This window comes from Streptomyces gottesmaniae, from assembly GCF_031845845.1.
Lineage (GTDB): Bacteria > Actinomycetota > Actinomycetes > Streptomycetales > Streptomycetaceae > Streptomyces > Streptomyces akebiae.
Genome location: NZ_JAVRFJ010000002.1, coordinates 172,427 through 228,987, shown reverse-complemented (window position 1 = coordinate 228,987; position 56,561 = coordinate 172,427). Strand labels below are relative to the sequence as shown.

Annotated in this window: 54 protein-coding genes (1 of these 54 cut by a window edge); 23 read left to right on the top strand and 31 right to left on the bottom strand. The window is 71.1% G+C overall.

Annotated features, from left to right (window positions below):
- Both RM704_RS03485 and RM704_RS03480 read right to left on the bottom strand, forming a co-directional pair.
- Positions 1–1,447 carry the 5' portion of a DUF3152 domain-containing protein gene (locus RM704_RS03485; protein ID WP_192829577.1) on the bottom strand. The gene continues 317 nt to the left of window position 1, outside the view, so only the first 1,447 of its 1,764 coding nucleotides appear in the window; its start codon is at positions 1,445–1,447; its stop codon lies off the left edge, out of view.
- 8 nt (positions 1,448–1,455) lie between these two features.
- A complete protein-coding gene (locus RM704_RS03480; RefSeq protein WP_033525493.1) occupies positions 1,456–2,601 on the bottom strand; it encodes an alpha/beta fold hydrolase in 1,146 nt (381 codons plus the stop codon).
- A 344-nt stretch (positions 2,602–2,945) separates the two neighbouring features.
- Here RM704_RS03480 and RM704_RS03475 point away from each other — a divergent pair, with 344 nt between their 5' ends.
- From RM704_RS03475 to RM704_RS03460, 4 genes are all read left to right on the top strand, one after another.
- Positions 2,946–3,164 (top strand): Rv3202a family protein, encoded by a 219-nt coding sequence (locus RM704_RS03475; RefSeq protein WP_033525494.1) that lies wholly within the window; start codon positions 2,946–2,948, stop codon positions 3,162–3,164.
- A 201-nt stretch (positions 3,165–3,365) separates the two neighbouring features.
- On the top strand, positions 3,366–4,007 hold the full coding sequence (locus RM704_RS03470; RefSeq protein WP_033525564.1) for a TetR/AcrR family transcriptional regulator: 642 nt from the start codon (positions 3,366–3,368) through the stop codon (positions 4,005–4,007).
- Positions 4,008–4,171: 164 nt separating this feature from the next.
- Positions 4,172–4,399, top strand: a complete 228-nt coding sequence (locus RM704_RS03465; RefSeq protein ID WP_009293559.1) for a DUF3107 domain-containing protein — start codon at positions 4,172–4,174, stop codon at positions 4,397–4,399.
- A gap of 208 nt (positions 4,400–4,607) precedes the next feature.
- On the top strand, positions 4,608–4,880 hold the full coding sequence (locus RM704_RS03460) for a hypothetical protein (protein ID WP_033525495.1): 273 nt from the start codon (positions 4,608–4,610) through the stop codon (positions 4,878–4,880).
- Positions 4,881–5,041: 161 nt separating this feature from the next.
- On the opposite strand, the gene RM704_RS03455 is transcribed toward RM704_RS03460, so the two are convergent.
- Positions 5,042–5,818 (bottom strand): ferritin-like fold-containing protein, encoded by a 777-nt coding sequence (locus RM704_RS03455; RefSeq protein WP_033525496.1) that lies wholly within the window; start codon positions 5,816–5,818, stop codon positions 5,042–5,044.
- 494 nt (positions 5,819–6,312) lie between these two features.
- Between RM704_RS03455 and RM704_RS03450 the strand changes: the two genes are divergently transcribed.
- Complete coding sequence (locus RM704_RS03450) at positions 6,313–8,649, top strand: DEAD/DEAH box helicase (RefSeq protein ID WP_033525497.1); 2,337 nt, start codon at positions 6,313–6,315, stop codon at positions 8,647–8,649.
- Between the two features lie 128 nt (positions 8,650–8,777).
- On the top strand, positions 8,778–9,653 hold the full coding sequence (locus RM704_RS03445) for an alpha/beta fold hydrolase (protein ID WP_033525498.1): 876 nt from the start codon (positions 8,778–8,780) through the stop codon (positions 9,651–9,653).
- A 68-nt stretch (positions 9,654–9,721) separates the two neighbouring features.
- Here RM704_RS03445 and RM704_RS03440 read toward each other — a convergent pair whose 3' ends face one another.
- Positions 9,722–10,627 (bottom strand): NYN domain-containing protein, encoded by a 906-nt coding sequence (locus tag RM704_RS03440; protein ID WP_192829581.1) that lies wholly within the window; start codon positions 10,625–10,627, stop codon positions 9,722–9,724.
- Positions 10,628–10,863: 236 nt separating this feature from the next.
- Between RM704_RS03440 and RM704_RS03435 the strand changes: the two genes are divergently transcribed.
- Positions 10,864–11,016 carry a DUF8834 family protein gene (locus tag RM704_RS03435; RefSeq protein WP_107072223.1) on the top strand — a complete coding sequence of 51 codons (153 nt, stop codon included), beginning with the start codon at positions 10,864–10,866 and terminating at the stop codon, positions 11,014–11,016.
- A 95-nt stretch (positions 11,017–11,111) separates the two neighbouring features.
- Here the strand turns inward: RM704_RS03435 and RM704_RS03430 are convergent, their stop codons facing one another.
- The 4 genes from RM704_RS03430 to RM704_RS03415 form a co-directional block, all read right to left on the bottom strand.
- Positions 11,112–11,717, bottom strand: coding sequence for a MarC family protein (locus RM704_RS03430; RefSeq protein ID WP_033525499.1), 606 nt, complete (start codon positions 11,715–11,717; stop codon positions 11,112–11,114).
- A gap of 173 nt (positions 11,718–11,890) precedes the next feature.
- The gene (locus RM704_RS03425) at positions 11,891–12,748 is read right to left on the bottom strand and encodes a PHP domain-containing protein (RefSeq protein WP_033525500.1); all 858 of its coding nucleotides are present in this window, start codon (positions 12,746–12,748) and stop codon (positions 11,891–11,893) included.
- Between the two features lie 186 nt (positions 12,749–12,934).
- The gene (locus RM704_RS03420) at positions 12,935–13,576 is read right to left on the bottom strand and encodes a DUF6758 family protein (RefSeq protein WP_033525501.1); all 642 of its coding nucleotides are present in this window, start codon (positions 13,574–13,576) and stop codon (positions 12,935–12,937) included.
- 252 nt (positions 13,577–13,828) lie between these two features.
- The gene (locus tag RM704_RS03415) at positions 13,829–14,413 is read right to left on the bottom strand and encodes a suppressor of fused domain protein (RefSeq protein ID WP_033525502.1); all 585 of its coding nucleotides are present in this window, start codon (positions 14,411–14,413) and stop codon (positions 13,829–13,831) included.
- A 537-nt stretch (positions 14,414–14,950) separates the two neighbouring features.
- Here RM704_RS03415 and RM704_RS03410 point away from each other — a divergent pair.
- Both RM704_RS03410 and RM704_RS03405 read left to right on the top strand, forming a co-directional pair.
- Positions 14,951–16,075: a magnesium and cobalt transport protein CorA gene (locus RM704_RS03410; RefSeq protein WP_033525503.1), complete on the top strand. Its 1,125-nt coding sequence runs from the start codon at positions 14,951–14,953 to the stop codon at positions 16,073–16,075.
- A gap of 106 nt (positions 16,076–16,181) precedes the next feature.
- Entirely contained in the window at positions 16,182–16,757 is a 576-nt protein-coding gene (locus RM704_RS03405; RefSeq protein ID WP_052145840.1) for a hypothetical protein, read from the top strand.
- A 41-nt stretch (positions 16,758–16,798) separates the two neighbouring features.
- Here the strand turns inward: RM704_RS03405 and RM704_RS03400 are convergent, their stop codons facing one another.
- Positions 16,799–17,557 carry a hypothetical protein gene (locus RM704_RS03400; protein ID WP_033525504.1) on the bottom strand — a complete coding sequence of 253 codons (759 nt, stop codon included), beginning with the start codon at positions 17,555–17,557 and terminating at the stop codon, positions 16,799–16,801.
- A gap of 176 nt (positions 17,558–17,733) precedes the next feature.
- Between RM704_RS03400 and RM704_RS03395 the strand changes: the two genes are divergently transcribed.
- From RM704_RS03395 to RM704_RS03385, 3 genes are all read left to right on the top strand, one after another.
- Positions 17,734–19,035 (top strand): magnesium transporter MgtE N-terminal domain-containing protein, encoded by a 1,302-nt coding sequence (locus RM704_RS03395; protein WP_033525505.1) that lies wholly within the window; start codon positions 17,734–17,736, stop codon positions 19,033–19,035.
- A 136-nt stretch (positions 19,036–19,171) separates the two neighbouring features.
- Positions 19,172–19,777 carry a DUF1003 domain-containing protein gene (locus RM704_RS03390; protein WP_033525506.1) on the top strand — a complete coding sequence of 202 codons (606 nt, stop codon included), beginning with the start codon at positions 19,172–19,174 and terminating at the stop codon, positions 19,775–19,777.
- A 42-nt stretch (positions 19,778–19,819) separates the two neighbouring features.
- On the top strand, positions 19,820–20,953 hold the full coding sequence (locus RM704_RS03385) for an Mrp/NBP35 family ATP-binding protein (RefSeq protein WP_033525507.1): 1,134 nt from the start codon (positions 19,820–19,822) through the stop codon (positions 20,951–20,953).
- 138 nt (positions 20,954–21,091) lie between these two features.
- Here RM704_RS03385 and RM704_RS03380 read toward each other — a convergent pair whose 3' ends face one another.
- From RM704_RS03380 to sigE, 5 genes are all read right to left on the bottom strand, one after another.
- On the bottom strand, positions 21,092–21,763 hold the full coding sequence (locus RM704_RS03380) for a hypothetical protein (RefSeq protein WP_033525508.1): 672 nt from the start codon (positions 21,761–21,763) through the stop codon (positions 21,092–21,094).
- 235 nt (positions 21,764–21,998) lie between these two features.
- The gene (locus tag RM704_RS03375) at positions 21,999–22,457 is read right to left on the bottom strand and encodes a sec-independent translocase (protein ID WP_033525509.1); all 459 of its coding nucleotides are present in this window, start codon (positions 22,455–22,457) and stop codon (positions 21,999–22,001) included.
- Positions 22,458–22,691: 234 nt separating this feature from the next.
- Complete coding sequence (locus RM704_RS03370; RefSeq protein WP_033525510.1) at positions 22,692–25,082, bottom strand: trypsin-like peptidase domain-containing protein; 2,391 nt, start codon at positions 25,080–25,082, stop codon at positions 22,692–22,694.
- A gap of 142 nt (positions 25,083–25,224) precedes the next feature.
- The gene (locus RM704_RS03365; protein WP_033525511.1) at positions 25,225–26,430 is read right to left on the bottom strand and encodes an anti-sigma factor family protein; all 1,206 of its coding nucleotides are present in this window, start codon (positions 26,428–26,430) and stop codon (positions 25,225–25,227) included.
- A complete protein-coding gene (sigE, locus tag RM704_RS03360; protein ID WP_078936957.1) occupies positions 26,427–27,143 on the bottom strand; it encodes an RNA polymerase sigma factor SigE in 717 nt (238 codons plus the stop codon). Before sigE ends, RM704_RS03365 begins: the two co-directional genes overlap by 4 nt.
- Before the next feature lie 269 nt (positions 27,144–27,412).
- Here sigE and RM704_RS03355 point away from each other — a divergent pair, with 269 nt between their 5' ends.
- Positions 27,413–28,114: an O-methyltransferase gene (locus tag RM704_RS03355; protein ID WP_078936958.1), complete on the top strand. Its 702-nt coding sequence runs from the start codon at positions 27,413–27,415 to the stop codon at positions 28,112–28,114.
- Between the two features lie 114 nt (positions 28,115–28,228).
- Here RM704_RS03355 and RM704_RS03350 read toward each other — a convergent pair whose 3' ends face one another.
- Positions 28,229–28,396 (bottom strand): DUF3117 domain-containing protein, encoded by a 168-nt coding sequence (locus RM704_RS03350; protein WP_003966491.1) that lies wholly within the window; start codon positions 28,394–28,396, stop codon positions 28,229–28,231.
- Between the two features lie 375 nt (positions 28,397–28,771).
- Here RM704_RS03350 and chcB point away from each other — a divergent pair, with 375 nt between their 5' ends.
- Complete coding sequence (gene chcB, locus RM704_RS03345) at positions 28,772–29,563, top strand: 2-cyclohexenylcarbonyl CoA isomerase (RefSeq protein WP_033525514.1); 792 nt, start codon at positions 28,772–28,774, stop codon at positions 29,561–29,563.
- Positions 29,564–29,618: 55 nt separating this feature from the next.
- On the opposite strand, the gene RM704_RS03340 is transcribed toward chcB, so the two are convergent.
- On the bottom strand, positions 29,619–30,206 hold the full coding sequence (locus tag RM704_RS03340; RefSeq protein WP_033525515.1) for a DNA-3-methyladenine glycosylase I: 588 nt from the start codon (positions 30,204–30,206) through the stop codon (positions 29,619–29,621).
- Positions 30,203–30,553, bottom strand: a complete 351-nt coding sequence (locus tag RM704_RS03335) for a DivIVA domain-containing protein (protein ID WP_033525516.1) — start codon at positions 30,551–30,553, stop codon at positions 30,203–30,205. Before RM704_RS03335 ends, RM704_RS03340 begins: the two co-directional genes overlap by 4 nt.
- Positions 30,554–30,671: 118 nt before the next feature.
- On the opposite strand from RM704_RS03335, the gene folP reads away from it, so the two are divergent.
- Positions 30,672–31,532 (top strand): dihydropteroate synthase, encoded by an 861-nt coding sequence (gene folP, locus RM704_RS03330; RefSeq protein ID WP_033525517.1) that lies wholly within the window; start codon positions 30,672–30,674, stop codon positions 31,530–31,532.
- A 145-nt stretch (positions 31,533–31,677) separates the two neighbouring features.
- Here folP and RM704_RS03325 read toward each other — a convergent pair whose 3' ends face one another.
- The gene (locus tag RM704_RS03325) at positions 31,678–32,436 is read right to left on the bottom strand and encodes an LOG family protein (RefSeq protein ID WP_033525518.1); all 759 of its coding nucleotides are present in this window, start codon (positions 32,434–32,436) and stop codon (positions 31,678–31,680) included.
- A 104-nt stretch (positions 32,437–32,540) separates the two neighbouring features.
- Positions 32,541–33,620: a succinyl-diaminopimelate desuccinylase gene (gene dapE / locus RM704_RS03320; RefSeq protein WP_033525519.1), complete on the bottom strand. Its 1,080-nt coding sequence runs from the start codon at positions 33,618–33,620 to the stop codon at positions 32,541–32,543.
- A gap of 130 nt (positions 33,621–33,750) precedes the next feature.
- Between dapE and RM704_RS03315 the strand changes: the two genes are divergently transcribed.
- Positions 33,751–34,758: a heavy metal transporter gene (locus RM704_RS03315; RefSeq protein WP_438828885.1), complete on the top strand. Its 1,008-nt coding sequence runs from the start codon at positions 33,751–33,753 to the stop codon at positions 34,756–34,758.
- A gap of 312 nt (positions 34,759–35,070) precedes the next feature.
- Positions 35,071–35,484, top strand: a complete 414-nt coding sequence (locus tag RM704_RS03310; protein ID WP_033525521.1) for a hypothetical protein — start codon at positions 35,071–35,073, stop codon at positions 35,482–35,484.
- A gap of 58 nt (positions 35,485–35,542) precedes the next feature.
- On the opposite strand, the gene RM704_RS03305 is transcribed toward RM704_RS03310, so the two are convergent.
- Both RM704_RS03305 and fdxA read right to left on the bottom strand, forming a co-directional pair.
- Positions 35,543–36,643 (bottom strand): bifunctional succinyldiaminopimelate transaminase/glutamate-prephenate aminotransferase, encoded by a 1,101-nt coding sequence (locus tag RM704_RS03305; protein WP_033525522.1) that lies wholly within the window; start codon positions 36,641–36,643, stop codon positions 35,543–35,545.
- A 132-nt stretch (positions 36,644–36,775) separates the two neighbouring features.
- The gene (gene fdxA / locus RM704_RS03300; RefSeq protein ID WP_005480604.1) at positions 36,776–37,093 is read right to left on the bottom strand and encodes a ferredoxin; all 318 of its coding nucleotides are present in this window, start codon (positions 37,091–37,093) and stop codon (positions 36,776–36,778) included.
- A gap of 140 nt (positions 37,094–37,233) precedes the next feature.
- Here fdxA and RM704_RS03295 point away from each other — a divergent pair, with 140 nt between their 5' ends.
- Both RM704_RS03295 and RM704_RS03290 read left to right on the top strand, forming a co-directional pair.
- Entirely contained in the window at positions 37,234–38,310 is a 1,077-nt protein-coding gene (locus tag RM704_RS03295; RefSeq protein ID WP_033525523.1) for a GNAT family N-acetyltransferase, read from the top strand.
- Positions 38,307–39,179, top strand: a complete 873-nt coding sequence (locus RM704_RS03290; RefSeq protein WP_311589238.1) for a transglutaminase family protein — start codon at positions 38,307–38,309, stop codon at positions 39,177–39,179. Before RM704_RS03295 ends, RM704_RS03290 begins: the two co-directional genes overlap by 4 nt.
- 132 nt (positions 39,180–39,311) lie before the next feature.
- On the opposite strand, the gene RM704_RS03285 is transcribed toward RM704_RS03290, so the two are convergent.
- The 4 genes from RM704_RS03285 to RM704_RS03270 all read right to left on the bottom strand — a co-directional run bounded on the left by RM704_RS03285 (position 39,312) and on the right by RM704_RS03270 (position 43,394).
- Positions 39,312–41,465, bottom strand: coding sequence for a hypothetical protein (locus RM704_RS03285; protein WP_192829578.1), 2,154 nt, complete (start codon positions 41,463–41,465; stop codon positions 39,312–39,314).
- A gap of 160 nt (positions 41,466–41,625) precedes the next feature.
- Entirely contained in the window at positions 41,626–42,057 is a 432-nt protein-coding gene (locus RM704_RS03280; RefSeq protein WP_033525525.1) for a DUF6113 family protein, read from the bottom strand.
- A gap of 64 nt (positions 42,058–42,121) precedes the next feature.
- Positions 42,122–43,072: an N-acetyl-1-D-myo-inositol-2-amino-2-deoxy-alpha-D-glucopyranoside deacetylase gene (gene mshB, locus RM704_RS03275; RefSeq protein WP_033525526.1), complete on the bottom strand. Its 951-nt coding sequence runs from the start codon at positions 43,070–43,072 to the stop codon at positions 42,122–42,124.
- A gap of 127 nt (positions 43,073–43,199) precedes the next feature.
- Complete coding sequence (locus RM704_RS03270; protein WP_005480627.1) at positions 43,200–43,394, bottom strand: hypothetical protein; 195 nt, start codon at positions 43,392–43,394, stop codon at positions 43,200–43,202.
- 226 nt (positions 43,395–43,620) lie between these two features.
- Between RM704_RS03270 and RM704_RS03265 the strand changes: the two genes are divergently transcribed.
- Positions 43,621–45,777 carry a S9 family peptidase gene (locus RM704_RS03265; protein WP_033525527.1) on the top strand — a complete coding sequence of 719 codons (2,157 nt, stop codon included), beginning with the start codon at positions 43,621–43,623 and terminating at the stop codon, positions 45,775–45,777.
- 159 nt (positions 45,778–45,936) lie between these two features.
- On the opposite strand, the gene RM704_RS03260 is transcribed toward RM704_RS03265, so the two are convergent.
- From RM704_RS03260 to RM704_RS03240, 5 genes are read right to left on the bottom strand one after another with little or no spacing between them, the layout of a single operon-like run.
- Complete coding sequence (locus RM704_RS03260; RefSeq protein WP_033525528.1) at positions 45,937–47,016, bottom strand: ABC transporter ATP-binding protein; 1,080 nt, start codon at positions 47,014–47,016, stop codon at positions 45,937–45,939.
- Positions 46,997–47,992: an ABC transporter ATP-binding protein gene (locus RM704_RS03255; protein WP_033525529.1), complete on the bottom strand. Its 996-nt coding sequence runs from the start codon at positions 47,990–47,992 to the stop codon at positions 46,997–46,999. Before RM704_RS03255 ends, RM704_RS03260 begins: the two co-directional genes overlap by 20 nt.
- A gap of 9 nt (positions 47,993–48,001) precedes the next feature.
- Positions 48,002–49,015 (bottom strand): ABC transporter permease, encoded by a 1,014-nt coding sequence (locus RM704_RS03250; protein ID WP_033525530.1) that lies wholly within the window; start codon positions 49,013–49,015, stop codon positions 48,002–48,004.
- Positions 49,008–49,931, bottom strand: a complete 924-nt coding sequence (locus RM704_RS03245) for an ABC transporter permease (protein ID WP_033525531.1) — start codon at positions 49,929–49,931, stop codon at positions 49,008–49,010. The genes RM704_RS03250 and RM704_RS03245 overlap by 8 nt, the downstream gene beginning before the upstream one ends.
- A gap of 6 nt (positions 49,932–49,937) precedes the next feature.
- A complete protein-coding gene (locus RM704_RS03240) occupies positions 49,938–51,581 on the bottom strand; it encodes a peptide ABC transporter substrate-binding protein (RefSeq protein ID WP_033525532.1) in 1,644 nt (547 codons plus the stop codon).
- A 377-nt stretch (positions 51,582–51,958) separates the two neighbouring features.
- Here RM704_RS03240 and RM704_RS03235 point away from each other — a divergent pair, with 377 nt between their 5' ends.
- The 3 genes from RM704_RS03235 to RM704_RS03225 are packed head-to-tail and all read left to right on the top strand — an operon-like array spanning position 51,959 to position 55,805.
- Positions 51,959–52,963, top strand: coding sequence for an ABC transporter permease (locus RM704_RS03235; RefSeq protein WP_033525533.1), 1,005 nt, complete (start codon positions 51,959–51,961; stop codon positions 52,961–52,963).
- 44 nt (positions 52,964–53,007) lie between these two features.
- On the top strand, positions 53,008–54,798 hold the full coding sequence (locus RM704_RS03230; protein ID WP_033525534.1) for an ABC transporter substrate-binding protein: 1,791 nt from the start codon (positions 53,008–53,010) through the stop codon (positions 54,796–54,798).
- A 23-nt stretch (positions 54,799–54,821) separates the two neighbouring features.
- Positions 54,822–55,805: an ABC transporter permease gene (locus RM704_RS03225; protein ID WP_033525535.1), complete on the top strand. Its 984-nt coding sequence runs from the start codon at positions 54,822–54,824 to the stop codon at positions 55,803–55,805.
- A gap of 358 nt (positions 55,806–56,163) precedes the next feature.
- Here RM704_RS03225 and RM704_RS03220 read toward each other — a convergent pair whose 3' ends face one another.
- Positions 56,164–56,547, bottom strand: a complete 384-nt coding sequence (locus RM704_RS03220; protein WP_033525536.1) for a VOC family protein — start codon at positions 56,545–56,547, stop codon at positions 56,164–56,166.
- Positions 56,548–56,561: the final 14 nt, after the last annotated feature.

Below are 56,561 nucleotides of genomic sequence, written 5' to 3'. Positions count from 1 at the left end.
GACTCGCGAGCGTGATCACGAAGTCCGGTGTGCCCGAGGAGATCCGCTCGAACGTACGGCCCCCGCCGTGGGACCAACTCCGGTCGTCGTTCAGGGTCTTCTGCACGGCGTCCGCGAACAGCTCCGCGTCCAGCCCGAGCCCCTGCTCGACATCGACCCGGTAGCGGTACTTCTGCCCTGTCCCCGGCGCCTTGGCGAAGCCCCTCACCGCCTCGAACTTCCCACCGCCCTCCAGGTCCGCCGCGAGCGGGTACTTCTTGTCCATCTTCTGGTCGTACGACAGCGGGGTGACGCTCGGACCGGGCGAAACGGGCGGGGTGGGCCGGTTGTCGCTGCGCGAGGCGTCACGCACGGCGCGCTCGCCGGCGTCGGCGGCCTGCGGCCGAGTGGCGGTGTCGTCCTCCCCGACGGCCATCTGTCCGCCGACGACCACCACGAGCACGGTCGTGACAGCGGCGGCCGCGATCCCGACGAACGCCCGCCCCTTGCCACCCTTCGCCGCCCCGGCGGCCTCGGTCTCGTCGCCCGGCGGCTGCTCGTGCGGCTTCTGTCGCGGCGACCGCCCACCCAGCGGTTCCTCCGCCAGAGCCGTCTCGACCCGGCCGTCGTCGGCACCCGGTCCGCCACGATGTGTCCGGCCGGGTACGAAGACGTCGTCGACCTCGTCGAAGGCGTCCAGATAGGCCTGGCGTGGGCCACCGGGGGGCATGGTCTCCTGCCGCTGCCGGGGAATGGGGATACGGCGGCCCGAGCCATCCGGAGGCACGCCGTGCGGGGCGCCACGGGGTGACGCCTCGCCCGGCCCACCGTACGGAGCCCCGGCGGGAGCCCCTGGCGCCACGCCGTGTCCGGCATCCTGCCGACGCCCACGACCACCCAGGTGGCCCCAACCCCCTCCCGCTTCACGTTGCTCGGGGTGTTCACCACGACCCGGCGGATAACCGCGGGCCTGGGCGCCGTCCGGAAGACGCGGGAAACCGTGCGCCGGCGTGCCGTCGGGCAGACGCGGCATCCCGTGCGCGGGCGTGCCGTCAGGGAGGCGGGGGAAACCGTGCGCCGGGGTGCCGTCCGCGAATCGCGGCACACCACGTGCGGGGGTGCCGTCGGGCAGACGCGGGAAGCCATGCGCGGGCGTCCCGTCAGCGAAAGGCGCCCCCTGCGGCCGGGGTGCACCACCACCGAACGGCGGCGCGCCCTGCTGCCCGGACGCACCACCGCCCGCCCCAGGCATCCGCCGCCCCGGGGCTCCTGGCCCCGGCGTCCTGCCGTACTCCGGCGGCTGCGCTCTCGTCTGTGCCGCAGGCGCCGACGCGCTCTCGGCGCCCGGCCCTCCCGGCGCCCCCGGCGCACGGTCGCCCGTCCCGGTGGACGTGGCTGTCCCGGCTGCTGTCCTTATATCGCTGTTGTCGCCTTTCGGCGCCCGCCCCTTGCGGCTGTGCCGTCCCACGCCGCGCCTCAGCTCCGCCCGCCGGGCGAGCCCTTGGGCGGCCCTTCGGCAACCGAGTCACCGTCGTCGGCGCCGACCGAGCCATCGCCACTCACCGAACCACCCTCACCCGAAACACCGACCGGCCCCGGCTCCGAACCCACCGGCTCCGAACCGACCGGCGTCGAACCCACCGGCATCGAATCCACCCCGCCCCGCGTTCTCCCCGAATCCGCGAGCAGTTCACGGAACGCGGCGGCGACCGCCTCCGGGTACTCCATCATCGCCACGTGCCCCGCGTCCGGCAGGGAGACGAGGCGGGAGCCACGGAAGGAGCGGGCGGCGCGCTGGGCCATGCGGTAGCCGACGAGCTGGTCGCGGCGGCCGTAGACGAGGAGGGTCGGGGCGAGGACCCGCTCGGCCTGGCGCCAGAGCGAGTGCTGTCCGCCCAAAGTGTAGGCGTCCACGAGCCCTCGGGCGGAACGCGTCAACGCGTCCCACATGTATGGAAGTTGGAGGCGCCGCTCCATCTCCTCCACAGCGTTGCGGAAAGCCTCGTCCGAGACGCGGTCCGGGTCGCCGTAACAGAGCGCCATGACTCCCCGTACGCGCTGCTCGGCGGTCCAGCCCTTGGTGAAGCGGGTGAACAGCGCCGACACGCCCGGCAGGGCGAGCATCCCGGTCGGCACGGCGGTCCGCTGCACGCGGAGCTCGGGCAGAGCGGGCGACACGAGGGTCAGGGTGCGGACGAGGTCCGGGCGCAGGGCGGCGACGCGGGTCGTGATCGCGCCGCCGAGGGAGTTGCCGAAGAGGTGCACGGGTCCGCGCCCCGAGGAGTCCAGGTAGCGGATGACCGCGCGGGCGTGTCCCGTGACGGAGTAGTCGCCGTCGTCCGGCGGCGGTGAGTCACCGAAGCCGGGTAGATCCAGCGCCTCACTGTCGACAAGCCCGTCGAGCAGCGGCATCAGCGCGGACCAGTTCTGCGAGGAGCCGCCCAGTCCGTGTACGTAGAGGGCGGGCGGCAGGCCTTCGCGCGCCGGCGGTCTCGACCGCACGGACAGCGTGATCCCCGGCAACCGGACCGACCTCAGCCGCTCACCGGGTGCCGCGCGCACGGCACTCGTCTTCGGCGACGCGGTGGCGGTCAGCAGGGACGGCAGCTCGGGCGAAGACATGCGGGCAATGTTACGAGACGATCACGCAGTGACTCATGTGTTCGCCGTCACAGACCACCCCACAAATCAGCCACTTCTCCGGGGGTACCGGGCGCGGAACACTCACCGCCGGAACGGCAACCCCGGCCCGACCGCGTAGCGCCGCGATGGCCTGTCTCCTAGGCTCGGAAACGCGCTCACGGACGGGCCGGTGAGCGCGCTGACGGGCACGCCGCGAGCACGTCCGCAAGGCGGGCTCGTGGGCGGCGCATCCGCGCCCGCGAAGAGGGCACCCGTACGTGGCCCCCGCCGCCGCCGGGGACGTTCCGGCGGCACCAGGGCAGCATCAGGAAGGGGAACCCACGATGACCGTTGATCCGACCGATCCCGACACCTTCGTCGAGGAGGACCCTGTGGAGTTCGACGATGTCGAAGCCCCCGAGGCCGATGCCGCCGAGCAGCACGCGGACGTCGCCCAGCACCGGGACGACCCCCTGACCGACATCGATCCGGACGCGGCCAACGAGGCCGATCTGGCGGAGCAGGCCCGCGTGGTCTCCCTGGACGAGGACGACTATCGGTAACCCGATCCTCACCAGGGACGACGACCGGTGAACGAGAAAGGGCTTCCTCCTGCCCGCTCTGCACCTGTTTGATGTGGTAGGCGGCACTTCCCCCGCTGTCCGGTCCGTGAAATTCTGCGCTCGCACCGCGCACACCCGGGTTACCGAAAAGTACGATGGCGGCGCGGCGCACACCGCATGTGGACGATCTTGGGAGGCGGCGTGACAGCCATCGAGCAGACAGAGGCGGCGCGCCCGCGGGGCACACGCCTGCCCCGCCGAGCCCGACGGAACCAGTTGCTGGGCGCCGCCCAGGAAGTCTTCGTGGCCCAGGGCTATCACTCGGCCGCGATGGACGACATCGCCGAGCGCGCCGGAGTCAGCAAGCCGGTGCTCTACCAGCACTTCCCCGGCAAGCTCGACCTCTATCTGGCGCTGCTGGACCAGCACTGCGAGTCCCTGATCCAGGCCGTACGGGGTGCGCTGGCGTCGACGACCGACAACAAGCAGCGGGTCCTGGCGACGATGGACGCCTATTTCGCGTACGTCGAGGACGAGGGCGGCGCCTTCCGGCTGGTCTTCGAGTCCGACCTGACGAACGAACCCGCAGTGCGCGAGCGCGTCGACAAGGTCACCAACGAGTGCGCCGAGGCCATCCGCGACGTCATCGCGGAGGACACCGGCCTCTCCCGCGCGGAGTCGATGCTCCTCGCCTCGGGACTGGGCGGCCTCTCACAGGTGGTGGCGCGGTCCTGGCTGCACAGCGACCGCAGCGTCCCGCGCGAGCAGGCGGTCCAGTTGCTGGCCTCGCTGGCCTGGCGCGGCATCGCGGGCTTCCCCCTGCACGGCACGGACCAGCACTGACCCCATCGGCGCGGACGGCGCACCCTGGTCCGGGGATTTGTTCCCGTCCCCTGTTCGCTCCTGGCGTTCTCAGGCGGAGCGTGTACGTCCCCTCACCGGGCTAATGTGTGCTGCGTACGGCGCGGAAGCCCGCGCATTTCACTGACCGTCGGAGGGACATAGCCGTGGAGGTCAAGATCGGCGTGCAGCACGCGCCCCGCGAGATCGTTCTGGAGAGCGGTCAGAGTGCCGAGGAGGTCGAGCGTGCGGTTGCCGAGGCGCTGGCCGGCAAGTCGGCGCTGCTGAGCCTCACGGACGAGCACGGCCGCAAGGTGCTGATCCCGGCCGACCGTCTCGCTTACGTCGACATCGGCGAGCCGACCGTCCGCAAGGTGGGCTTCAGCGCGCTGTAGTCAAGAGCACAAGAGGCGTACGGAGGGGGCCCGGTGGTGTGAAACCACCGGGCCCCCCCCCTACGCCCGCGTCTCATGGCCGCCACGGGACGCGCCTCACAGAGCGCCCACATCTCGTCCACCGACGATGATTGCGTTACCTGCCGCGCGGGTAGTACCGGCTACGACCGATTTGCCCAGGCCAGGCCGTGCGGGAGGGAACCCGATCATGTTCTTGGAAGCACTCGGATCCGCACTCCTCGGCTTCGCCCTCGCCTGCGCCGCCGCCTACCGTCTGCCGCACCGTCTGCCGTCCCGCGCCCTGGTCCTGCCGACCGGCACCGCCGGCGGTCTCTTCGGCGCCTTCCTCACGCACACGGCACTCGGCTCCGCCAACTACCTGGTGGTCCTCACCGGCGCACTGGTCGTCGCGGCGGCCTCCCTGTCCCTGCTTCTCCGCCCGACGGAGCGCTTTCGACGCAGCAGCTCGGCGACGGCGTGAGGAAGACCCCCTGACGGAAGACCCCCTGCCGGAAGACTCCCCGACGCAGGACCCCCTGACGGCGGCCGAGCCGCCCGCCCAGGGGCGCGGGGCACCGCGCGACCGGCCACGACGAGGCCCGCATCCGCACGACGACACCGCGCCCCACGACGACTAGGCGCTCAGGCGGCCAGGCCCAGCGCGGCCATCCGCTTGGTGTGCGCCTCGGTGATCCGCGAGAACATCCGCCCCACCTCGGCGAGATCGAACCCGTCGGCCACACCGCCCACGAGCATCGTGGACAGGGCGTCCCGGTCGGCCACCACCCGCTGCGACTGCGACAGCGCCTCCCCCATCAACCTCCGCGCCCACAACGCCAGTCGACCGCCCACCCGTGGGTCCTCGTCGATGGCGGCCCGCACCTTCTCCACGGCGAACCCGGCGTGCCCCGTGTCGTCGAGCACGGCGAGCACCAGCCCACGTGTGTCCGAGTCGAGGTGCGCCGCGACCTCCCGGTAGAAGTCGCTGGCGATCGAGTCGCCGACGTAGGCCTTGACGAGCCCCTCCAGCCAGTCCGAGGGCGCGGTCTGCTTGTGGAAACCGTCGAGCGCGTCGACGAACGGCTCCATGGCACGCGTCGGCTCCTCGCCGATCTCGGTGAGCCGTCCGGCGAGCCTCTCGAAGTGGTGGAACTCGGCCGCCGCCATCTTCGCCAGCTCCGCCTTGTCGACGAGGGTGGGCGCCAGCTTCGCGTCCTCCGCGAGCCGTTCGAACGCCGCCAGCTCCCCGTACGCCAGCGCGCCCAGCAGATCCACCACCGCGGCGCGGTACTGCGGGTCGGCGGAGGCCCGCTCCCAGTTCTGGGCGGCGATCCCGGTGACCTCCGTGGTGTCGGCGGCGTCGGCGGACTCGCCGCCGGTGGCGTTCTCAGGCTTGTCAGACGTGGTCATGAAGCGCACAATAGCCCGCTTCGCGCAGGGCGGAAGGGCCCCGTCATTTGGTGCGTCATTCAGTGTGACAACGACTACGTGACCAAATCGGCCATCGCATATGCGCGATTCCGGGGTATGGTGGTAATGCGCCTGCTGGTACCGCGACGTAGTTCGACGGTGTCTCGACAGGCCGCACGCATGAGGATGCCCGGTCGGTGGCCCGATCGGCTCCGACCCGACAGCCCTCCTTTTCCGTACGGCACTCTGCGTACGGCGTCCGGAGGGAACCCCTCAGCGGTATGAGCGCTAGAGCGTCGGCAGTGGTCCCGTGCCACACGGTCCGCCCGTGAGGCGGCCGACGTCCCCCGGCACGGTCCGACACGACCCCCGCGCTCGCCTCACACCGCGTACACAGAAGAGGCAGCACCCTGACTACGACTTTCCGAGATCTCGGAATCTTTCCCGAGACCGCCGAGGCCCTTGAGGCCGTCGGCATCGTCAACCCCTTCCCCATCCAGGAGATGACGCTCCCGGTCGCCCTCACCGGCACCGACGTCATCGGCCAGGCCAAGACCGGCACCGGCAAGACGCTGGGCTTCGGCCTCCCGCTCCTCGAGCGCGTCGTCGTCCCCGCCGACGTCGAGGCCGGCCGCGCCAAGCCCGAGGACCTCGTCGACTCGCCGCAGGCGCTCGTCGTCGTCCCCACGCGCGAGCTGTGCACCCAGGTCACCAACGACCTCCTGACCGCGGGCAAGGTGCGCAACGTGCGCGTCACCGCGATCTACGGCGGCCGCGCCTACGAGCCCCAGGTCGAGGCCCTCAAGAAGGGCGTCGACGTCGTCATCGGCACCCCCGGGCGGCTCCTCGACCTCGCGGGCCAGAAGAAGCTGAACCTGAAGCACGTCAAGTGCCTGGTCCTCGACGAGGCCGACGAGATGCTCGACCTGGGCTTCCTGCCCGACGTCGAGAAGATCATCAACATGCTTCCGGCCCGCCGCCAGACCATGCTGTTCTCGGCGACCATGCCGGGCGCCGTCATCGGCCTCGCGCGCCGCTACATGTCGCAGCCCACGCACATCAGCGCCACGGCGCCGGACGACGCGGGCAAGACGGTCGCGAACACCAAGCAGCACGTCTACCGCGCGCACAACATGGACAAGCCCGAGCTGGTCGCGCGCATACTGCAGGCCGAGGGCCGCGGTCTCGTGATGGTCTTCTGCCGTACGAAGCGGACGGCGGCCGACCTCGCCGATCAGCTCCAGCAGCGCGGCTTCGCGTCCGGCGCGGTCCACGGCGACCTCGGCCAGGGCGCCCGCGAGCAGGCCCTGCGCGCCTTCCGCAACGGCAAGGTGGACGTCCTCGTCTGCACCGACGTCGCCGCGCGCGGCATCGACGTCGAGGGTGTCACCCACGTCATCAACTACCAGTCCCCCGAGGACGAGAAGACGTACCTGCACCGCATCGGCCGTACGGGCCGCGCGGGCGCCAAGGGCATCGCGATCACTCTCGTCGACTGGGACGACATCCCGCGCTGGCAGCTCATCAACAAGGCGCTGGACCTCGGGTTCAGCGACCCGCCGGAGACGTACTCCACCTCCCCGCACCTCTTCGAGGAACTGAACATCCCCGCAGGCACCAAGGGTGTCCTGCCGCGCTCGGAGCGGACCCGCGCCGGGCTCGGGGCGGAGGAACTGGAAGACCTCGGTGAGACGGGCGGGCGCGGCCCGCGCGGTCGTGGTGGCCGTTCCTCCGGCCCGTCGTCCGCCGAGCGCGAGCAGGAGCGCCCGGCGCGTACGCCGCGTCGTCGCCGCCGCACGCGTGGCGGTGCCACCGTCGACGGGGCGTCCCCGGAGGCCGCCACGGTCACGGAGCCGTCGGAGTCCACGCAGACACCGGGCACCGACGCCGACGCGTCCGAGGCCCGTACGCCTCGCCGTCGCCGCCGCACGCGTGCCGGGGCGAACCCCGCCGCCGAGGCCGTGACCGAGACCGTCGAGAGCGCGCCGGTCGAGTCGGCGCAGGCCGTGGTCGACACCGTCGCGGGCGCGCCGGCCGAGTCGGTGGAGGAGGCGCCCAAGCCGCGTCGCCGCCGGACCCGTAAGTCGGTGGAGGCAGCCGCGGCTCCCGTGGCCGAGGCCGCGCCCGCCGCGGAAGCCGCGCTGGACACGGCGGAGGGCACGTCCGCGGTCGAGCCGGCCGCCGAGGTCGAGACCAAGCCGCGTCGCCGGACCCGCAAGGTCGCCGCGCCCGCCAAGACCGTCGTCGAGGAGGCCGCCGCCGAAGAGGCACCGGCCGCCAAGCCCCGCCGCCGGACCCGCAAGGCCGTGGCGGAGGCTGCCGAAAGCGTGGTGGAGGCTGTCGCCGAGGAGGCGGCGGTCGAGGCTCCGGCCCCGCGTCGTCGGACCCGCAAGACCGCCGCGGCCGCCGTGGCGCCTGCCGCCGAGGCCGCCGTCGACACGGCGGAGGGCACGTCCGCGGTCGAGCCGGCCGAGGCGGAGACCAAGCCGCGCCGCCGGACCCGCAAGGTCGCCGCGCCCGCCGAGACCGTCGCCGAGGAGGCCACCGCCGAAGAGGCACCGGCCAAGCCCCGCCGCCGGACCCGCAAGACCGCCGAAACCGTCGTCGAGGCGACGGACACCGCCGCCGAGGCGCCCGCGCCCCGCCGTCGGACCCGCAAGGCCGTGGCGACGGCTGAGGGGGCGGTTCCCGCGCAGCCGACGGAGGAGCAGGCCACGAAGCCGCGTCGCACGCGGAAGGCGGCGGCTTCGGTTGCCGCCGAGGAGCCGGGGGCCGAGGCTCCGGCACCGCGGCGACGTACGCGGAAGGCTGCGGCTGTAGTGGAGGGCGCGGAGGGCTGAGGCCGTCCTGTCTGTCGCACGAAGGTCCGGTTCCCTTGCACAGGGGGCCGGGCCTTCGGCCTTTTCAGGGATCCCTCGATGAGCGGGCAGCGCGAGCCTGCTCATCGGCGGGCGATTACGCTCCCCCCATGAGCCGTCCCCCCTCGTTCACCCCGCCCCCCGGCGCTCGCGCCCACCGATTGCGTACCTCTCGTGGGGAGTTCGCCGTGATCGAGGCGGGGGTGGCGGTGAAGGGGAGCGTGCTGCTCGTGCCCGGGTTCACGGGGAGCAAGGAGGACTTCATCGCGCTGCATGAGCCGTTGGCGGCGGCGGGGTACCGGACGGTGGCCGTGGACGGGCGCGGCCAGTACGAGAGCCCGGGAGCCGAGGACGACGAAGCGCCGTACGCGCAGGCGGAGTTGGCGAAGGACCTGCTCGCCCAGGCGCAGGCAGTGAGCGACGGCGGCCGACTGCACCTCGTCGGCCACTCACTCGGCGGCCAGCTCTCCCGCGCCGCCGTGCTGATGGACGCCTCCCCCTTCGCCTCGCTCACCCTCATGGCCTCGGGCCCGGCCGAGATCTCGGCGAGCCAGCAGGAACGCGTGAAGCTGTTGCGGGACGCCCTGGCCGTGATGGACATGGAGCAGGTGTGGGACGCCATCCAGGCGATGGAGGCCCCGGAGCCGGAGGAGGCCGACACGGGCGCACTCGACGCCGGGCTGGACGACCGCGCCGACCTGCGCCGCCGCTGGCTCGCCACCAAACCCGCCCAGCTCATCGCCACGGGCCGCCAACTCTGCGCGGAACCCGACCGCGTCGCCGAGCTCGCCGCCGTGGACCTGCCCAAGCACGTCCTCTCCGGTGAACGCGACGACACCTGGCCGATCCCGGTCCTGGACGACATGGCCGTACGCCTGCGTGCCCACCGCACCGTCGTCCGCGGCGCCGAGCACTCTCCCAACACCGATCAGCCGCAGGCGACGGCCGACGCCCTCGTCGGCTTCTGGGACCGGGTCGCCCGCTGAGACCGCCGGAGCGTGCCCTCGCCGAGCCCGGACCAGTCGGCCCGGCCCCTATCGGCCCGGCGCAGCCCCTAGTACTGCGCCCGCAAGTGCTCCCAGAAGCCGTCCCGCAGCGCCCGTCTCAGGTCCGCCTGCCCCCGCAGCGAGTACTGGAGCAGGCTCTCCGCCTCGACGAGCAGGTCCTGGTCGACGGAGCCGGGGAGGTACGGATGGCCGTGGAGCAGTTCCTGCAAGGTCTCCCGGCCCCGGTTGGCGAGCCACTTCGCGGCGATCTGGGCGCCGACGAAGCGGACGTCGTCACGGGTGGGACGGGCACCGGTGGGGGCGTCGTACGTGGGGGCGGCCCGCCGTGACACGTACGGCTTGAAGAAGTCGAGGTCGAAGGTCCGCTGGCTGTCGACCTCCCAGAGCAGCGGATCGGCCTGGTTGCGGCCCTCGGGCGCCTCGATCCCCCACAGGTGGACGCGCGCTCCGTACCCCTGCGCGGCCTCGACCGCCGAGACCAGGTCCTCGTCGCCGCCGAGGAGGGCCGCGTCGCTGATCGCGCGGTGGCGTGCCAGGGACTCCAGATCGGTGCGGATCAGGGAGTCGACGCCCTTCTGCTGGTTGTTCGCGTTCAGGTTGCCGAGTCGGACCTTCACGTCCGGCAGTTCGGCGATCGACTGCTGTTCGGCCGTATGGATGCGGCGGCGCGCCCCGTCGTACCAGTAGACCCGCAGCAGCCGGCTGTCCGCGAAGATCGTGCGGGCCTTGTCGATCAGCGCGTCGATGAGACCTTCCGCGTCGAGATCGAAGGACCGCCGGTCCTCCGTGCCGGCCACGAGCCGTCCCACGGCCGCGTACAGGTACCCGGCATCGACGAAGATCGCGTGTGTCGAGGGCGTCTTCGCCACCTCGGCGAGCATGCGGTGCAGCAGCTCGTTCGTACGGTCGATGCGGGCGCCGAGCGCCGTGAGGTCGTCGTTCATCACCGCCATTGTCCCGGCGGTCACGCTGCGAACACAACCGGTCTCGATCAGTCTTCCTGCCTTCAGGTAGACATATCACCACACCGCTCACCGGCTAGTAATTAGCTTCTCGAAAAATTTCCTTAGCGTAGGGAATGTTCGTAACACGCATGCCGTTGACTACTCATGGAACACGGGCACCGACGACCCGTGAGCCACCACCAGTAGTTCTCCTCAGGAGGATGACCAGACGAAGGGAGAAGCCCTTGCGCTTCGAAATTCTGCGACTCGACGATGTCAGCGGCACGCCCGTCGACAGCACCGTCGTGGACGCCGCCTCCGTCAACAGGATCGTGCAGCAGGCCGCCGCCATCGGGCAGCGCCTCTGGATCCGCCCGGCCGACGCGACCGCCTCGTAGAACGCGGATCCGTTCACACTTCAGAGCCCCGTACGGCACGACGCCGTACGGGGCTCTGCGACATCCCGGGACCGCGCGACCGGGGCGTACGGGGCCTAGGCGCCCTGCACGACCTGGGTGACGCCGTTGATGATCTGCTGCACGGCGATCGCGGAGAGCATCATGCCCGCGAGCCGGGTCACCAGCACCACGCCACCGTCCTTGATGACCCGGATGATCAGCAACGAGTACCGCATCGTCAGCCACAGCACGACGTGGATCGTCAGGATCGCGGCCCATACGGAGACGTGACCGGCCACGCCGTCCGCCTTCTGCACGGCGAGGATCACGGACACGATCGCACCGGGACCGGCCAGCAACGGCATCCCCAGGGGCACGAGCGCGACGTTGACGTCCTTCGTCTGCGTGGGCTCGTCCGACTTGCCGGTCAGGAGATCGAGCGCGATCAGCAGAAGCAGCAGCCCTCCCGCGATCATCAGCGCCGGCACGGACACATGCAGATAGTCCAGGATCTGGTGGCCCAGCAGCCCGAAGACGGTGATCACACCACCGGCCACACAGACGGCCTGGAGGGCCATCCGCTTCTGGGTACGCGCGGGTCGGCCCGCGGTGAGACCGAGGAAGATCGGGGTGATCCCAGGGGGATCCATGATCACGAAGAGGGTGAGGAAGAGGGAACCGAAGATGGCGAGATCGAACACGGGGATGCCTTGCGGGAGTGGAGTACGAGAGACGAGGGCAGCCCACAGCGAGGTGCCACTGTGAGCGATGGCTCCGCGGGGCGATGGGGCACCGCCCGCTCGAACGGAGGCGGGAGTGAGGCATGGCGGGCCAGGCCGGCGGCCGCCGGGTGCCCGTACGGTCAGGGAACCGGCTAGTTCCCGCCGGTCCCCGGCACGGGAAACGCCCCGGTGGCCCGGCGCGTGATCTCGCCGTACACCTCGGGGTCGGTCGTGTACTCGCCGAGCACACAGGTCTTCCGGCTGCCGTGGTAGTCCGAGGAACCGGTGGCGAGAAGCCCCAGCTCCTTCGCCAGGCCACGCAGCCGTGCCCGGGTCGCCGGGTCGTGCTCCATGTGGTCGACCTCGATGCCGTCGAGTCCGGCGGCGGCCAGCTCGGCGATGGCGGACTCCGGTACGGTCCGGCCGCGCTTGACGGCCGCCGGGTGGGCGAAGACGGCGACGCCGCCGGCGCCCTTGATCAGCCGGATCGCCTCGAAGGGATCCGTCTCGTGCTTCTCCACGTAGGCACGGCCGCCGTCGGCGAGCCACTCCTGCGCGAAGGCGTCGCCCACGGTCGGTACGACGCCGAGTTCGACGAGCGCGGTGGCCACGTGCGGCCGTCCCACGGAACCGCCGGCGGCGATCCGGGCGACCTGGTCCCACGTCACCGGCACACCCAGCTCGTTCAGCTTGGCGATCATCCCGCGGGCCCGGGGGACCCGGTCGTCCCGGACCAGCTCGCGCTCGGCCAGCAGGTCGGGCTCCTCCGGGTCGAACAGATAGGCCAGCATGTGCATGCTGACGCCGTCCAGTCGGCACGACAGCTCGGCGCCGGTGACCAGGGTGAGCCCCTCGGGCAGCGCGGCGATCGCCTCGGCGTGCCCGCGCGTGGTGTCGTGGTCGGTCAGCGCGACGACGTCCAGACCGGCCGCCCTCGCCTTCCGTACCAGCTCCGCCGGGGTGTCCGTACCGTCGGAGGCCGTGGAGTGGCAGTGCAGATCGATACGCACGACTCGGACTCCAGGCGCAGGGGAAACGGAAGCGGACGCTCAAGGATAGCGCCCTTCCGGGCTGCTCCTGTCACACCCGAACCCGGGGGTTGCCCCCTACAAGGCCGGAGCCCCAGGGCGAACGGAAGAGCGCCGCCCTCTGATCGCGTCGGCGGCGACTGAGGGGCACCACGGCGTTCGGGCGCCCTACGGCTCCAGGATGCGCGGCGAGAGCGCTCCGCACGGGAGCAGTTCCACCTCCGCTCCCGCGTCCCGCAGATCCGTCAGCACGAGCTCGTCGTACATCAGCAGCCCCGTCTGTTCGGGCCACACGATCGCCCACAGCCACAGGCCGAGCGCCTCGCCCGCGAAGACCGCGCGGTCGTCCGGCGTGCCGGTGACGTGCCACAGCGGTGTCGGCCGTCCGGCGGCCAGCACTTTCGCCTGGGGTGGCTTCTCGACGCTCAGATACGGGCCGGGGTCGGGCCCGTCGATGCCGGCGTACCGCGCGCCGAGTCCGACGCCGAGTTCCTCCGCGATGAGGACGAGCTCCCCGACACCGCCGAGCGGGCCCGGACCGGAGCAGGCCACGGCGGTGGCACGTCCGCCGCTGCGGTCGTCCCCGGCGAAGGCGGCGCCCGTGAAGAGCCAGCCCACGGGCAGCGGCCAGGGCATCCAGACCGGCACCTTGGCACGGTGCACGACGACGCTGAGGGCCTCGACGCTGGGCGGGATCACGGGCTGCAGCGGGTGCACCGTCCCGTGGGCGGCGCACTGCCAGGAGTCGGCAAAGAGGCCGGGAGCCCTGACCCGGCCACCACACTTCGGGCAACTGGGTTCGCCCCTCATAGGGCCCAACGGTCCTCCCCGTGCTTGCTCGCGTCAAGGACGATCACCCGTCCGGCGTGTGCGCGTCACATTCCGCGCACGTTCCGCGCACGAGCACCGGTCTCCGGGCGTCGGTCGGCCCGTCGGGCGACCAACGGAATCAACTACCCACAACGCCAAGGGAAGCGGCGGTTTTCGGCCACCTCTCGGGCGGCCTCCGGTCACGTATGGCGTGCCGTCCGTCACACGGGGAAGCCGTGTCGCCCGGCCCGGTCAGTCCAGGGGGACGGAGGTGCGGGCCGGGTCGCGGAGGTCGGTCCCCTGGGTGAGCCAGCGCTCCTGGAGGGCCTGGGCGCCGTGCACCCGCTTCCAGGCCGCCTCGTTGGGGGTCATCGGCAGGAGGGGCAGGAACCGGACGGGATCGGCGGGGGCGTCGAGTTCGAGGTCCTCGACCAGACCGCCGGACTCGGCGACGAGGACGGAGGTGAAGGGGGCGCCGGGCCAGAGCGGATCCCCTACGTCGAGAGAGGCGCCGGGGGCCACGACCACGCCCTCGACCTGCGGTGACGCGGCGAGTACGGCGAGCGGGCGCAGCACCTTGTCGGTGTCGGCGACGCCGCGCCGCACAGACAGGACGAGCTCGGCGCGCGGGCCCTCGACGGGGTCGGCGAGGACCGCGGTGGGGTCGGCCATCGGCTGGGCGGACATGCCGAGCGTGGCGTAGCGGACGACGTCGCCGTCGGTGAAACGGAGCACCTCGATACGGTCCGTGCCGAGGAAGGTGACCGCGGCGCGCGCGTCCGGTTCGCCCAGCGCGGTGCGCAAACGGGCCTCCACCAACGGAAGAACATCAGCCATGAGCCGAGCATAGAACTCGTCAGGAACAGGCAAACGGGCGCCTTGACACTTCAGCCGGCTGTTAGTCTGGGGCGCCGGTCGGGACAGCACGCGGGCAGCACGCAGAAGCCTCGTTCTCAAGGCTTCTCACGCCTTGGCGTCCCGGACCGAGAAGACTGACTCCCCTACGGGGAACCCCGGATGGGGTATGGAACGTCCCTTACGAGGGACCGGCCGGAGGAGGTGGGGCTGCGATGGACCGAAGTCGACCTGGCAGTACCACCCGCTCTTCCGCTGTTCGAGTTCCGTAGCACTGGTCGTAGCCGTAGTACTCGCTCCGCTGGCTACCACCCTCACTCGCGTCGAATGCCGTTCGCCGGTCGTCGCGCATCGGAAGAGCACTTCTTTCCCGTCTTGATCTGAATCAAGCGAAGCTGTCACCGCGACGGTGCGGTGCTCCCCGCTTTGCGGACGTGCCAAACATCCGAAGTCAAAACGTCCCCATTCCGGGTAGTTCCAACCGTCGTCGGCGGCCTTTCGTTGCGAAGGAGCCAGCTCATGTCGATGATCCACAACTTGCGTGCCGCGGTCCGCCCGTCCCGTCCCTCGCGGCTGTCGCTGCGCAAGGACGGCGGGGTGTACGACGCCACGCGTCCGACGGAGGCGGCCACGGCCGTCGTGGACTGCGCCGTGTACCGCGACGGCGCGCGCGTGTCGTTCGACCGCAACCTGGCCCCGCACGAGGCGATCCGTCAGGTGCGCCGTGACGGCGGCTTCGTCTGGATCGGCCTGCACGAGCCGTCGGAGGCCGAATTCTCCGGTATCGCCGCGGAGTTCGGGCTGCACCCGCTGGCCGTGGAGGACGCGGTGCACGCGCACCAGCGGCCGAAGCTGGAGCGGTACGACGACACCCTCTTCACCGTCTTCAAGACCATCCACTACGTCGAGCACGACGAACTCACCGCCACCAGCGAGGTCGTGGAGTCCGGCGAGGTCATGTGCTTCACCGGGCGGGACTTCTTCATCACCGTCCGGCACGGCGGGCAGGGCTCGTTGCGGGCGCTGCGTCACCGGCTGCAGGACGACCCGGAGTTGCTCGGCAAGGGACCCTCCGCCGTGCTGCACGCCATCGCCGACCATGTCGTCGACGGGTACGTGGCGGTCGCGGACGCCGTGCAGGACGACATCGACGAGGTGGAGACGGAGGTGTTCTCCCCCGGGCGCAAGGGCACGCCCCGGGGTACCGACGCCGGCCGGATCTACCAACTCAAGCGCGAGGTCATGGAGTTCAAGCGCGCGGTGCTGCCGCTGGTGCGGCCCATGCAGCTGCTGAGCGAGCGGCCGATGCGGCTGATCGACCCCGACATCCAGAAGTACTTCCGTGACGTGGCCGACCACCTCGCCCGCGTCCAGGAGCAGGTCGTCGGCTTCGACGAGCTCCTCAACTCGATCCTCCAGGCGAACCTGGCGCAGGCCTCCGTCGCGCAGAACGAGGACATGCGCAAGATCACCTCCTGGGCGGCCATCATCGCCGTGCCGACGATGGTGTGTGGCGTCTACGGCATGAACTTCGACTACATGCCGGAGCTGCGGTGGAAGTTCGGGTACCCGCTGGTCCTCGGCGTCACGGTCGCGCTCTGCCTCGGCATCCACCGGACGCTGAAGCGCAACGGGTGGCTGTGACGGGGTGAGCCGCGGTCGAGGCGGGGGGCCTAGGTCTTCCGGGCGGGCTCGGTTCGTACTTCGAGCGGGCGGGCCCGGTTCGCAGGGGCACGGTTAGGCTGCCCCCATGACCGCCGATTCGCACCCCGCCGATTCGCCGACCTCCGACGCGCTGCTCGAACAGGCCCTCGTCGAAGAGGCCACCAAGAAGTCCGGGCTGATCTGGGTCCGGGGTGCTGGGGCGGCGACGGAGCAGAGCTCCGGTGGGGCGTCGCGGGCGTTGTGGCACGTCTGGCACGAGGGTGCGGCGTGTGTGGTGGGCGACGGGCCGGGTGAGCAGCCGCTGCCCGGGCTGGTCGGCGGGGGCTCGGCGGTGGTGACCGTCCGCAGCAAGGACAAGGGAGGGCGGCTGGTCAGCTGGGCGGCGCACGTCGTGGAGCTGGTCCCGGACTCACCCGAGTGGGAATCCGTCGTGACCGAGCTGAAGGGCAAACGGCTCAACGCCCCCGACGGTGAGGCCATGCCGGCCCGTTGGGCCCGGGAGTGCCGGGTGCTCCGCCTGGAGCCGACGGGGACGATCCTGCCCCTGCCCGACGGCGATCTGGCACGGGCGCCGGTCGCCACGTCGGCGACCACTCGGCAGCCGGTGCCGGCGGCGGTACCACGCCTGCTCTTCACCCGCCGCAAGCGGGGCAAGCGCTGAGAAAGCGGGCCCGCCCTGCCAGACGGCCCCGCGTGGGCCGCTCATGAACTCGGCAGTTGCTGTCCGTAGTCCACCACCGACTTCTCGTCCGGCTCCTCCAGGGTGAAGTCCTTGCCCCAGTCGGTGAGGAGGATGGTGCCGGCGTCGCCGGCGCGGACGAGGCGCAGGGGGTAGGGGGTGCCTTCGAGGGAGACGTCGAGGGTGCCGCCGGAGCCCTTGTCGCCGGTGATGCGGATGGTGCGGGTGCCGGACTGCTCGTGGTGGCCCTCGGTGGACAGCGTGCCGTGCAGGGTGAGCAGGCTGTTGAGGAGGAGGTCCTTGTCGGTGAAGCCGCTGAACCGCTTGTAGGCGGGGTCACCGGTCGGCACCTTCACATACATGCCGTCCAGCTTGTCCGCGGCGGCCGTCTCCGAGTCCTCGTCCTTCCCGTCGTCCTTCCCGGAGTCCTGGGGGTCCCAGAAGTCCGCGTCGGCCTTGAGGAAGAGGTGCTCCCCCACCTTCAGCAGCCGGAACGTGGAGCCCTCCGACGTCACCGAACCCGTACCGCCGTCCTCCTTCAGGCGCATGTCCAGCTTGTAGGTCTTGCCGTTGCTCAGCACGGCCCCGGACAGCCTGACCGTGTCCGCCGCCGTGGCAGCCGCCCTGGTCGTGCTCTGGATCTTCGCCGGCTCCAGCTTGCCGACCCCGTTGGTGCCCTCGTTGGGATCCTCGGCGCATCCTGTGAGGCCCAGCCCGCTGACCACGAGGGTGCAGACGGCGCTCACCAGTGCGGCCCTTCGGGTACGGGGAATCACAGTCACAGGCGATGCACCTCTTCGTGGGGAGTCCAGGCGTACCGCAGAGTACCGGGGCTCCCGAACCACCAAGGAGCCAGTCCGTCCGCACCGCTCACCAGGGCATATCCGATCGGGACGGGCTAGCCTGAAGCCGTCCTCGGCGGACATTCCCCTCACGACGGGAAGGAAAGGGGCGGCTCATGGCGGCGGTGGCGGCCCGGATCTTCGTCTCCCACCTCTCCGGCGTCGCCGTCTTCGACCCGAGCGGCGATCAGGTGGGCCGCGTCCGGGATCTGGTGGCCATCCTGCGGGTGGGCCGCAAGCCCCCGCGCCTGCTCGGCCTGGTCGTCGAACTGTCCACCCGCCGCCGGATCTTCCTGCCCATGACCCGGGTCACCGGCATCGAGTCGGGCCAGGTCATCACCACCGGCGTCCTGAACGTGCGCCGCTTCGAGCAGCGCCCCACCGAGCGCCTCGTCATCGGAGAGCTGCTGGACCGGCGCGTGACCCTCGTCGAGACCGGCGAGGAGGTGACGGTCCTGGACATCTCGGTCCAGCAGCTGCCGGCCCGCCGGGACTGGGAGATCGACCGGGTGTTCGTCCGCAAGGGCAAGGGCGGGACGTTCCGACGGCACAAGGGCGAGACGGTCACCGTGGAGTGGTCGGCGGTCACCGGCTTCTCGTTGGAGGAGCACGGGCAGGGTGCCGAGAACCTCCTCGCGACCTTCGAGCAGCTCCGCCCCGCCGACCTGGCCAACGTGCTGCACCACCTCTCCCCCAAGCGCCGGGCCGAGGTCGCCGCCGCCCTCGACGACGACCGGCTCGCCGACGTCCTGGAGGAGCTCCCCGAGGACGACCAGATCGAGATCCTCGGCAAGCTCAAGGAGGAGCGGGCCGCCGACGTCCTGGAGGCCATGGACCCGGACGACGCCGCCGACCTCCTCGCCGAGCTCCCCGAGGAGGAACAAGAACGGCTGCTGACCCTGATGCAGCCGGACGACGCGGCGGACGTACGGCGGCTGATGGCGTACGAGGAGAAGACCGCCGGCGGTCTGATGACCACCGAGCCGATCGTGCTGCGCCCGGACGCGACCGTCGCCGACGCGCTCGCCAGGGTCCGCAACGCCGACCTGTCCCCCGCCCTCGCCGCCCAGGTGTATGTGTGCCGGCCGCCGGACGAGACCCCGACCGGCAAGTACCTCGGCACGGTGCACTTCCAGCGGCTGCTGCGGGACCCGCCGTACACCTTGGTCAGCGCGCTCGTCGACGACGACCTGCAGCCGCTGGACCCGGAGGCCGCGCTGCGCGCCGTCGCCGGGTTCTTCGCGACGTACGACATGGTCGCGGCGCCCGTGGTCGACGAGAGCGGCTCGTTGCTGGGCGCGGTGACCGTCGACGACGTACTGGACCACATGCTTCCCGAGGACTGGCGGGAGACGGAGTTCCATCTGTACGAGGACGACGGCGTCGCGGACGGGCAGGGGGCCGACGATGGCTCCTGACCGGGACGGGCGTGAGGCCCGGGAGGGGCGGGAGGGCCGGCCCGGAGGACGTGAGGGGCGGGACGGACGGCACCTGGGGCGTGAGGGGCGGGACGGGCGGCACCTGGGGCGTGAGCGGGCGCACTCCGGCGCGGGAGTGCGGGAGCGCACGTCGCCCTCCGGGGCTCCCCTGAGGGATCGCACCCCCTCCGGGGCCACGGCCCGCCCGCGTACGCGTCTCGACCTGCCGCTGCCGCGCCGGGCCAGGCTCCTGCCCGAATGGGACCCGGAGGCCTTCGGACGGCTGTCCGAGCGGATCGCGCGGTTCCTGGGCACCGGTCGGTTCATCGTCTGGATGACGGTCGTCATCATCCTGTGGGTGGTGTGGAACGTCTCCGCCCCGAGCGACCTGCGGTTCGACAACTACCCCTTCATCTTCCTCACCCTGATGCTCTCCCTCCAGGCCTCCTACGCGGCTCCGCTGATCCTGCTCGCGCAGAACCGCCAGGACGACCGCGACCGCGTCAACCTCGAACAGGACCGCAAGCAGAACGAACGGTCGATCGCCGACACCGAATACCTGACCAGGGAGATCGCCGCGTTGCGCATCGGCCTCGGCGAGGTCGCCACCCGCGACTGGCTGCGTTCGGAGCTCCAGGACCTGGTCAGGGACATGAACGAACACGACGGTGACGGGCCGCGCGGGACCCGGACCGTATTCCCGCCGGAACACCACCGCGGACGTGACATGGGCGACCGCTGACAGGGCTCCCGGCGGCCCCGCGCAGCGCCGTACCATCGTCCTATGGCTACGGAAGACGCGGTGCGCGAAGCACTGTCGACGGTGAACGACCCCGAGATCAACCGCCCCATCACCGAACTCGGGATGGTCAAGTCGGTGGAGATCGGCGCGGACGGAGCGGTCGCGGTCGCCGTGTACCTGACGGTCTCCGGCTGCCCCATGCGTGACACCATCACCCAGCGCGTGACCGAGGCGGTCGCGCGGGTCGAGGGCGTCACCCGCGTCGCCGTCGAACTCGACGTCATGAGCGACGAGCAGCGCAAGGAGCTGGCGAACGCGCTGCGCGGCGGCCAGGCCGAGCGCGAGATCCCCTTCGCCAAGCCCGGCTCCCTCACGCGCGTGTACGCCGTCGCGTCCGGCAAGGGCGGTGTCGGCAAGTCCTCGGTGACGGTGAACCTGGCGGCTGCCATGGCCGCCGACGGCCTCAAGGTCGGCGTCGTCGACGCCGACATCTACGGCCACTCCGTACCCCGCATGCTGGGCGCGGACGGCCGTCCCACCCAGGTCGAGAACATGATCATGCCGCCGTCGGCGCACGGCGTGAAGGTCATCTCGATCGGCATGTTCACACCGGGCAACGAACCGGTGGTCTGGCGCGGCCCGATGCTCCACCGCGCCCTCCAGCAGTTCCTCGCGGACGTCTACTGGGGCGACCTGGACGTCCTCCTCCTCGACCTCCCGCCGGGCACGGGCGACATCGCCATCTCGGTGGCCCAGCTGGTCCCGAACGCCGAGATCCTCGTCGTGACGACCCCGCAGCAGGCGGCGGCCGAGGTCGCCGAGCGCGCCGGCTCCATCGCCGTGCAGACCCACCAGAAGATCGTCGGCGTCGTCGAGAACATGTCGGGCCTGCCCTGCCCGCACTGCGACGAGATGGTCGACGTGTTCGGCACGGGCGGCGGCCAGTCCGTCGCCGACGGCCTCACCCGCACGACCGGCGCCACGGTCCCGGTCCTGGGCAGCATCCCCATCGACGTCCGCCTCCGCGAGGGCGGCGACGACGGGCGCCCGGTCGTCCTCACCGACCCCGACTCCCCCGCCGGCGCGGCCCTGCGCGCCATCGCGGGCAAGCTGGGCGGCCGTCAGAGGGGCCTGTCGGGCATGAGCCTGGGAATCACCCCGAGGAACAAGTTCTAGGCGCCTGGCGCCCCGCGAGGGGCGCGGGGAACCGCGCGATCAGCCGCGACGCACCCGCAGCCCTCGAACCACCTGAGCGGCCCGAGCCACCACGCCGTCGAAGGGCACCGCAGCACCACATGGCGGTGCCCTTCACCGTTACGCGTACGCCTCGACGTCCTTGATCACGGCGAAGCCCAGTCCGTACGCGCTCATCCCTCGCCCGTACGCCCCCACATGCACCCCTTGCGAGGTCGACCCCGCGAGCACCCACCCGAACTCGGACTCGCGGTAGTGGAAGGGCGTCGGCACGCCGTCCACCGGCAGGGACAGGGTGGTCCAGTCGGGTCCGGCGAGATCGTCGGCCAACACCCACGCGGCCTCGGTCTGCTGGTCCAGCCAGTCGTCCCGCCGGGAGTGGTCCAACTGGCCGGGCCAGGTGAACGACAGCAGCCCCACGCCCGCGAGCCACGCCGCCGAGGAAACCGACGTGGCCTCCAGGAGCCCCGTACCGTCGGCGCTCCTCCGGGACGGATTCGCCGCGACGGTCACCACGACCGCGAACCGCTCCTTGACCTCGTCGTCCGACCCGGCGGTGTACTCGTTTCGCACCGAGGGCTCGTCACCGTGGCCGATCGAACCGTGCTCGACGGCTCCTTCCGCCGACGTACCGACCTGCATCAGCCAGCGCTGTCCCGTGAAGGCCTCGTCGAGGCCGTACCACGGGAAGGGCGCCAGCAGGTAGCCGTCGACCGTGCGTCGGGCGGAGGACAGCTGTTGTCCACCCTCCGCGGCCGACGCCTGCGCGCCTACCCGACTCGTCGTCTCCATGTGCCCGGACGCCTCCTCGCTCTCGACGGACCGGAGCGGCCCGCCCCCCTCGGGTGCGTCGCTCGCTCTTCTTACGGTCCGCACAACAACTGGGCAGCATAGCCACAGCTCTCCGAGCAGCAGGGAAAGCGCCCGGCGCGTAGGACGGCGTACTGGCGGGTTCAGGCCGTACGAGGGTGCGCGAGGGTATGACTCGCATCACGTAAGGGAGCGCGGCAGCACACCGGCGTACGGCTCAGGTGGCGTCCATGTCGTACGGCGGACGCTCTTCGATCTCGCGCTTCTTCGTCATGTCGACGGAGCCGCCGATCGCACCCGAGGAGGAGCCACCGGAGGAGTCCGAGGAGGAGACGGACGAGGCGGAGGCGGACTCGCGGCCGTGGACCGCGTCCGTGAGCTCGGCCATCTCCTTCTTCAGGTCCAGGTTGTTGCGGATCTCCTTCAGCCCCAGTTCGTCGTTGTCCAGCTGCTTGCGGATGAACGTCTTGGGGTTGAGGTCCTCGAACTCGAAGTCCTTGAACTCCGGTCCGAGTTCGTTGCGGATGTCCGCCTTGGCGCTGTCCGAGAACTCGCGGATCTTGCGGATCGTCCGCGTGACGTCCTGGATCACCTTCGGGAGCTTGTCCGGACCGAAGACGAGCACGGCGAGGACGACGAGCGTCACCACCTCGAGTGCACCTATGTCATTGAACACCTGAAGCTCCTTGCGATGTCCTCGGTCCCGATCCGCGGGCCTCGGCAGGTCTTCCGTGGTCCGGGCCGGATCCACGGTACCCGGCCATCCCGTCGATCGGGTACCGTCGGGCGGCTTCCGACCCTGCCCGAACGACGGGTTTTCCCAGCTGTTTGCCTGGCAGGAGGGGTCCGGGGACCCCTCCTGTGAAGTTGCTGTCAGTGGGCGCCGACGTCATGGCCGCCGGGGACACGGTCAGTCGCCACCGGACGAGCCGAGGGTGAGGGAGACCGTCCGCTCCTTGCCGTCGCGCAGCAGGGTGAGCTCCAGGCGGTCGCCGGGCCGGTGCGCGCGGACCTTGACGATCAGTTCGTCGCCGGAGTGGACCCGCTGGCCGTCGACCTCGGTGATGACGTCGCCCGAGCGCATGCCCGCCCGGTCGGCGGGGCCGCCCGAGGTCACCCCGGAGCCGTTGCCGTCGCCCCGGTCACCGATGCGGGCGCCGTCGCCCGAGTAGTCCATGTCGAGGGTGACCCCGATCACCGGGTGGGTGGCCTTGCCGGTGTTGATCAGCTCCTCGGCGACGCGCTTGCCCTGGTTGATGGGGATCGCGAAGCCCAGTCCGATGGAACCGGCCTGCCCGCCGTCCGACTCGGAGCCGCTGCCGGCGGAGCGGATGGCGCTGTTGATGCCGATCACGCGGGCCTTGCCGTCGAGGAGCGGGCCACCGGAGTTGCCGGGGTTTATCGGCGCGTCGGTCTGCAGCGCGTCCACGTACGACACGTCGCTGACGTCACCGCTCTCGCCGCCGGCGGTGATGGGCCGCTCCTTGGCGCTGATGATGCCGGAGGTGACGGTGTTGGCGAGGTCGAAGGGGGCTCCGATGGCGACGACCGGGTCGCCGACCTGGACCTCCTCGGAGTTGCCGAGGGGCAGCGGCTTGAGTCCGCTGACGCCGGACACCTTGACCACGGCCAGGTCGTAGCCGGTGTCCCGGCCGACGATGCTGGCCTCGGCGGTCTCACCGCCGCTGAAGGTCACCGATATGTCGCCGCCGGTGCCCGCGGGATCGACGACGTGGTTGTTGGTGAGGATGTGGCCGCGTTCGTCGAGCACGAAACCCGTGCCGGTGCCCTGTGCGCTGTCCCCGCTCACGTGCAGGGTCACGACGCTGGGCAGCGCGCTGGCGGCGATCCCGGCGACGCTGTCGGGCGCCCGGCCCGTCACCCCCTCGCTGGTCTGCGGCAGCTCTATGGCCCCGACTCCGCCGTTCCGCTCCAGGTACACGCCCACGGCTCCACCGACGCCGCCGGCCACGACGGCGATCAGCAGGGCTCCCACCAGGAGCGTCCTGCCCCTGCGCCGACGCCGCCGCGCCACGTCGTCCACCGCGGCCCCGTTCTGCTGCAGCGGCCCCGATCCGGCCCACGGGTCGTAGTTCTGCCAGGGGCCCTGCGAGCCGTGCGTCGGCCGCCCGGGATCGGCGTGAGCCCCCGAGGGGTGCCGGCCTCCGGCTCCCTGCGAGGGCGGCACCGGCTGGGCTCCGCCCGCGTACGGGGGCGGCACCGACCGCGCCGAGTCCCCGAAGGGCGCAGGGCCCGGCTGGGACGGATAGGCGTACGAGGCCCCGGCGGGCTGAGAGGCGTCGGGGTGGAGCGTGGCGGTGGGCTGGGCCGTGTCCGGGAACGGAGCCGCTGCGGCGGCCACGGACACCTGCTCGTACGAAGGCGCTGCGGCCCGCGGTGCGGCCGCCGGTACGGCGGTGCCGTGGGCCGGGGTCACAGGAGTGGTCGGGTGGGCGTACTCGTGCGCGGCCGCTGCGGGCGCTCCGGCGTGCGTCGAGGAAGCCGCCGACGCCGCTCCACCGCCGCTCAGGACTTCCGTCGCGGTCGCGCCGTCGAGTGCCGACGCCCCCGGCACCGCGCGCACGTCGGGTGCCGCTGTCGTCGGCTGAACGTTCGTACCGGGGACCGGAGTCGTCGCCGGATGCTGGACCGGCGGAGCGGGCGCCCAGGGGCCCGGCTCGCCGTAGGGCGGGGTGCTGTAGGGATCGGGGTCATGCAGCGGCCTGCGGCGCTCAGAGGGCGCGTCAGGGGCGCTCAGGGCGCCTTCCTCGCCCGAGGGCCGCCCATCAGCGACTGAGGGGACCCCCACGACTGTGGTCGCGGGGGCGGCTGCGACGGTGGCATGGGCCGAGGTCGCGGCGGTGGCAGCGGCTGTCGCGCCGCCGGTACCGACCCCGTCGGGCCCGGTCGGCGAGCTCGTCGCGCCCTCCGGGTCGTGCCCCGCGTTCCTCACGGCCGGTCGTTCCAGTTCGAAGTCGCCGTCCGTGTCACCGGCCGCGTCGGCGGTCGGCATGAGGGCGGTCCCGGGCGGAACCCGGACAACCGGGCGGGCCAGTTCGAAGTCGGAGTCAGCCTCGATCCCGGCCTCGGTCTCGGACTCGCTCTCGGTCCGTGGGTCGGACTCGTCGAGGGCCGGTACCGTCACCGTCGCCGCCGGGCGCTCCAACTCGAAGTCGCCCTCGGGGTTTTCCGGCCCATCGGCCGCCGTCGCCCCGATGTGGTCCCCCGACGTCTCGGCCCCCGCGCCGTGCGCTCGGGGGCGGCTCCACCACTTCGCCTTCGTGGGCTTCCCCTCGTCCATGTTCTCCCCACACCTAGGGCCCGTCCCAAGGACCGGCCCGCCGCCCACCGTTCACCGAGCGCCGCGAGCCGGAACCGGCCCGAGCGGAGACGGCCCACTCTGGATTCAACCAGGTTCGCGGGCCGGCGCGCAGAACTCGGGGTCAGCGAAGGACGGGCGAGGTGGGTGTGGGGGACGAGGTGGTGTCGGGGGCCGTCAGCAGGCCCGGTCCCGTGAGCTCGGGGGTCGGGGACCAGTCGGTCAGCTGCAGGGGCGGCGCGTCGGTGAGCGGACGTATGAGCGGTGACATGACGGCGGCACCGGCCAACACGGGGGCGGTCAGCGGGTGTACGGACCGACGGTCCTGGCCTGCCGGAGCGGGGACCCCGGGCAGCAGGGGTGCGGAGATCTCCGTCGGGGCTACGGGCACATTGCCCAGGGACTGCTGCCCCTGTCCGAGCAGCGGCCCGACGGTTCCCCGGCGGCGCTGGGCCTCGGGGGGCGGAACCGTGCCCGAGGCCTGGGTCCGCAGCGGGGTGACGTTGCTGCCGGCACCGGAACCGCCCCGGGCGTCCGCCGTCTCGACGGGCATGCCGTTGGTCACGCCGCCGAGGGCGATCGCGGCCAGCGACACCGCGCCCGCCGCCACGAAGGCGAACCGCATGCCGCGCGAGGCGGAACGCTCGGCCTCCTGCCGGCTCACGTCATGGATCCGAAAGCCCCGGTTGCCCGTGGCCCCTCTGCCGTCCCTGTCGTCGGTGGTTCTCTCCTCCCGGTCCGGACGGTCGTCCGCACTGCCGGAGAGGTCGCGTCCGCCGCCCAGGAAGCCACGGTCGCCCAGCGCCCCCCGGTCACCGAGGAAGCCACGGCCGCTCAGGAAACCCCGGTCACCGAGGAACCCACGGCCGCTGGACGCTCCTCGGCCGCCGCCTAGCAGCCCGCGACCCTCCGACGGCGTCAGCGCGCCACCGTGCGGTCCCGACGGGACGTACCCCAAGGAGTCGCCGGAGCCGAAGACGGCGAAGTCGGCGAAGTCCGGGGAGTCGGAGGGGTCGCCGGGCAGGCCCGGCACCCCGGCCGCACCTCCGAGTCTTCCGCCGAAGCCACCGGACAGCGGCGAGCCGCCGTCGCCGCCCGCCGGGAGCATCTGAAGACGGGCCAGGAAGCTCTCGGAGGGAGGTGGCGGAGCGGCCTCCGCGAAGACGTTCTTCAGGCGGCGCTGCTCGTCCGCCTCCGACTTGCACTTCGCGCAGGTGGCGAGGTGTGCCAGGACGCGGTCACGCGCCTCATGACCGAGTTCTCCGTCGACCAGGGCGGAGAGACGGTCTCCCAGGTGCTGCTCAGCAGGTGTAGGACGGGATCCACTCACGCGGTCGCGCCCCCTCCTCCCAGCACGGCCACCCGCGGCACCACGAAGCCGCGGCGCTGCTCGGCCCGGGCCTCCGGGGAGCGGTGCGCGAGGGCCTTGCGGAGCTGGGAGCGGCCGCGGTGGATCCGGGAGCGGACCGTGCCGAGCTTGACGCCCAGGGTCGCGGCGATCTCCTCGTACGACAGTCCTTCGATGTCGCAGAGGACGACGGCGGCGCGGAACTCGGGTGCCAGGGTGTCGAGGGCCTGCTGGACGTCGGCGTCGAAGTGCGCGTCGTTGAAGATCTGCTGCGGGGTGGGCTCGCGGCTGGGCAGGCGCTCGGCCGCGTCGTCCCCGAGGGCGTCGAAGCGGATGCGCTGCTTGCGCCGGACCATGTCCAGGAAGAGGTTGGTGGTGATGCGGTGCAGCCAGCCCTCGAAGGTGCCGGGCGTGTAGGTCGACAGGGAGCGGAAGACGCGGACGAAGACCTCCTGGGTGAGGTCCTCGGCGTCGTGCTGGTTGCCGGTCAGACGGTAGGCGAGCCGGTAGACGCGGCCGCTGTGGGTGCTGACGATCTCCTCCCAGGTGGGCGGAGTCCACGCCTGTGCGTGCGCGTCCGTGCTGAAGGTCGCGGTCTGTGCTCCGCCCGAGGCGGAAGCGTCGGCGTGGCTGTGGTCAGCGGTGTCGTTCACGGATTTCGGCCTGCCTGCCGATCCGAGAAAGCGCCGCAGCACTCCTCCCCGATCCCCAGGCGCAGCCGCACCTCCCCTGTCGGCTCTGGTGGTGTCCAGTGGAGCCCCTACCATAGCCACCTCGCCCGTTAGCTCCGGATAAGCGGTTTTATAAGAAATTGATGCGCGCCGATGCGGCTCATCCGGCTGACGCGGCCCATGTGGCTTGGTCAGCAGCTGCGTCGATGCGCGCACCTGCTCCTCGGACCGATCCATACCGTGCCCCCCGTCGCGACCACGCCATTCACTCATCCCTTTAAACGACCGGTCCCATCAGCAGGTTCCCGACGGCAACGGATACAGTCACGCCCAGGCAACCACGGGGACATAAGGAGAGGGCCATTACCGGCAACCGGCTGACGAGCTGGGCGTTCGCCGACGCCTTTGTCGCCGAGGACGAGGCGCTGCGCTGGGCCCGGGAACGGGCCCGGGAGGCAGGGCTGCGCTCGGTGTCGCCCGGCACGGGCGCCGCGCTGCGGGTGCTCGCCGCCACCGTGGACGCCAAGGCGGTGGCGGAGATCGGGACCGGGACCGGCGTCTCCGGGATCCACCTGCTGCACGGTATGCGGCCCGACGGGGTGCTGACCACCGTGGATCCGGAGCCGGACCACCAGCAGTTCGCCCGGCAGGCGTTCCGCGCGGCCGGCTTCGCCAGCAACCGCGCGCGCTTCATCCCGGGCCACGCCCTGGACGTGCTCCCCCGGCTGGCGGACGCCGGGTACGACCTGGTCTTCTGCGACGGCGACCGGCTGGAGTGCCTGGACTACCTCGCTGAATCGTTGCGTCTGCTCAGGCCCGGTGGCCTCGTGGCGTTCGAGGGTGTCTTCGCCAGTGGCCGGACGGTGGACTCCAACCCCCAGCCCACGGAGGTCATACGCCTGCGGGAGCTGCTGCGCACGGTCCGGGAGAGCCCCGAGCTGGTGCCGTCCCTGCTCCCGGTGGGCGACGGCCTGCTGTGCGCGGTCAAGCGCTGAGCGGCCACCCAGGAACCCGACCCGCCCCCGATCACACCCCCTGGCACAACAGCGCCCCGGCACCACCGAGTGCGGCGGTGCCGGGGCAACTGAAAGGGTATGGTCCTACGCGCGTCAGCCGACGACCTTCTTGAGGGCGTCGCCGAGGGCGTCTGCCTCGTCCGGGGTCAGCTCGACGACGAGCCGACCGCCGCCTTCGAGCGGAACGCGCATGACGATGCCCCGCCCCTCCTTGGTCACCTCGAGCGGGCCATCGCCCGTCCGCGGCTTCATGGCCGCCATGCTCGTACCCCTTCCTGAAACCAGCTCATCGCCAAGCCGACGGCCCGGGAGGGCAGGCGCGGGCCCACCTGGGGACACGCGACACCGGCATCGAACACATTGCTTCCAGGCCATTATCCCGCATCTCATGACCCGATGACCAACATCGGTCGGCATCGCTTGGGCAACGCGCGCGAGCAAAACCACCCAATTCGGCGGTGTGACTGCGATACTGCGCCACCGCCCGGTCCCAGCCGGGTGCTCCCCCATTGGTGATTCTTTGACGCAGGTCACACGTCCGGGCCCGGCCGTCGGCGGTGAACTCCGCCATGCTGTGCTGTGACGAGGGCGTACTGACCAGTACGTCGCCTGCCGCGACACCGGAGGGGAACCGCCATGGCCGACACCGTGCTCTACGAGGTGCACGACGGACTCGCGACGATCACGCTGAACCGCCCCGAGGCGATGAACGCGCTGGACATCGCGACGAAGGTCGCGCTGCGGAAGGCCGTGGAGGAGGCCGCCGGGGACGACGCGGTGCGGGCGGTACTGCTGACGGCCGCCGGGGAGCGGGCGTTCTGTGTGGGCCAGGACCTCAAGGAGCACATCGGGCTGCTGATCGAAGGCTCGGGACAGGTCATGAGCACGGTCAAGGAGCACTACAACCCCGTGGTGAAGGCACTCACCGAGATGGCGAAGCCCGTGGTGGCCGGGGTCAACGGCGTCGCGGCCGGCGCCGGTCTGGGGTTCGCCCTCGCGGCGGACTACCGGGTGGTCGCCGACACGGCCTCCTTCAACACGTCCTTCGCCGGGGTGGCGCTCACGGCGGACTCCGGGGTCTCGTGGACGCTGCCGCGGGTGATCGGCCCCGGCCGTGCCGCCGATCTGTTGCTGTTCCCGCGCAGCATCAAGGCGCAGGAGGCGTACGAGCTGGGGATCGCCAACCGGGTGGTGCCGGCGGGCTCGCTGCACACCGCCGCCGAGGAGGTGGCGCGGATGCTGGCCGAGGGGCCGACCGTGGCGTACGCGGCGATCAAGGAGGCGGTGGCGTACGGGTTCACGCACTCGCTGGCCGAGACGCTGGAGAAAGAGGACGAACTCCAGACCCGTGCGGGGGCCTCGGAGGACCACCAGATCGCCGTGCGGGCGTTCGTGAACAAGGAGACGCCGAAATACCTGGGGCGGTGACCGTTCGTGGGGAGCCGCGCATCGGGGACAGTGATCGCGCGGTTCCCCGCGCCTCCTAGGGGGCGCTCCTGGCGACGCATGTCTCCAGGTGGTCGTCGACCAGGCCGCACGCCTGCATCAGGGCGTACGCCGTCGTCGGGCCCACGAAGCGGATGCCGCGTTTCTTCAGGGCCTTGGACAGGGCCGTGGACTCGGGTGTGACCGCCGGGACGTCCGCGAGGGTTCTCGGGGCCGGGCGGGTCGTCGGGTCCGGGGCGTGGGACCAGATGAGTTCGTCCAGCTCGCCGGAGGTCCAGGTGGACAGCTCGCGGGCGTTGGCGACGGTCGCCTCGATCTTGGCGCGGTTGCGGATGATGCCGGGGTCGGCGAGCAGGCGTTCCTGGTCGGCCTCGGTGAACAGGGCGACCGAGGCGATCTTGAAGTCGGCGAAGGCGGAGCGGAAGCCCTCGCGGCGCCGCAGGATGGTGATCCAGGAGAGGCCGGACTGGAAGGCCTCCAGGCAGAGCCGTTCGTACAGGGCGTCGTCGCCGTGGACCGGGCGGCCCCACTCCTCGTCGTGGTACGCGACGTAGTCGTCGGTGGACAGGGCCCAGGGGCAGCGCAGCGCGCCGTCGGGGCCGGGCAGGGCGGTGCCGTCACTCACCGGTGGTCGCCCTCCTCCGGCTTGTGCAGCGAGGTCGCGGTCGCCGCGCGGGCCCCCGCGAGCGCGGACTCCAGGTCGGCGATCCGGGCGTCCCGCTCGGAGATCTCGGCGCTGAGGCGGCCGAGGGCGTCGTCCACGTCCACCATGCGGTAGCCGCGGAGGGCGACCGGGAAACGGAGCGCCTCGACGTCCGCGCGGTTGACCGGGCGGTGCGCCGGAAGCGGGTCCTGGAGCCGCTCGCCCTCGGCCTCCGGCAGCACCGCGTTGTCGCCGCCGCCGACCACCGCGAGCGTCACCGCGGCGACCACGACGGCGAGCGCCACGACCAGGAACAAGAACATGAACATCGCTGGGTCCCCTCGAGTGTGTTCGCTCCGATCGTGCCATGCGAGTCTGACAGTTAAGGTCGCAGGCGGTCGGGCAAGGCCGGCGATCGACGGGACGTACTGGGAGAGGTCACAGCGGATGCTCAGGCTGGGCAAGCGGGAATTCGGCCCGCACGAGCCGGTGATCATGGCGATCGTGAACCGGACGCCGGACTCCTTCTACGACCAGGGGGCCACCTTCCGTGACGAGCCGGCGCTCGCGCGCGTGGAGCAGGCGGTCGCCGACGGCGCGGCCATCATCGACATCGGCGGGGTGAAGGCCGGCCCCGGGGAGGAAGTGACCGCGGCGGAGGAGGCGCGACGGACCGTGGGGTTCGTGGCGGAGGTGCGGCGGCGGTTTCCCGATGTGATCATCAGCGTCGACACCTGGCGGCACGAGGTCGGTGAGGCCGTGTGCGAGGCGGGGGCGGATCTGCTCAACGACGCGTGGGGTGGGGTCGATCCCCGGCTCGCGGAGGTCGCGGCACGGTATCGGGTGGGGCTGGTGTGTACGCACGCGGGTGGGACCCAGCCGCGTACCCGGCCGCATCGGGTCGAGTACGACGACGTGATGGCGGACGTGCTGCGGGTGACCGTAGGGTTGGCGGAGCGGGCGGTGGCGTTGGGGGTGCCCCGGGAGTCCGTGATGATCGATCCGGGGCATGACTTCGGGAAGAACACGCGGCACAGCCTGGAGGCGACGCGACGGTTGGGGGAGATGGTCGCGACGGGGTGGCCGGTGCTGGTGTCCCTGTCCAACAAGGACTTCGTGGGGGAGACGCTGGACAAGCCGGTGAAGGAGCGGGTGGTGGGGACGTTGGCGACCACGGCTGTCTCGGCCTGGCTGGGGGCTCAGGTGTACCGGGTGCATGAGGTGGCGGAGACCCGGCAGGTGGTGGAGATGGTGGGGGCGATCGCGGGGTGGCACGGGCCTGCCGTTGCCCGGCGGGGGCTTGCCTAGTTCCTTTCGCCCCCGCCGCTCCTGCCTGTCCCGTCCTCAAGGGGCTGCGCCCCTTTGGCCCCCGTCTCACTGATTCCGGCTGCCGGTCCGGTGGGGGTTCTCGCGCGGTTCCCCGCGCCCTAAGGGCGCGGGGGGCGTCCGGGAGTCATCTGCCCGCCTCCTTCGAGACCAGGGCCACCGCCTCGTCGATGTCGTCCGTGACGTGGAAGAGGGTCAGGTCCTTCTCCGCCGCCTTGCCCTCGGCGATGAGGGTGTTGGTCAGCCAGTCGACCAGGCCGCCCCAGTAGGACTCGCCGAAGAGGACGATCGGGAAGCGTGTGACCTTCTGGGTCTGGACGAGGGTGAGGGCCTCGAAGAGTTCGTCGAGAGTGCCGAGGCCGCCGGGCAGCACCACGAAGCCCTGGGCGTACTTGACGAACATCATCTTCCGGACGAAGAAGTAGCGGAAGTTGAGGCCGATGTCGACGTACTGGTTGAGGCCCTGTTCGAAGGGGAGCTCGATGCCGAGGCCGACGGAGGTGCCGCCCGCTTCCAGGGCACCCTTGTTGGCCGCCTCCATCGCGCCCGGGCCGCCGCCGGTGATGACGGCGAAGCCGGCCTCCACCAGGCCGCGGCCGAGCCGGACGCCCGCCTCGTACTCCGGTGAGTCGACGGGAGTGCGCGCGGAGCCGAAGACACTGATCGCGGGCGGGAGTTCGGCGAGGGTGCCGAAACCCTCGATGAACTCGGACTGGATGCGCAGGACCCGCCAGGGATCCGTGTGGACCCAGTCCGAGGGACCGCCCGCGTCCAGCAGCCGCTGATCCGTCGTGCTCGCCTGAACCTGGCCGCGTCTGCGCAGCACCGGTCCGAGCCGCTGCTCCTCGGGTGGCTGCTTCTTGCCCTCGGGGTTGCCGGTCGCCATGTCCGCTCCCTCCGCCGTGCTGGTGGTTCACCTCAGCGTAGATCCATACGGGTTACGGAAGGGGGACGTCAGCGTGTCCGGCGCCATCCGTCGCGCCGGACACTTCACCCCGTCAGCCAGGACCTCAGGCGTTCCTCGCCCTTCAGGATCTTCGCCGTCTCCACCCGTTCGTCGCGTCGGTGCGCCAAGTGGGGGTTACCGGGGCCGTAGTTGACGGCCGGGACGCCGAGCGCGCTGAAGCGGGAGACGTCCGTCCAGCCGTACTTGGGATGTGCCGTGCCGCCGACCGCCTCGATGAACGCCGCGGCCGCCGGGTGGGAGAGGCCGGGCAACGCGCCGGGGCTGTGGTCGTCGACGACGAACTCCTCGACCCCGCAGTCGGCGAAGACCTCGCGGACGTGGGCGATGGCCTCCTCCTCGCTGCGGTCGGGCGCGTAGCGGAAGTTGACCGACACGACGCACGCGTCGGGGATGACGTTGCCCGCCACGCCGCCCGAGATGCCGACGGCGTTCAGCCCCTCGCGGTACTCCAGGCCGTCGATCACCGGGTGGCGCGGCTCGTAGGCGGCCAGCTTGGCCAGGATCGGGGCTGCCGCGTGGATGGCGTTGGAGCCCATCCAGCCGCGGGCGGAGTGGGCGCGCTCGCCCTTGGTCGTCAGCAGGACCCGCAGGGTGCCCTGGCAGCCGCCCTCCACCTCGCCGTCGGTGGGCTCCAGGAGGACCGCGAAGTCGCCCGCGAGCCACTCGGGGTGCTCCTCGGAGACGTGCTTCAGGCCGTTCAGGTCCGCGGCGACCTCTTCGTTGTCGTAGAAGACGAAGGTCAGGTCGCGGTTGGGGGCCGGGACCGTGGCCGCGATGCGCAGCTGGACCGCGACGCCGGACTTCATGTCGCAGGTGCCGCAGCCCCACAGGACGCCGTCCTCGTCGAGGCGGGAGGGGACGTTGTCCGCGATGGGCACGGTGTCGATGTGGCCGGCCAGGATCACGCGCTCCGCGCGGCCGAGGTTCGTACGGGCGACGATGTTGTTGCCGTACCGGTCGACCGTGAGGTGCGGCAGGGCGCGCAGGGCGGTCTCGATCGCGTCCGCGAGGGGCTTCTCGGTGCCGCTCTCGGAGGGGAAGTCGACGAGCTGCGCGGTCAGCGTCGCGGCGTCCAGCGTGAGGTCAATCGGGGTCTCGGCCATGTCCCCGACCCTAACGCGCTGCCGGGGCCGGGCCGCCCGGCGAGTGGATCCGGTCACTTCCGCACCCCCGTTCACATCACTGTTCACAACTCCTGCACGAGGACCATTACTCTCCAGTACCTTGGACCGCGTGTCCGAGCCGTATCCCTTCTCCCCAGGTCCCCGCCCCCGCCGCCGCGGCCGTCGTGTGCTGCAGTTCATGGCGGCCTTCGTCGTGCTCGCCGCAATCGGGGCGTATGTCACCGTGCAGTATCTGACCGGTGGAAACGGCACCCCTCGGTGTGTGGTCGTGTCCGCGACGGGCGACGGGGCGTCGTACGAGTTCACGCCCGAGCAGGCGGCCAACGCGGCGACGATCTCGGCGGTCGGCACCTCGCGCGAGCTGCCCGAGCGGGCCGTGACGATCGCGCTGGCGACCGCGCTGCAGGAGTCGAGCCTGCGCAACATCGCGCACGGCGACCGGGACTCGCTCGGCCTCTTCCAGCAGCGGCCGTCGCAGGGCTGGGGCACCGAGCAGCAGATCCAGGACCCGGTGTACGCGGCGGGTGAGTTCTACGAGCACCTCGTCAAGGTCGACGGCTACGAGCAGTTGCCGCTGACGGTGGCCGCCCAGCGCGTGCAGCGCAGTGGCTACCCGGAGGCATACGCCAAGCACGAGCCCGACGCCACGCTGCTCGCCGCCGCGCTGACCGGGCGGTCGGCGGCCACGCTGACGTGCGAGGGGCGCCGGGACACGACCGGCACCGGCACCGCCTACGCGGGCGGGCCGGACGCCGTGCGCAGCGCGCTCGCCCGGGACTTCGGGGACGACGCGTTCGAGTCGGCCGCGGCGGTGGTGAGCTCCGAGGACGGCGCCTCCGCCGAGGCGAGTGCGGCACCGAGTCCGAGCGTCTCCCCCGCCGCCGGGACCGTGACCATCCCCCTCGGGGACGCCGAGGAGGCGGACCGGGCCCGGCGCGGCTGGGAGCTGGCGCACTGGGCCGTGGCCAACTCCTCCCGGCTCGGCGTCGAGCGCGTCTCCTACGCGGGCCGGGAGTGGGTCGCCGAAGGACGGGCCGGCGCCTGGCGCAAGGCCCGGGGCGCGGCGGGCGGTGCGGCGGGCACCACCACCGAGGTCCGAATCGTCACTGGACAGTAGGTCGCACGGCTCACCCGTGCGGGGTAGGCGCGGCGCGTCGGGTGGACGGGGTGCGCGGGTTTTCCCCTGCTCACCCCCGGTGTGCGGAATCCGTTGGGAACACAGGGCCGTAAGGATTCAGCAGACTGTCGGAGCGGGTGGCGTTTGTCCGACTGGATCCGCATTTGATAATGCGACGCATTGCAAACTCTTTACGTCGGGGCGCCGCAACCTTCGGGGACTTCGAGCGGTAGTCACTGCGTCCGAGCCCGGAACGATCAACTCCCGGGCGCGGTCGGACACTTCAACGTTCTCTTCCGTCAAAGGAGCACCATGTCCCTCCCCCTGACCCGCCGGATCGCCCGTGCCGCGCTGCTGACCGCAGCGGGAGCGGCCTCCGTGGTCGGTGCGGCCGGCTCCGCGAGTGCGGCGCCCGAGCTCCCGGCCACCCCGAACCTCGGCGGCCTGTCCGCCGTGGACGGGGCGAACGCCGGCAGCACCGTGGACGGCGCGACGCAGAACGTCACCGGGGTCGCGAGCGACGCCGGCACCAAGGCGTCCAAGCAGACCCTGCCGACCGTGAGCAAGACCGGCGGGAAGGCCGTCAAGACGACGACGCCCGTCGCGCAGAAGGCCGCCGGGGAGGCTGCCGGATCCGCCGGCACCGTCCTGGGTGACACGACCAAGACGGCGACGAAGGGCGGGCTGCCGACGGGGCAGCTGCCGGCGAAGAGCCCGCTCGGCTGACCTGCCCGTACGTCGAAGGGGCCCGGGGAACTCCCCGGGCCCCTTCACGTCGTGTGCGCTACGCCCGGGAGAGGCGTTCCACCGCTGTCGCCACGCGCTCGTCCGTCGCCGTGAACGCCACCCGGATGTGGTGGTCGCCCGCTGAGCCGTAGAAGTCGCCGGGGGCCACGAGGATGCCGAGGTCGGCGAGGTGGGCGACGGTGGTCCAGCAGGACTCGCCCCGGGTGGCCCAGAGGTAGAGGCTGGCCTCGCTGTGTTCGATGCGGAAGCCGTGGGCGACGAGGGCGTCGCGGAGGGCCGTGCGGCGGGCCGCGTAGCGGGCGCGCTGCTCCTGGACGTGGGCGTCGTCCCCGAGGGCGGCGACCACGGCGGCCTGGGTGGGGGCCGCGGTCATCATGCCGCCGTGCTTGCGGATCTGCAGGAGCGGGCCGAGGACGTCCGGGTCGCCGGCGAGGAAGGCCGCGCGGTACCCGGCCAGGTTGGAGCGCTTGGAGAGGGAGTGGACGGCGACGATGCCCTCGTACGAGCCGCCGTTGACGTCCGGGTGGAGGACGGAGACGGGGTCGGCCTCCCAGCCCAGCTCCAGGTAGCACTCGTCGGAGAAGATCAGGACGCCGTGCGAGCGGGCCCACGCCACGATCCGGGTCAGCTCGGCCTTGGACAGCACCCGGCCCGTGGGGTTGGACGGCGAGTTCAGCCAGAGGAGCTTCAGACCGGCCGGGTCCAGGGCCGTGGGGTCGTCGTAGACCTCGTGGTCCGCGCGGGCGAGCCGGGCGCCCACCTCGTACGTCGGGTAGGCCAGGCGCGGGTACGCCACCCGGTCGCCGGGGCCGAGGCCCAGCTGGGTGGGGAGCCAGGCCACCAGTTCCTTGGAGCCGACGATCGGCAGGACGTGGTGGTGGGTGACGTCGCGAGCGCCGAGACGGCGCTCCAGCCAGCCCGTGATCGCGTCGCGCAGTCCGACGGTGCCCCAGACGGTGGGATAGCCGGGCGAGTCCGCCGCGGCGACCAGCGCTTTCTGGATCAGGTCGGGCACCGGGTCGACGGGGGTGCCGACGGAGAGGTCGACGATGCCACCGGGGTACGCGGCGGCCGTCGCCTTGTACGGCTCCAGCTTGTCCCAGGGAAAGGTGGGGAGGCGGTCGCTGACTGCGGACACGGGATCTGGCTCACTTTCTCGCTGGCGAACGCCTCGGTCCCGTACGGCGATCATGGTGATCGGGCCGTACGGGACCGGGGCGGCGCGGATGCGGGCCGCCGGGGCGTCACCCCGGGGCCTGCGGCGTCGCTCTCAGGCCTGCGGCGGGAGTGCGGCGACGAAGGGGTGGTCGCGCTCGATCAGACCGAGCTTGCTGGCACCACCGGGCGAGCCGAGCTCGTCGAAGAACTCGACGTTCGCCTTGTAGTAGTCCTTCCACTCCTCCGGGGTGTCGTCCTCGTAGAAGATCGCCTCGACCGGGCACACCGGCTCGCAGGCACCGCAGTCGACGCATTCATCCGGGTGGATGTAGAGGGATCGCTGCCCCTCGTAGATGCAGTCGACCGGGCACTCCTCGATGCACGCCTTGTCCTTGACGTCGACACAAGGCTGCGCGATGACGTAGGTCACGCTGTCGTTCCTCCTCGATAGGGCGCTGGCGGGCCTCCTCAGGCTCCGCCGCCTGGCGCGCGGGAGCGCGGCGTCGTCGATGCCCGCACCTAGTATCTCCGTTCCTGGGCATGATCCGAACAGGAGGGGTGGACAGACCTGTGGAAATCTCTGCCGGTGGACGGCTCGAGATCCGTGTCTCTGCTGCTGACGTGGGCAAACGCGTGTCCGTGCGGTGCGTCGCCGACGCTGCCGCCGGCGGTGGGAAATTCACCGACACGGTTGGTGTTCTCACATCATGGGACGGCGGCGTCCTGTTGATCACCCGCCGGAACGGGGAGCGGGTACGGATCGAGGAGTCGTCCCTGGTCGCGGGGAAGGTCGTACCCGCCGCCCCGGCCCGTCGGCGTGGGCCCGCCGCCTCGTACCGGGAGCTGGCGCGGGTCTCGGCGAGAGCCTGGCAGCCGGTCGAACGGGAGCTGCTCGGTGAGTGGGAGCTCCGGGCCGCCTCCGGCTTCACCCGGCGCGCCAACTCGGTGCTGCCCTTGGGTGACCCGGGGATGCCCCTCGACGACGCGCTCACGGCCGTACGCGGCTGGTACGCGGCCCGGCGGCTGCCCGCCTTCCTGCAGCTGGCCACGGGCGCCGAGGGCACGCAGGAGCTGCTGTGCGCGGAGGTGGCGGACCGCGGCTGGGTGTGTGAGGTGACCGCCGAGCTGTGGATCGGCGCGCTCGCGCCGGTCGCGGACCGGGAGGGGGCCGGGGTCGAGCTGTCGCGCACGGCGGACGAGGCGTGGCTCGGCCGCTACCAGCGCAAGGGGCTCGGCGAGGTCGCGCTGAAGGTGCTCGGGAGCGGGCCGTCGGTGTGGTTCGCGACCGTGCCGGGGGCCGAGGGCGCGGGTCCGGCCGCCATCGGGCGGTGCGTCGTGGACGGGCGGTGGGCCGGTTTCGCGGCCGTCGAGGTCGATCCCGCCCAGCGGCGGCGGGGGCTCGCGACGACCGTGGTGGCCGCGCTGGCCCGGCGGGCGTGGGACGAAGGGGCCTCGGCCGGATGGCTCCAGGTGGAGACGGACAACGCGGGGGCGCGGGCGCTGTACGGGAGGCTGGGGTTCGCGGCGCATCACGCGTACCACCACTACCGGGAGCCCGGGAACGCCCCCGACCGCGCCGACCGCGATGACCGCGATGACGCCGGTTCTGGCCCCGGTCCCGGTTCCGCGCCGGATGGTTCGTCGTGAGCGGGCATCACCCCGCCGTGCCGCCGCCCTTTCCCCCCGAGCCGGAGCGGGCGGGCGAGGTGCGGCGGCGGTTCGCGCAGGAGGCGCGGGCCGAGCGGCCCGACCTGGCCCTGCTGTGTCTGCTGGTGGGGGCCGCGGGCGACGGGACACTGGACGACGCGGGCGTCGACGCCGCCGAGATCGAGCTCGACCGGCTGGCCGGGCTGATGCCGTACCGGCCGGGGGCGCCGCGCGCGTGGGCGGTCGCGGCGGCCGAGCTGCTCGGCGAGCGGTGCGGGTTCCGCGGGTCCGCCGGGGACTACCAGCGGCTGGAGTCGTCGCTGCTGCACCAGGTGCTCGTACGGCGGCGGGGGTTGCCGATCCTGTTGTCCGTGGTGTGGATGGAGGTGGCCCGGCGGGCGGGTGCGCCCGTGTACGGGGTCGCGCTGCCGGGGCACTTCGTGGTGGGCTTCGGGCCGCGTGAGGACCAGGTCCTCGCCGATCCGTTCGACGGGGGGCGGGTGCTGAGCGGGAACGACGCGGAACTGCTGGTGGCCGGGGCGACGGGCGCCCCGCTGGACCCCGCGATGCTGAGTCCCGCCGATCCGCTCGACGTGGTGGTGCGGGTCCTCAACAACGTGCGGGCCTGGGCGGCGGCGCGGCCCGAGCGGACGGATGTGGCGTTGTGGGCGCTGGAGTTGTCGTTGGCGATGCCTTCGCATCCGGGGCGGTTGCGGTACGAGTGGGCGCGGTTGCTGGTGCAGCGTGGGGAGTTCGTGCGGGGGGCCGCCGCGCTGGAGGAGTACGCGGAGGTGGTGGCCGGGGTGGATGCCGGGGCCGCCGAGAAGATGCGCAGACAGGCGGAGGCGGCTCGGGCCCGGCTGAACTGAGGGCGCGGGTTCGGGCCTCGTCCCGGGATGCCGGAAGTCGACCCGCGACAGCGGCGAGGGGGCACCCGGGATGTACCGGGTGCCCCCTCGTCGTGCCGGCGTGATCCGCTCACCGGCGCCCGCCGGGTGCCGCTAGCTGGGGTCCGTCTCGATGACCGCCGTGCGCTCGGTGGCGCTCTTCAGGGCGAGGCGGAGGGCGCCGTAGACGTCCTCGACGGTGACGGGGGTCTTCTCGCCGTTGCCCCGGGTGATGAGGACGCCGTCGAAGGTGCCGCCGTAGAGCTCCTTGAGGGCCTTCTCGTCGTAGGAGTCGACGAGCTTGCCGTCGACGGCCTTGACGGTGAGGAACTTCCAGAGGGAGTTCTCCGGGCTCAGCTGAATGCTGTGCGCGGCGTCGGTCTGGACGGTCACGGTGCCCGACATGGCCGGCTCCGCGAACTCCTTCATGAACCGGTCGACCTCGGCCTTGTCGACCGACGGCTCCTTGGTCGTGGTCGGGAGCCGCACCGTCGCGGACTGGCCGGTCTCGACCTGGGTGCGGTAGGCCTCCTCGACGGCGTCGGTGGACTCGTCGACCGCGATGCCCTTGCCCGCCTTGCCGTACACGGGGACGGCCTTGCCTGCCTCGTACTTGACGGTGCCGTCGCTCGCCGAGCCGGAGCTGCCCGCGGCGCGCCGCAGGGCGGCGTGGAGCTTCTCCTCGTCGACGGGCATGACGGGCTCGACGACGCGCTCCTGGCCGAAGAGCGCGCCGATCACCGAGACCGGGTTGTAGTCGCTGACGGCGGCGGCGCTGACCGTGGCCTGCTTGTCGAACTGGAGTCCGGCCTGGTCGGGCTTGAGGGAGACGGTCTCGCCGTCGACCGTGAGCTTCAGCGCCTCGTTCGTGCTCTTGCCGAAGGCCACGTCGAGCTTGTTGACGGCCTCGTCGCGGGTGCCGCCGCCGATGTCGACGCCGAGGACGGTGGTGCCCTTGGGGACGTCCGAGTGGTTCATCAGCAGACCGGCGCCGTAGACACCGCCGCCGAGGACGATCACACCGCCGACGAGCAGGCCGAGCTTGCTGCGGCCCTTCTTCTTGGCCGGCTTGGCGGACTTGGTGTTCTTCGCCGGGGCGGACTTCTGCTGCGGGCCGGGGTCCGGCAGCTTGGGCGGGGTGTGCTGCACGGCGCCGTCGGGGCCGCCCGCGCCGAACGGTGCGCCCTGGGTGCCGGGGGGCACGACCGGGATGCCGCTGGTCAGGGTGTGGCCGGAGGGGTTGTCGACGACCGGGCCGGAGCCGCCGTAGCCCGGGGTGCCGGGTTCGGGGGCGGGCCGCTGCGGGGTGAGGACCGCGGTGTCGTCGCTGATGCCGCCGCCGGGGCGGGCGTAGGCGCCGGAGGCACCGGGCGCGGAGAAGTCGGCGTCGGGGCCACCGAAGGGGTTGCCCTGGTAGCCGGGGCCACCGGGCCCGCCCTGGGCGGGCGGCGGGCCGAGCGGACTGTCGCCGGTGACGGGGCCGCCGGTGGGGCCGGCCGGGCCGGAGCGGCCGTCCGGGCCGCCGAGGTGGCCGCCGTCGCCCGAGAAGTACGGCAGGTCGTCGCGCTCGGGCTTGGTGCCGGCGAGCGCGGCCGAGACGTCGAAGGAGCCGGTGCCGCCGCCGTGGCCGGGAGCGACCGGCTGGCCGCCCGTGGCGCCGGGCAGCCCGCCGTTCGCGCCGCCGGGCCTGGAACCCGTGCTCGCGCCGGGGCGCGGTCCGCCGGCCATCGGGCCGGGTCCGCCCGCACCGCCGCGGGCACCCGTGCCGGGACCGCCGGGCGCACCGGTGCCGGGACCGCCGATCGAGCCGGTGGAGAACCCCGCGCCGTTGCTGCCGCCGGTGCTCGTGCCCTTGGCAGGGGTGGCGCCCTTGCGGGGCGCGAACCAGTCGCTGGTGGGCTTGTTGTCGTCGGCGGGCGCGGCGGACTCGGGCGCGGGCGCCGGGGTGTCCGTGAACACGGGCATGGCCGTGGTGCCGGTGGTCTCCGACTCGGACCCGGTGTCGTCCGCGGCGCCGTCGCCGTCGCCGACCGGCTTGCGGACGACGACCGGCGGGATGGGTCGCGAGCCCGGGATGTTGATCCGGACCCGCGTCGTCAGTGTGGTCTCGGTCTTGGGTCCGTCCGGCCGCTCGCCGGCGGCCGCCCGGGCCGCGTCGGCACCGGCCTGGGTGGCCATGGGCGTGCCGTACGGCGGTGTCCCCGACGGGTACGCGGTGCTGCCGCGCCCATTGGCCCCGGAGGACGAAGTGTCAGTTTCACGACTCAAGGCAGGTTCTCCCGGTTTGCTCCGCCGCCCGTCACGACCTCAACTCAGCGGGCAGCTCGGCGGCGCGCACCACCATACTGGCCACTTCCGGCGCGTATCCCACGACCGCGTGGGAAACCCACACGGGACCCGCACCCCCGCGCTGCGGCGAAGTGGTACGTCACTTCCCAAGTCGGGCGTCGGGCCCGGTCGGTTGCCACCCCCGTCCAAGGGTGGCGCACATCACAGCCACGGCCATGCCGCCGAGCAGGAAAAGGTACGAGCCCGCTCCCGCGCCGAAGAGGAAGTCCCCCTCCGGCCGGGTGGACGTCAGCAGGACGACGGAGATCATCCAGCCGGCGGCCGGCGCAACGGCCCCGGCCCGGCCGCCCGTCGCCCGGGCACCGCCCAGGAACAGCCCGGCCGCGCCGAGCAGCGCGAGCAGCAACCCCCCGGGGAACCAGGCGGCTTGGAGCAGTCCGCCGGCCAAGCCGACCACGGCTCCCAGCACGAAGAGCCCCAGGTGGGCGGCGGCCCGCCCCAGCGGGGGGAACGTCAACGGCTGGGCGAGCGCGCTGCCTTGCCCGCCCGTCGGCCGGTCCTTCGCGGTCATCGCCGGCCCTCCTCTCGGCGGCCGTGCGCGCGCACCACTCGTGTGTCATACCCATGCGTACGCATCACAGGGCCGTTCCGTTCTGGTGTTCGTCGAAAGTCTGCCGTTCGTCCAAGGAATTGTCGGGAATCCCCTCGAACAAGTCGCTCTCCCGGCGTCCGCCTTCGCGTCTGCCGCGCACCAACTCGTAGTACTCGGTCGTCAGGAGCGGCTGGGCCAGCCGGTTGGAGAGGACGAAGTACGGCTCGGCGACCTCGATCTGGGTGGCGTGCGCGCGCATCGCGGCGGCCTTCGCTGCCGCGAAGTCGGTGCCGTCGATCTCGGTGGTGACGATGTGGTCGTCCACCACTCCGGGCACATCGGTCACGCTCGCGGCCCGCTCGAACGGCAGCCGTCCGGGCTCGGCGAGATCGCGGCGGAGCCGGCCGAAGCCCTCCAGGAGCACCCCGCGCGGCACCCGGTTCCAGTAGACCTTGGCGATCTCCCAGGGCTCGCCCAGATCGGGGCGGTAGTCCGGGTCGGGGCTCAGGTCGGCGGCGCGCATGGCGACGCGGTGGGCCTGGATGTGGTCGGGATGGCCGTAGCCGCCGTTCGGGTCGTAGGTGACGAGGACCTGGGGGCGTACCTCGCGGATCACCTCGACCAGGTGGGCGGCGGCCTCGTCGACGTCGGCGGACCAGAAGGCGCCGGGCCGCTCGTTCTGTTCGACACCCATCATCCCGGAGTCGCGGTAGCGGCCGGGGCCGCCGAGGAAGCGGTGGTCGGTGACGCCGAGCTGCTTCATGGCCGCGGCCAGTTCGTCCACCCGGTGCGGGCCCAGTGCGTCGTCGCGGTCGGGCGCGAGGTGGGCGAGGCCGGGCGGGATGACCTCGCCCTCCTCGCCGAGGGTGCAGGTCACCAGCGTCACCCGCGCTCCCTCGGCCGCGTACCTGGCCATGGTCGCGCCGTTGTTGATCGACTCGTCGTCCGGGTGCGCGTGCACCAGGAGCAGTCGGCGGGTGAGCAGATCCGTCATGGGGCCACCCTACGAGGCCCCTGCTCCGCGCCCATGGCGGGCGCGGTCTTTCACAGGAACGGTCGGCCGCGGGGGTCGCGGGCCCGGTGGGACGGGCCCTGGGAGAGGCCCCCGGCGGCCGGAGGTGTCAGAACTTGATACTGCCGATCATGCCCGCGATGTTGGTGGTCAGCTCGCTGATCGTCGGCGCGATGGTCGAGGAGGCGAGATAGAACCCGAGCAGGATGCAGATGATCGCGTGTGGTGCCTTCAGCCCTGACTTCTTGATCAGGATGAAGACGATGATCGCCAGCAGCACCACCGCCGAAATCGAGAGTGCCACGGCGGCTCACCTCCAAAAGTTCCCTGGGACCTGGGGAGCGAAGCAGTTTGTCGAAGGCTGACGGCGGGGGCCGTCGTCAACCGGTGACGTGGGTGACGCAGTTGTAAATCCATACAGCGGCCAGCAGGTTCATACCCACCCAGCGGTAGTGATCATAACTATCCATACGCGCGCATCGGTCGGCGCACGGCCGCACAAGGGGGCGCATGGCCAATATGGTCGGGGCATGACGACCCAGCCCGAGTCCTTCCCTCGCCGACACGCCCGGACCCAACGTTTCTCCCTCGGCGCGCCGAGGGCTTTCTCCGTCGCACCGGACGGTTCCCGCGTGGCGTTTCTGCGGTCCTCGTCCGGCACCGACCGCGCCAACAAGCTGTGGGTGCTGGACCTCGGGGACGGCGCCGGGCGGAGCGAGACGGGGGTCCCCCGGGCCGAAGGCCGGGAGAGGGTGGCGGCCGACCCGGGGGCACTGCTGGCCGGGTCCTCCGAGGAGTTGTCGGCACAGGAGCGCGCGCGGCGTGAGCGCCTGCGTGAGGGCGGCGCCGGGATCGTCGGCTACGCCACGGACGCGGCCGTGGAGTTGGCCTCTTTCGCCTTGTCAGGGCGGCTTTTCGTGGCCGAGCTGCGGGCCGGGACGGCACGTGAACTGGACGTTCCCGGACCGGTGATCGATCCCCGCCCCTCGCCCGACGGCCGGTACGTCGCGTACGTCGCCCGGGGCGGGCTGCGGGTGGTCGGGATCGAGGGCGGTGAGGACCTGGCGCTCAGCGAGGAGGGGGCGGGGAACGTCACCCACGGTCTGGCCGAGTTCATCGCAGCGGAGGAGATGGGCCGTTCACGGGGCTTCTGGTGGTCGCCGGAGTCGGACCGGCTGCTGGTGGCGCGCGTGGACGACACGCCGGTGCGCCGCTGGTGGATCTCGGACCCGGCGCAGCCGGAAAGGGACCCGCAGCAGGTGGCGTACCCGGTGGCCGGAACCGCCAACGCGGAGGTGCGGCTCTTCGTGATCGACCTCGCCGGGGCGCGCACGGAGGTCCTGTGGGACCGGGCCCGTTACCCGTATCTGGCGCATGTGCACTGGTCAGCGGCGGGTGCGCCGCTGATCCTGGTGCAGGCGCGGGACCAGCTCAGCCAGTTGTACCTGGCCGTGGACCCGGATTCCGGGGCGACCCGGATGGTGCACGCCGACGAAGATCCACATTGGCTTGATCTTTTCCCTGGAGTGCCCGCGTGGAGTCCGTCGGGCCGGCTCGTGCGTGTCGCGGACGAGGGCGGCGCGCGGGTGCTGGCCGTCGGCGAACGCCCGCTGACCGGGCCGCAGTTGCACGTCCGCGCGGTGCTCGACGTCGCGGACGCGGATGTGCTGGTCTCCGCCTCGGCGGGTGAGGCGGCGGCCGATCCGGAGATCGGCGAGATCCACGTCTACCGCGTGAACGAGCTGGGCATGGAGCGCGTCTCCCAGGAGCCCGGCGTGCACTCCGCCGTGCGCGCCGGGGGCGTGACCGTGCTCGTCTCGGCCGTTCCGGGGCGGGCCGGTGCTCAGGTTCAGGTACTGCGCGACGGCAAGCGGGTGGCGACCGTGGCATCGTGCGCGGAAGATCCCGGTATGTCACCGCGCGTGCACTTCACACAGGGGGGCGCACGCCGCGTACCGTGCGCCCTGCTTATGCCGAGCGACTACGACGGGGTCACACCCCTCCCGGTGCTCATGGACCCCTACGGCGGTCCGCACGGCCCCCGGGTGCTCGCCGCGCACAACGCGCACCTCACCTCGCAGTGGTTCGCCGACCAGGGTTTCGCGGTGGTCGTGGCCGACGGACGCGGCACCCCCGGCCGCTCCCCCGCCTGGGAGAAGGAGATCGACGGGGACTTCACGCTCTCCTTGGACGACCAGGTGGAGGCGCTGCACGACCTGGCGAAGTCGCATCCGCTGGACCTCACCCGGGTCGCGATCCGCGGCTGGTCGTACGGCGGCTGGCTGGCGGCCCTCGCGGTGCTCCGCCGCCCGGACGTCTTCCACGCCGGCATCGCGGGCGCCCCGGTCACCGACTGGCGGCTGTACGACACGCACTACACCGAGCGGTATCTGGGCGACCCGGCGAAGAACGCGGCGGCCTACGCGAGGAGTTCACTGATCACGGACGAGGGCCTGTCCTCGCCCGCCGAGCCGCACCGCCCGCTGATGATCGTGCACGGCACCGCCGACGACAACGTGGTCTTCGCCCACGCGCTGCGCCTGTCCTCCGCGCTCCTCGCGGCCGGCCGCCCCCACGAGGTGCTGCCGCTCTCGGGTGTCACCCACATCACCCCGCAGGAACAGGTCGCGGAGAACCTGCTGTTGCTCCAGGTCGACTTCCTCAAGCGTTCGCTGGGCCCGGCCTAGCCGGGAGCGGCACGGCAACGGGCCGGGGCTACATGGCGAGCCCCGGCCCGTTTACGGCACCCGCACGGCCGTACGCGTTGTAGATTCGCGCGTCCGTATATCGGAACCGCGTCAGCCAAGTTGCCTGCGTGTTAAAGCATTTGGTGTGGATTTGTAGGCTTATTCCGCCTCATCCGCAAGATCGTCCGTCGGCTCCTCCGGCGGCACGACCTGTTTCTCCTCCGCGAAATGGCAGGCCGAGTCATGGGCGGCCGGGCCGGTGGTGAGCCGGAACTCCGCGGGGACCGCCAGCAGCGGCACCTCCAGCGCACAGCGCTCCTGGGCCTTCCAGCACCGCGTGCGGAAGCGGCACCCGGAGGGAATGTTCGTCGGGGAGGGCACGTCGCCGAAGAGGATGATCCGTTCCCGGTGCTCGCGGGCCTCGGGGTCCGGGACGGGCACGGCGGAGAGCAGCGCCTGCGTATAGGGGTGCGTCGGATGGTCGTAGATCTCGGCGTCGCGGCCGATCTCCACGATCCGCCCCAGGTACATCACACCGACCCGGTCGGAGATGTGCCGCACGATGGACAGGTCGTGGGCGATGAAGACGTACGACAGTCCGAACTCGCCCTGGAGGCGGTCCAGCAGGTTGATGACCTGGGCCTGGACGGAGACGTCCAGGGCGGAGACGGGTTCGTCGGCGACGATGATCTCGGGACGCAGCGCCAACCCCCGGGCGATGCCGATGCGTTGGCGCTGGCCGCCGGAGAACTGGTGCGGATAGCGGTTGATGTACTCGGGGTTGAGGCCGACCACGTCGAGGAGTTCCTGCACCCGGCGCCGGCGGTCGCCCTTGGGCGCGACCTCGGGGTGGATGTCGTACGGCTCCCCGATGATGTCGCCCACGGTCATCCGGGGGTTGAGGGAGGTGTACGGGTCCTGGAAGACCATCTGGATGTTGCGGCGGACGGTCTTGAGCGCCCTGCCCGAGAGCTTGGTGATGTCCTCGCCCTTGTAGCGGATCGATCCGGCGGTCGGCCGTTCCAGGTGGACCAGCATCTTGGCGACCGTGGACTTGCCGCATCCGGACTCGCCGACGATGCCGAGGGTCTCGCCCCTGCCGAGGGCGAAATCGACGCCGTCGACCGCCTTCACGGCGCCCACCTGCTTCTTGAAGAGGATGCCCTCGGTGAGCGGGTAGTGCTTGACCAGGCCGCTGACCTCCAGGATCGGCTCGGCCTCAGCGGTGGTGGTGGTCATCGAGGCACTCCCTCCAGAAGTGGCAGGCGCTCATCCGGATCCCGTCCGCCGGCTCCACGTCGTACAGCGGGGGCACGTCGGTCCGGCACACGTCGCGGGCCATCGGGCAGCGGGGGTTGAAGGCGCAGCCTGGCGGGATGTTCATCAGGTTGGGCGGCAGGCCCTTGATCGCGTACAGCTCCTGGCCCTTCTGGTCCAGGCGCGGGATCGAGTCGAGCAGGCCGCGCGTGTACGGGTGGGCCGGGGCCTTGTAGATGTCGTGGACGGGGGCGGACTCCACGATCCGGCCCGCGTACATCACGGCGATGCGGTCGGCGACGTCCGCGACCACACCGAGGTCGTGGGTGATGAGGATGAGCCCCATGTTCAGCTCGCGCCGGAGTTCGGCGAGGAGGTCCATGACCTGGGCCTGGACGGTGACGTCCAGCGCGGTCGTCGGTTCGTCGGCGATGATCAGCGCGGGTTCGAGGGCCAGCGCCATGGCGATCATGATGCGCTGGCGCATGCCGCCGGAGAACTGGTGCGGGTAGTCCCGTACGCGCTCCTTGGCGGCCGGGATACGGACCCTGTCCATCAGCTCGACGGCCTTGGTCCGGGCGTCCTTCTTGGACATGCCCCGGTGCACGACGAACATCTCGCCCAGCTGGTCGCCGACGGAGAGGACGGGATTGAGGGAGGACAGGGCGTCCTGGAAGATCATCGCCATCTCGGCGCCCCGGACCTTGCGGCGTTCGTCCTCCTTGAGCTTCAGCAGGTCCCGGCCCTTGAAGAGGATCTCACCGCCGGTGATCCTGCCGGGCGGCATGTCGAGGATGCCCATGATCGCCTGCGCGGTGACCGACTTCCCCGAGCCGGACTCCCCCAGCACGGCCAGCGTCTGCCCTTCGTCCACCCCGTAGTCGACCCCGTTGACGGCCTTGGCGACCCCGTCCCGGGTGCGGAACTCCACGTGCAGACCACGCACTTCGAGCAGCATGGCGGCGGCTCACCTCAGCTTCGGATCGAGGGCGTCGCGCACCGCGTCGCCCAGCATGATGAACGCCAGGACGGTGATCGCCAGGGCCCCGGAGGGCCACAGCAGGGCGTGGGGGGCGTTGCGGATGTACGGGGAGGCGGCGGAGATGTCGATACCCCAGGAGACGCTGGGCGGTTTCAGGCCGACGCCGAGGTAGGACAGGGTCGCCTCCAGGGCGATGTAGGTACCGAGGGCGATGGTGGCCACGACGATGACCGGGGCGACGGCGTTGGGCGTGATGTGGCGCAGCAGCATGCGGGAGTTGGAGGCGCCGAGGGCGCGGGCGGCCTGGACGTAGTCGTTCTGTTTGGCGGTGATGACCGAGCCCCGGGCGATACGGGAGATCTGCGGCCAGCCCAGCAGCACCATGAAGCCGATCACGGGCCAGATGCTGTTGCTGGTGACCACGGAGAGCAGCACCAGACCGCCGAGGACCACCGGGATCGCGAAGAAGACGTCGGTGATCCGGGACAGGATCGAGTCCGAGAGGCCACCGAAGAACCCGGCGAGCCCGCCCAGCACCGACCCGAGGATCGCGACGCCGAGCGTGGCGCAGACGCCGACGGCGATGGAGATCCGCGCCCCGTAGACGGTACGGGTGTACACGTCGCAGCCCTGGCCGTCGTACCCGAACGGGTGGCCGGGTTGTGCGCCCTCCTGGGCCTTGGAGAGGTCGCACTTGAGGGGGTTGCCGGAGGCGATCAGCGACGGCCACAGGGAGATGACGACCAGGAAGAGGATCACCAGGGCCGAGATGATGAAGACGGGGTTGCGCCGCAGGTCGCGCCAGGCGTCGGACCAGAGGCTGCGCGCCTTGTCGGAGGGTCCGCCCAGGTCGGCGTTGCCGAGCCCCTTCTCCAAGGTCTCCCCCTCGGTGGTGGCGAGGTCCATCCGGCCGTCCAGTCCCGTCGCGGCGATCGCCCCGTCCTCGGCGGCGCGTTGACCGCCCGAGACGTGCGGCTCCTCGGGCAGCGGCTCAGGCATAGCGGATCCTCGGGTCGAGTACGGCGTAGAGGAGGTCGACGAGCAGGTTGGCGATGAGGAACACCAGGACGAGGACGGTCACGAAGCCGACGACGGTCTGGGTGTTCTGGCGGAGGATGCCCTGGTAGAGCTGGTATCCGACACCGTGGATGTTGAAGATCCGCTCGGTGACGATGGCGCCGCCCATCAGCGCGCCGATGTCGGTGCCGATGAAGGTGACCACCGGGATCAGGGAGTTCCGCAGGAGGTGTTTGCGGATCACCCGGTGCCGGGGCAGTCCCTTGGCGACGGCGGTGCGGACGTAGTCGGCGCGGGTGTTCTCCGCGATGGACGTCCGGGTCAGGCGGGTCACGTACGCGAGGGAGACGGAGGCGAGGACGAGCCCGGGCACGATCAGCTCGTCGAAGGTGGCGTCGGAGGAGACGGACGGACTGATCCAGCCCCACTCCACGCCGAGCAGCAGCTGGAGCAGCAGACCGGTGACGAAGGTGGGGACCGAGATGACGACCAGGGTGATCACCAGGGCCCCGGTGTCGACGGGCCGCCCGCGCCGCAGGCCGGTGACGACACCGAGGGTGATGCCGATGACGATCTCGAAGAGGATCGCGACGATCGTCAGCCGGATGGTGACGGGGAAGGCGGAGGCCATCAGCTCGGTGACCTCCTGCCCGTTGAACGCGGTGCCGAAGTCGCCGGTGAAGACGTTGCCCATGTAGGTCAGGTACTGCTGCCCCACGGGCTTGTCGAGGCCGAACTCCCGTCTGAGCTGGGCGGCCGTCGCCGGATCGCACTCCCGGTCGCCGCAGAGGCCCGCGATGGGGTCGCCCATCACGTTCACCATCAGGAAGATCAGGAGGGTGGCGCCCACGAAGACCGGGATCATCTGGAGCAGGCGCCGGGCGACATACCGTCCCATGGGACGTCAGCCGACCTTGATCTGGTCGTACACCGGCACGCTGAACGGGTTCAGGGCGACGTCGGAGAGGCGCGCCGAGTAGCCCGCGCTGCCGTTCTGGTACCAGAGCGGGATGGCGGCCATGTTGTCCCGGACGACCTCCTCGGCCTTCTGGAACGTCTCCACCGCCTTGGCGGTGTCGGACTCGGCGTTGGCCTGGTCGACGAGCTTGTCGAACTCGGCGTTGGACCACTTGCCGTCGTTGGAGGAGGCGTTGGTGTAGTACAGCGGCTGCAGGAAGTTCTGGATGAGCGGGTAGTCCATCTGCCAGCCGGCACGGAACGGGCCGCTCATCTTCCGCTGGGTGATCTGGTTGCGGTAGTCGGCGAAGGTGCCGACCGGGTTGCCGACGCACGCCTTGTCGTTGTCGAGGGCGTTGTTGATGGAGTTGCAGACGGCGTCGACCCACTGCTTGTGGGAGCCGGTGTCCGCGTTGTACGTGATCTTGACCTGGCCGCCGGGGAGGCCCCCGCCCTCCTGGATCAGCTTCTTGGCCACGTCCGCGTCGTACTCGCAGGCCTCACCGCACAGGCCCTCCTTGTAGCCGCCCTCCTCGCCGAGGACGGGGGAGGTCCAGTCGGTGGCGGGCGTGCGGGTCTTCTGGAAGATGGTGTCGGTGATCTGGTCGCGGTCGATGGCCCGCGAGAGCCCTTCACGGACCTTGTCCGAGCCCTCCTTGTTCCAGTTCTCGTCGTAGAACGGGAAGGACAGGGTCTGGATGATGCCGGCCGGGGTGTTGATGTACCGGTCGCCGAGGTCGGCCTCGACGTTCTTCAGCTGGGCGGCGGGGACGTCGTCGACGAGGTCGAGGTTGCCCGCCATCAGGTCGGTGTAGGCGGTGTTGTTGTCGGTGTAGACCTTGAGGTCCACGCCGCCGTTCTGCGCCTTGTCCTCGCCCGGGTAGTCGTCCCACTTGCGCACCGACAGCTGGGAGCCCTTGGTGTAGGAGTCGACGGCGTACGGGCCGTTGCCGACGGGCTTGGCGAGCCAGGCGTCGTGGTCGGTGAAGAACGACTGCGGCAGCGGGGCGAAGGCGTTGTAGCCGAGGGTGTCGGGGAAGGTCGAGAACTTCTGGGTGAGCCTGACCGTGAAGGTGTTCTCGTCGACGACCTTCAGCCCGGAGAGGGTGTCGGCGGTCTGCTTGCCGCCGTCGTCCGGGTGGGTCTTGTCGTAGCCCTCGATGTACTCGAAGAAGTACGCGTTCTTCTGGTTGTTCTTCAGGCTCGCCCCGTAGTTCCAGGCGTCCACGAAGGACTTGGCGGTGACCTTCTCGCCGTTCTGGAAGGTCCAGCCGTCCTTGACGGTGATGGTGAAGTTCTGCGAGTCGGTCGTCTCGATGGTCTCGGCGAGCATGTCCTTCGCCTCGCCGGTCTTGGGGTCGTACCGCTTCAGCCCGCGGAAGATCATGTCCAGCACCTTGCCGCCCTGCACCTCGTTGGTGTTGGCCGGCTCCAGCGGGTTCTGCGGGTCGCCCCAGGAGGAGCTGAGCACCGCGCCGGTGTCACCGCTGCCGCTGCCGCCGTCGCTGTCGTCCCCGCCCCCGCAGGCGGTCGCGGCGAGAGCCATCGCCGCCGCGCCGGCGATCCATCGGGCGTGCGTGGCTCCACGCATCGGTGCCTCCTCGTCCTACGTGCGCGATCTTCTTGTTACCGGACAATATCGACGCATAGTGCGCATAGCGCATATCTGGGGGACCGAATGGGGGCGTCGGCGAGTGCGGCCGAGTGGCGCTTCTCGCGCCCCTTGAAGGCGTGGGGCGCACCCGGTGCCGTCAAGGGATGCGGGGAACTGCGCGAGCCACCACGAACCATCCGCACCCGCCGACGAAACAGGCGCCCACCCACCCCTCTCACGACCCCCCAAATCCCGAAGAGCCGGTAAGAGAAGGGTTCGCCCCAGTAAGAGCGGGGTCGGCAATCCCCCTCCCCTTGGTCAAACCCACCACAACCGCATTGACCCGACCCCGACCACGGTTGAAGGGTCACGTCATGGGGACCACACCCGCACTCACCGCCGCCCCCTTCGAGACGGCACCCACCACCCCGCACCGCACCGGCGGCACCAGCTCACCCGGCCGGATCGCCTGGCGGCGCTTCCGCCGGGACCGGGCCGGTGTCGTGTCGGCCTACGTCGTCCTGCTGTTCTTCGCCACCGCGATCGCCGCCCCCCTGATCGCGAAGCTCTACGGCAGGAACCCGTACACGACGTACGGGCAGAACCAGCCGGGCCTGCTGAACCAGTTCGGCTTCCCCGTGGCCCCGAACGGCGGCGTGAGCGGCGACTTCTGGTTCGGCGTCGAACCTCAGCTCGGCCGTGACGTCTTCACCCTCCTCCTCTACGGCGTCCGCAATTCCCTGCTGATCGCCACGGTGACGACCCTCCTGGTCACGGGCCTCGGCATCGTGGTCGGCGTGACGGCGGGGTATCTCGGCGGCCGCGTCGACAACCTCGTCGGCCGGATCGTCGACATCCTGCTGGCCTTCCCCTCCACGCTGTTCTTCATCGCCATGTGGCCGGTGCTGCTCTCGATCCTGGTCCCGCCCGACGAGAACACCCCGACCTGGCTGACGGTGGTCAGCCTCATCTCGGTGATGACCGCCTTCGGCTGGGCGCCCGTCGCCCGGCTGCTGCGTGGGGAGGTACTGGCCCTGCGCGAGCGGGAGTTCGTGGAGGCGGCCAAGGTCACCGGCGCCTCCCCCGCCCGGATCGTCCTCCGGGAGCTGCTGCCCAACCTGTGGACGCCGGTCCTCATCCAGTCGACCCTCGCGCTGCCGATGTACGTCACGACCGAGGCGGCCCTCGCCTTCCTCGGCGTCGGCCTCAGCGACCCCACCCCGGACTGGGGCGTGATGATCCAGCGCGGCGCGCAGGTCTACCAGAGCGACATCACGTACATGCTCTTCCCCGGCCTCTCGATGGTGATCTTCGTGATCGCCTTCAACCTCCTCGGCGACTCGGTCCGCGACGCGCTGGACCCGAAGACCGGGCGCTGAACCCCGCCCCGAAGCTCCTTCTCCCTGATTCAGGCAGGACACCCATGTCGATCTCCCGCAGAAACTTCGTCATCGCAAGCTCGGTCGCGACGGCCGGCGGCTCCCTGGTCCTCAGCGCGTGCAGCAGCGGCGGCGGGGGCGGTACCACGGGGAGTGGCACAGCCTCCGGCTCGGCCGCCACCTACTCCAAGGTCGCGGTGGGCACCGCGACGGACTCCACCGGCCCGGCGCCGGAGATCGCGGGTGCCCGCAAGGGCGGCACGATCCATCCGATCGGCCCGGACGACTTCTCCCACCTGGACCCGCAGCGCATCTACTTCGCGTGGAACTCCACGGTCGCGAACCTCTACGTCCGCTGCCTCACCGGCTACAAGATCGCCTCCGACGGCTCGATGAAGCTGGTCGGCGATCTCGCCACCGACCCCGGCACCATGGCGGACGGCGGCAGGACCTGGACGTTCACCCTCAAGGACGGCCTGAAGTGGGAGGACGGCAGCGAGCTGACCGTCGAGGACGTACGGCACGGCATCGAGCGCGGTTTCGCGAGCTTCACCACCGAGGGCGCCACCTACGTCCAGACCTGGCTGACCGGCTCGCACGACTTCCGGTCCGTCTACAAGGGCCCGTACGGCGGCAAGCACCTCTCCTCCGTCGTCACGGACACCGCGAGGAGGACCATCACCTTCCACCTGAAGACGGCCCGTCCCGACCTCAACTGGGCGTTGGCGATGCACTCCTACGGTGCCGTGCCGGTCGCGCACGACAGCAAGGAGAAGTACGACAAGGACCCGGTCTCCTGCGGCCCGTACCGGATCAGGCAGCACTCGGTCGACAAGTCCCTGACGCTGGTGCGCAACACCCACTGGGACCCGAGGACGGACGCGATCCGCAACGCCTACCCGGACTCCGTCGTCTTCGAGTTCGGCCCCGAGGCCCTCCCGGCCACCGACCGGCTGATCGCCGACTCGGGAACCGACCGGTACGCGGTCATGGCCTACAGCGGGGTGCCCGCCGAGCGCATCCAGAAGGTGATCAGCGACAGCACGCTGGAGTCCCGCACCGTCGACGGTCTGCTGACCGGCCTGTACTACTACGCCGTCAACTGCCGCCGCATCAAGGACGTCCGGGTCCGCCAGGCCCTCAACCACGCCTGGCCGCTGGAGCAGATCCGCTCCATCTACGGCGGCCCGTCGGCCGGTGACTACGCGACGACCATCCTCAGCCCGGACATCGCGGGCCGGGTGAAGTTCGACGTCTACGGCAAGCTGAAGAACCCGCGCGGCGACACGGCGAAGGCGAAGGCGCTGCTGAAGGCGGCCGGCAAGCTCGGCCAGAAGATCGTCTACACCTATCCGCAGGGCTCCAACGACGCGTACGACAAGACCAAGGTCGTCATCGTCAACGCCCTGAAGGAGGCGGGCTTCGACCCGGTGGTCAAGGCCGTGGAGTCGACGAGCTACTACGACCAAGTGGGCCAGATCGACAACCAGTTCGACGTGATGTGGTACGGCTGGTCCCCCGACTGGCCCGCCGCCTACACCCTCATCCAGCCGCTCTTCGACGGCACCACGATCGCCGACAACGCCCCCAACGTCTCCCAGCTGAACGTGGGCTGGGTCAACGCGGCGATCAAGAAGGACGCGACCCTCACGGACACCGCGAAGGAGAACGCCGCCTGGGCGGCACTGGACAGGGAGATCATGGCCAAGGAGGCGCCGATCATCCCGGAGACCTATCAGCGGCGCTACTACCTGTACGGCTCGAAGGTGGGCGGCGCCCAGTTCGACCCGCTCTTCTCGGCGTTCATCATCCACAAGCTGTACGCCAAGGCCTGAGCGGACCCGGGACCCGCGCAGCCATGCTCCGCTTCGTCGCACGCAGGACACTGAGCGCGCTGCTGATCCTGCTGATCATCAGCGCCATCACCTTCCTCCTCTTCTACGTCGCCCCGCGCGACCCCGCCCGCGCCGCCTGCGGCAAACTGTGCACCCCGCAGACGCTCGCACTGGTCCGGCACAACCTCGGCATCGCCGATCCCCTGCCCGTCCAGTACTGGCACTGGCTGACGGGGGTCTTCGCCGGCCGGGACTACGCCGGGCTCGGCCACTGCCCCGCCCCCTGTCTGGGCTACTCCTTCACCAACCACGAACCGGTGCTCGGCCTGATCACCGACCGCTTTCCGACCACGCTCTCCCTCGCCCTCGGCAGCACGGTCGTCTTCGTCGTGTTCGGCGTGGGCACCGGCATGATCGCGGCGGTCGAGCAGGGCAGGGCACTGGACAAGATCGCCTCGTCGGCGTCCCTGGTCGGCTCGTCGCTCCAGATCTACATCGTCGGCGTGGTGGCGATGTACTACCTCTCCGACCAGTGGGGCCTGCTCCCGCGCCCCTCGGACGCCGTGGGCCTCACCCAGGACCCGCTGACCTGGTTCAAGGGCCTCCTCCTGCCCTGGCTGGTCCTCGCGATCATCTTCACCGCCAACTACACCCGGATGACCCGCTCCCAGCTCGTGGAGAGCCTCGCCGAGGACTACGTCCGCACGGCCCGCGCCAAGGGCATGTCCCGGCCCACGGTCTTCTTCCGCCACGCGTGGCGCGGCGCCATGGGCCCCGTCGTCACCATTCTCGGCCTCGACATCGGCTACCTCCTGGGCGGCGCCATCATCACCGAGGAGACCTTCGGCCTGCACGGCATCGGCGCCCTGTCCATCAAGGCCGTCCGCGACAACGACCTGCCCCTGCTCCTCGGCGTCGTCCTCGTCGCGGCCACGGCGATCGTCATCGCGAACATCGTGGTCGACGCGGTGTACGCGCTGATCGATCCCCGGGTACGGCTGGCCTAAACGGCGAAGAAAAGGGCCCGGGTCCGTGGAGAGACGGACCCGGGCCTTTCCGCAGTGCGCATTCCCGGTGGATCCCCCGTTGACCCACCAGTGAATTCACCCTGCGAGCACGACCGGGAAATCGGTCACTTCAGGGAGTACTTGACGATGTAAGTCATCCCGAGTGCACCAGACGGTCTTCGCGTCCAGTCATGCAGGTCAGCACAGCGAGGAGCAGAGCCGCGACCATTCCGGCGATATTTCTTTTCTGATCCTCATTCAGCTGTCCCCGTTTCCCCGTTACCTTCCCACCGGAAGGTGTCCTCTTTCTATCAGCGAACTCACGGGCCTCGCACGCAACTTGAGCAACAACTGAGCTTCAGCCCAACTCACCGCGCTCCACGCAGAATTCATTGCCTTCGGGGTCGGCCATCAGCACCCAGCCGCCGCCGTCGGGGCGGGTGTGGTCGGCGACCACCCGGGCGCCCAGCGCGACCGCCCGCTCGACCTCCTCGGCACGGGTACGGCCTCGAGGCTTGAGGTCGAAGTGGATCCGGTTCTTGACCGTCTTACCCTCGGGCACCCGGACGAACAGCAACCGCGGCCCACCGGCCGGATCCGCGATCAGCGCCTCCGGGTCACCGGGTTTGTCGTCGTCGGCCAAGGGCCGGCCGAGCAGTTCGCTCCAGAAGAGAGCGACGTCGTACGGGTCGGCCGTGCAGTCGAAGGTGAGGCTGTGGATGGCGGGAGGCGTGGGGCTCAACTGGTTCTCCGTCG

Bases quoted from the DNA above. Each gene is read 5' to 3' on its own strand.
- RM704_RS03480 (WP_033525493.1), bottom strand. From the start codon at position 2,601: ATGTCTTCGCCCGAGCTGCCGTCCCTGCTGACCGCCACCGCGTCGCCG.
- RM704_RS03475 (WP_033525494.1), top strand. From the start codon at position 2,946: ATGACCGTTGATCCGACCGATCCCGACACCTTCGTCGAGGAGGACCCT.
- RM704_RS03460 (WP_033525495.1), top strand. From the start codon at position 4,608: ATGTTCTTGGAAGCACTCGGATCCGCACTCCTCGGCTTCGCCCTCGCC.
- RM704_RS03450 (WP_033525497.1), top strand. From the start codon at position 6,313: ATGACGCTCCCGGTCGCCCTCACCGGCACCGACGTCATCGGCCAGGCC.
- RM704_RS03445 (WP_033525498.1), top strand. From the start codon at position 8,778: ATGAGCCGTCCCCCCTCGTTCACCCCGCCCCCCGGCGCTCGCGCCCAC.
- RM704_RS03440 (WP_192829581.1), bottom strand. From the start codon at position 10,627: ATGGCGGTGATGAACGACGACCTCACGGCGCTCGGCGCCCGCATCGAC.
- RM704_RS03420 (WP_033525501.1), bottom strand. From the start codon at position 13,576: ATGAGGGGCGAACCCAGTTGCCCGAAGTGTGGTGGCCGGGTCAGGGCT.
- RM704_RS03415 (WP_033525502.1), bottom strand. From the start codon at position 14,413: ATGGCTGATGTTCTTCCGTTGGTGGAGGCCCGTTTGCGCACCGCGCTG.
- RM704_RS03410 (WP_033525503.1), top strand. From the start codon at position 14,951: ATGTCGATGATCCACAACTTGCGTGCCGCGGTCCGCCCGTCCCGTCCC.
- RM704_RS03405 (WP_052145840.1), top strand. From the start codon at position 16,182: ATGACCGCCGATTCGCACCCCGCCGATTCGCCGACCTCCGACGCGCTG.
- RM704_RS03395 (WP_033525505.1), top strand. From the start codon at position 17,734: ATGGCGGCGGTGGCGGCCCGGATCTTCGTCTCCCACCTCTCCGGCGTC.
- RM704_RS03385 (WP_033525507.1), top strand. From the start codon at position 19,820: ATGGCTACGGAAGACGCGGTGCGCGAAGCACTGTCGACGGTGAACGAC.
- RM704_RS03380 (WP_033525508.1), bottom strand. From the start codon at position 21,763: ATGGAGACGACGAGTCGGGTAGGCGCGCAGGCGTCGGCCGCGGAGGGT.
- RM704_RS03370 (WP_033525510.1), bottom strand. From the start codon at position 25,082: ATGGACGAGGGGAAGCCCACGAAGGCGAAGTGGTGGAGCCGCCCCCGA.
- RM704_RS03350 (WP_003966491.1), bottom strand. From the start codon at position 28,396: ATGGCGGCCATGAAGCCGCGGACGGGCGATGGCCCGCTCGAGGTGACC.
- chcB (WP_033525514.1), top strand. From the start codon at position 28,772: ATGGCCGACACCGTGCTCTACGAGGTGCACGACGGACTCGCGACGATC.
- RM704_RS03335 (WP_033525516.1), bottom strand. From the start codon at position 30,553: ATGTTCATGTTCTTGTTCCTGGTCGTGGCGCTCGCCGTCGTGGTCGCC.
- folP (WP_033525517.1), top strand. From the start codon at position 30,672: ATGCTCAGGCTGGGCAAGCGGGAATTCGGCCCGCACGAGCCGGTGATC.
- RM704_RS03325 (WP_033525518.1), bottom strand. From the start codon at position 32,436: ATGGCGACCGGCAACCCCGAGGGCAAGAAGCAGCCACCCGAGGAGCAG.
- dapE (WP_033525519.1), bottom strand. From the start codon at position 33,620: ATGGCCGAGACCCCGATTGACCTCACGCTGGACGCCGCGACGCTGACC.
- RM704_RS03310 (WP_033525521.1), top strand. From the start codon at position 35,071: ATGTCCCTCCCCCTGACCCGCCGGATCGCCCGTGCCGCGCTGCTGACC.
- RM704_RS03280 (WP_033525525.1), bottom strand. From the start codon at position 42,057: ATGACCGCGAAGGACCGGCCGACGGGCGGGCAAGGCAGCGCGCTCGCC.
- mshB (WP_033525526.1), bottom strand. From the start codon at position 43,072: ATGACGGATCTGCTCACCCGCCGACTGCTCCTGGTGCACGCGCACCCG.
- RM704_RS03265 (WP_033525527.1), top strand. From the start codon at position 43,621: ATGACGACCCAGCCCGAGTCCTTCCCTCGCCGACACGCCCGGACCCAA.
- RM704_RS03260 (WP_033525528.1), bottom strand. From the start codon at position 47,016: ATGACCACCACCACCGCTGAGGCCGAGCCGATCCTGGAGGTCAGCGGC.
- RM704_RS03255 (WP_033525529.1), bottom strand. From the start codon at position 47,992: ATGCTGCTCGAAGTGCGTGGTCTGCACGTGGAGTTCCGCACCCGGGAC.
- RM704_RS03250 (WP_033525530.1), bottom strand. From the start codon at position 49,015: ATGCCTGAGCCGCTGCCCGAGGAGCCGCACGTCTCGGGCGGTCAACGC.
- RM704_RS03245 (WP_033525531.1), bottom strand. From the start codon at position 49,931: ATGGGACGGTATGTCGCCCGGCGCCTGCTCCAGATGATCCCGGTCTTC.
- RM704_RS03240 (WP_033525532.1), bottom strand. From the start codon at position 51,581: ATGCGTGGAGCCACGCACGCCCGATGGATCGCCGGCGCGGCGGCGATG.
- RM704_RS03235 (WP_033525533.1), top strand. From the start codon at position 51,959: ATGGGGACCACACCCGCACTCACCGCCGCCCCCTTCGAGACGGCACCC.
- RM704_RS03230 (WP_033525534.1), top strand. From the start codon at position 53,008: ATGTCGATCTCCCGCAGAAACTTCGTCATCGCAAGCTCGGTCGCGACG.
- RM704_RS03225 (WP_033525535.1), top strand. From the start codon at position 54,822: ATGCTCCGCTTCGTCGCACGCAGGACACTGAGCGCGCTGCTGATCCTG.